Source organism: Fibrobacter sp. UWEL (genome assembly GCF_900142535.1).
GTDB lineage: Bacteria > Fibrobacterota > Fibrobacteria > Fibrobacterales > Fibrobacteraceae > Fibrobacter.
On record NZ_FRBE01000023.1, the window covers coordinates 1 to 45676 of the forward strand.

41 protein-coding genes are annotated in these 45676 nt (G+C 49.2%); 29 read left to right on the forward strand and 12 right to left on the reverse strand.

Annotation, left to right across the window (positions count from 1 at the left end; genetic code table 11):
* Window positions 1-258: 258 nt before the first annotated feature.
* The 3 genes from BUB59_RS12565 to BUB59_RS12575 all read right to left on the reverse strand — a co-directional run bounded on the left by BUB59_RS12565 (window position 259) and on the right by BUB59_RS12575 (window position 2833).
* On the reverse strand, window positions 259-954 hold the full coding sequence (locus BUB59_RS12565; RefSeq protein WP_073230501.1) for a hypothetical protein: 696 nt from the start codon (window positions 952-954) through the stop codon (window positions 259-261).
* A gap of 13 nt (window positions 955-967) precedes the next feature.
* Window positions 968-1735, reverse strand: a complete 768-nt coding sequence (locus tag BUB59_RS12570) for a hypothetical protein (RefSeq protein ID WP_143160383.1) — start codon at window positions 1733-1735, stop codon at window positions 968-970.
* A gap of 348 nt (window positions 1736-2083) precedes the next feature.
* The gene (locus tag BUB59_RS12575) at window positions 2084-2833 is read right to left on the reverse strand and encodes a hypothetical protein (protein ID WP_073230506.1); all 750 of its coding nucleotides are present in this window, start codon (window positions 2831-2833) and stop codon (window positions 2084-2086) included.
* Between the two features lie 536 nt (window positions 2834-3369).
* On the opposite strand from BUB59_RS12575, the gene BUB59_RS12580 reads away from it, so the two are divergent.
* From BUB59_RS12580 to BUB59_RS12595, 4 genes are read left to right on the forward strand one after another with little or no spacing between them, the layout of a single operon-like run.
* Window positions 3370-3648: a hypothetical protein gene (locus tag BUB59_RS12580; RefSeq protein ID WP_073230508.1), complete on the forward strand. Its 279-nt coding sequence runs from the start codon at window positions 3370-3372 to the stop codon at window positions 3646-3648.
* Window positions 3645-4052, forward strand: coding sequence for a hypothetical protein (locus BUB59_RS12585; protein WP_073230510.1), 408 nt, complete (start codon window positions 3645-3647; stop codon window positions 4050-4052). Before BUB59_RS12580 ends, BUB59_RS12585 begins: the two co-directional genes overlap by 4 nt.
* A 32-nt stretch (window positions 4053-4084) precedes the next feature.
* Window positions 4085-4477: a helix-turn-helix domain-containing protein gene (locus tag BUB59_RS12590; RefSeq protein ID WP_143160384.1), complete on the forward strand. Its 393-nt coding sequence runs from the start codon at window positions 4085-4087 to the stop codon at window positions 4475-4477.
* Window positions 4478-4488: 11 nt separating this feature from the next.
* A complete protein-coding gene (locus BUB59_RS12595; RefSeq protein ID WP_143160385.1) occupies window positions 4489-4986 on the forward strand; it encodes a hypothetical protein in 498 nt (165 codons plus the stop codon).
* Here the strand turns inward: BUB59_RS12595 and BUB59_RS12600 are convergent.
* Window positions 4964-6628, reverse strand: a complete 1665-nt coding sequence (locus tag BUB59_RS12600) for a DUF262 domain-containing protein (protein ID WP_073230518.1) — start codon at window positions 6626-6628, stop codon at window positions 4964-4966. The genes BUB59_RS12595 and BUB59_RS12600 overlap by 23 nt on opposite strands.
* 193 nt (window positions 6629-6821) lie before the next feature.
* Between BUB59_RS12600 and BUB59_RS12605 the strand changes: the two genes are divergently transcribed.
* The 4 genes from BUB59_RS12605 (at window position 6822) to rmuC (ending at window position 11183) form a co-directional block, all read left to right on the forward strand.
* On the forward strand, window positions 6822-7256 hold the full coding sequence (locus BUB59_RS12605; RefSeq protein WP_073230520.1) for a hypothetical protein: 435 nt from the start codon (window positions 6822-6824) through the stop codon (window positions 7254-7256).
* 54 nt (window positions 7257-7310) lie between these two features.
* Window positions 7311-8540 (forward strand): hypothetical protein, encoded by a 1230-nt coding sequence (locus tag BUB59_RS12610; RefSeq protein ID WP_073230523.1) that lies wholly within the window; start codon window positions 7311-7313, stop codon window positions 8538-8540.
* Window positions 8541-8605: 65 nt separating this feature from the next.
* Entirely contained in the window at window positions 8606-9904 is a 1299-nt protein-coding gene (locus tag BUB59_RS12615; protein WP_073230525.1) for a hypothetical protein, read from the forward strand.
* A gap of 52 nt (window positions 9905-9956) precedes the next feature.
* Window positions 9957-11183, forward strand: a complete 1227-nt coding sequence (rmuC, locus tag BUB59_RS12620; RefSeq protein ID WP_073230527.1) for a DNA recombination protein RmuC — start codon at window positions 9957-9959, stop codon at window positions 11181-11183.
* A gap of 54 nt (window positions 11184-11237) precedes the next feature.
* Here rmuC and BUB59_RS12625 read toward each other — a convergent pair whose 3' ends face one another.
* Window positions 11238-11405, reverse strand: a complete 168-nt coding sequence (locus BUB59_RS12625) for a type II toxin-antitoxin system RelB/DinJ family antitoxin (RefSeq protein WP_073230529.1) — start codon at window positions 11403-11405, stop codon at window positions 11238-11240.
* A gap of 258 nt (window positions 11406-11663) precedes the next feature.
* On the opposite strand from BUB59_RS12625, the gene BUB59_RS12630 reads away from it, so the two are divergent.
* Window positions 11664-11945: a hypothetical protein gene (locus tag BUB59_RS12630; protein WP_073230531.1), complete on the forward strand. Its 282-nt coding sequence runs from the start codon at window positions 11664-11666 to the stop codon at window positions 11943-11945.
* A 46-nt stretch (window positions 11946-11991) separates the two neighbouring features.
* Here the strand turns inward: BUB59_RS12630 and BUB59_RS12635 are convergent, their stop codons facing one another.
* The 4 genes from BUB59_RS12635 to BUB59_RS12645 form a co-directional block, all read right to left on the reverse strand.
* Entirely contained in the window at window positions 11992-12909 is a 918-nt protein-coding gene (locus BUB59_RS12635; protein ID WP_073230533.1) for a PD-(D/E)XK nuclease family transposase, read from the reverse strand.
* Between the two features lie 337 nt (window positions 12910-13246).
* On the reverse strand, window positions 13247-13573 hold the full coding sequence (locus tag BUB59_RS12640) for a hypothetical protein (protein ID WP_073230535.1): 327 nt from the start codon (window positions 13571-13573) through the stop codon (window positions 13247-13249).
* A 24-nt stretch (window positions 13574-13597) separates the two neighbouring features.
* On the reverse strand, window positions 13598-13786 hold the full coding sequence (locus BUB59_RS15230; RefSeq protein WP_143160387.1) for a hypothetical protein: 189 nt from the start codon (window positions 13784-13786) through the stop codon (window positions 13598-13600).
* A gap of 84 nt (window positions 13787-13870) precedes the next feature.
* Window positions 13871-14653, reverse strand: coding sequence for a helix-turn-helix domain-containing protein (locus BUB59_RS12645; RefSeq protein ID WP_073230538.1), 783 nt, complete (start codon window positions 14651-14653; stop codon window positions 13871-13873).
* Window positions 14654-15108: 455 nt separating this feature from the next.
* On the opposite strand from BUB59_RS12645, the gene BUB59_RS12650 reads away from it, so the two are divergent.
* Both BUB59_RS12650 and BUB59_RS12655 read left to right on the forward strand, forming a co-directional pair.
* Window positions 15109-16983, forward strand: coding sequence for an ATP-binding cassette domain-containing protein (locus BUB59_RS12650; protein WP_073230540.1), 1875 nt, complete (start codon window positions 15109-15111; stop codon window positions 16981-16983).
* A 126-nt stretch (window positions 16984-17109) separates the two neighbouring features.
* Window positions 17110-19833 (forward strand): cadherin-like domain-containing protein, encoded by a 2724-nt coding sequence (locus BUB59_RS12655; protein WP_159433377.1) that lies wholly within the window; start codon window positions 17110-17112, stop codon window positions 19831-19833.
* A gap of 122 nt (window positions 19834-19955) precedes the next feature.
* Here the strand turns inward: BUB59_RS12655 and BUB59_RS12660 are convergent, their stop codons facing one another.
* Complete coding sequence (locus tag BUB59_RS12660) at window positions 19956-21134, reverse strand: acetate/propionate family kinase (RefSeq protein WP_073230546.1); 1179 nt, start codon at window positions 21132-21134, stop codon at window positions 19956-19958.
* A gap of 132 nt (window positions 21135-21266) precedes the next feature.
* Between BUB59_RS12660 and BUB59_RS12665 the strand changes: the two genes are divergently transcribed.
* The 8 genes from BUB59_RS12665 to BUB59_RS12700 all read left to right on the forward strand — a co-directional run bounded on the left by BUB59_RS12665 (window position 21267) and on the right by BUB59_RS12700 (window position 28680).
* Window positions 21267-21845, forward strand: coding sequence for a phosphatase PAP2 family protein (locus BUB59_RS12665; protein WP_073230548.1), 579 nt, complete (start codon window positions 21267-21269; stop codon window positions 21843-21845).
* Window positions 21842-22528: a histidine phosphatase family protein gene (locus tag BUB59_RS12670; protein ID WP_083540331.1), complete on the forward strand. Its 687-nt coding sequence runs from the start codon at window positions 21842-21844 to the stop codon at window positions 22526-22528. Before BUB59_RS12665 ends, BUB59_RS12670 begins: the two co-directional genes overlap by 4 nt.
* 102 nt (window positions 22529-22630) lie before the next feature.
* The gene (locus BUB59_RS12675; RefSeq protein WP_073230550.1) at window positions 22631-23089 is read left to right on the forward strand and encodes a hypothetical protein; all 459 of its coding nucleotides are present in this window, start codon (window positions 22631-22633) and stop codon (window positions 23087-23089) included.
* Window positions 23090-23162: 73 nt separating this feature from the next.
* Window positions 23163-24152 carry a hypothetical protein gene (locus BUB59_RS12680; protein ID WP_143160388.1) on the forward strand — a complete coding sequence of 330 codons (990 nt, stop codon included), beginning with the start codon at window positions 23163-23165 and terminating at the stop codon, window positions 24150-24152.
* A gap of 87 nt (window positions 24153-24239) precedes the next feature.
* On the forward strand, window positions 24240-25832 hold the full coding sequence (locus tag BUB59_RS12685; RefSeq protein ID WP_073230555.1) for a carbohydrate-binding protein: 1593 nt from the start codon (window positions 24240-24242) through the stop codon (window positions 25830-25832).
* Between the two features lie 204 nt (window positions 25833-26036).
* Window positions 26037-27710 (forward strand): carbohydrate-binding protein, encoded by a 1674-nt coding sequence (locus tag BUB59_RS15415; RefSeq protein ID WP_073230557.1) that lies wholly within the window; start codon window positions 26037-26039, stop codon window positions 27708-27710.
* A 74-nt stretch (window positions 27711-27784) separates the two neighbouring features.
* Window positions 27785-28120, forward strand: coding sequence for a hypothetical protein (locus tag BUB59_RS12695; protein ID WP_143160389.1), 336 nt, complete (start codon window positions 27785-27787; stop codon window positions 28118-28120).
* 113 nt (window positions 28121-28233) lie between these two features.
* Window positions 28234-28680: a hypothetical protein gene (locus BUB59_RS12700; protein ID WP_143160390.1), complete on the forward strand. Its 447-nt coding sequence runs from the start codon at window positions 28234-28236 to the stop codon at window positions 28678-28680.
* Between the two features lie 81 nt (window positions 28681-28761).
* On the opposite strand, the gene folD is transcribed toward BUB59_RS12700, so the two are convergent.
* Window positions 28762-29604, reverse strand: a complete 843-nt coding sequence (gene folD / locus BUB59_RS12705) for a bifunctional methylenetetrahydrofolate dehydrogenase/methenyltetrahydrofolate cyclohydrolase FolD (protein ID WP_073230564.1) — start codon at window positions 29602-29604, stop codon at window positions 28762-28764.
* 191 nt (window positions 29605-29795) lie between these two features.
* Window positions 29796-30014 (reverse strand): hypothetical protein, encoded by a 219-nt coding sequence (locus BUB59_RS12710; protein ID WP_143160391.1) that lies wholly within the window; start codon window positions 30012-30014, stop codon window positions 29796-29798.
* A gap of 287 nt (window positions 30015-30301) precedes the next feature.
* Between BUB59_RS12710 and BUB59_RS12720 the strand changes: the two genes are divergently transcribed.
* From BUB59_RS12720 to BUB59_RS12765, 10 genes are all read left to right on the forward strand, one after another.
* The gene (locus BUB59_RS12720; RefSeq protein WP_073230571.1) at window positions 30302-31261 is read left to right on the forward strand and encodes an FKBP-type peptidyl-prolyl cis-trans isomerase; all 960 of its coding nucleotides are present in this window, start codon (window positions 30302-30304) and stop codon (window positions 31259-31261) included.
* 93 nt (window positions 31262-31354) lie between these two features.
* The gene (locus BUB59_RS12725; protein WP_073230573.1) at window positions 31355-32194 is read left to right on the forward strand and encodes a hypothetical protein; all 840 of its coding nucleotides are present in this window, start codon (window positions 31355-31357) and stop codon (window positions 32192-32194) included.
* 380 nt (window positions 32195-32574) lie between these two features.
* On the forward strand, window positions 32575-33927 hold the full coding sequence (argA, locus tag BUB59_RS12730; RefSeq protein WP_073230575.1) for an amino-acid N-acetyltransferase: 1353 nt from the start codon (window positions 32575-32577) through the stop codon (window positions 33925-33927).
* Between the two features lie 68 nt (window positions 33928-33995).
* Complete coding sequence (locus tag BUB59_RS12735) at window positions 33996-36710, forward strand: fibrobacter succinogenes major paralogous domain-containing protein (protein ID WP_073230577.1); 2715 nt, start codon at window positions 33996-33998, stop codon at window positions 36708-36710.
* 57 nt (window positions 36711-36767) lie between these two features.
* Window positions 36768-39539, forward strand: coding sequence for a hypothetical protein (locus tag BUB59_RS12740; protein WP_073230579.1), 2772 nt, complete (start codon window positions 36768-36770; stop codon window positions 39537-39539).
* A gap of 131 nt (window positions 39540-39670) precedes the next feature.
* Complete coding sequence (gene folE, locus BUB59_RS12745) at window positions 39671-40240, forward strand: GTP cyclohydrolase I FolE (protein WP_073230581.1); 570 nt, start codon at window positions 39671-39673, stop codon at window positions 40238-40240.
* A 221-nt stretch (window positions 40241-40461) separates the two neighbouring features.
* Window positions 40462-41724, forward strand: a complete 1263-nt coding sequence (locus tag BUB59_RS12750; protein WP_073230583.1) for a poly(ethylene terephthalate) hydrolase family protein — start codon at window positions 40462-40464, stop codon at window positions 41722-41724.
* 385 nt (window positions 41725-42109) lie between these two features.
* The gene (glgA, locus tag BUB59_RS12755) at window positions 42110-43339 is read left to right on the forward strand and encodes a glycogen synthase (RefSeq protein WP_073230585.1); all 1230 of its coding nucleotides are present in this window, start codon (window positions 42110-42112) and stop codon (window positions 43337-43339) included.
* A 131-nt stretch (window positions 43340-43470) separates the two neighbouring features.
* Window positions 43471-45456 carry a PEGA domain-containing protein gene (locus BUB59_RS12760; RefSeq protein WP_159433378.1) on the forward strand — a complete coding sequence of 662 codons (1986 nt, stop codon included), beginning with the start codon at window positions 43471-43473 and terminating at the stop codon, window positions 45454-45456.
* Between the two features lie 11 nt (window positions 45457-45467).
* On the forward strand, window positions 45468-45676 hold a 209-nt coding region (locus BUB59_RS12765), incomplete at its 3' end, for a hypothetical protein (protein ID WP_143160392.1).

Below are 45676 nucleotides of genomic sequence, written 5' to 3' on the forward strand. Positions count from 1 at the left end.
AGGCGCATTTCAGGTTGATTTCGGGTTGCTCTCGGGATGCGCGTACATACTAATCCGCTCCGAAGGAGCGTTTAGTATGCATCACCTCAAGATGTTCAAAAATTGGATGCATACTAAACGGGCGAAAACCGCCCGTTAGTATGTACTCGCGACGAAAAATGCACTTTCACGCGACGAAATAAAGCCCCGCTCAACCATAACGTTTGAGCGGGGCTTTTAAACTCTAGCTTTGTCTGCCTGCGGGGTTTTATTCCCTGTTTATTCCCCGTTGATTAGGATCCTGGCGAAGTTGGCGGCTGGGGGGAATTTGTGGTCCGTGTAGGAGAGGGGATCCAGGCGGACTTCATCTGCGGTGGGGAAGGGTTGCATTTCCTTGGGGAGGCTGTTGTTGAAACGTTGGCTTAGCGCCCAGTTTCGTTCCTCGTTATAGATGGCGGTGTATTCTTCCGGAGTTTCCGGGCGGGTGGTGAGGAAGCACCTACTGTATCCGATGTGGTACTTTTCGGGGTCGTTGAGGTACATTTTCAGGGCGCTCAACCCGTTCAGGGAGGATCCTAGGAGAAAAATAAATGACCCCTTGGGAATACTGATGTCCGCAATGGGGGTGGTCATCTTGAAGGTGTGCAGGTTGTTTTCTGGGGTACGCTGGAATTCCATCTTAAAGGAGCGCCAGCCGAGTTGCATGTCCACTGCACCGGGTACATATAGCACGTCACTGCGGGCGACGCCCCCGTAGTAGATGGATATGTCGTTGCAAATGGGCTTGCCGTTCAGCAGGTCGCACAAGTTTGTATCCCCCTGGGAAAATGTTGCCTTGGAGGAGGGTGGGTTGTCAAGATGCAGGTCTACCTTGACGGTCCCGTAATGGGTGCCGGGTACGGGGCTGCTGCACTTGTAGCCCCATAGGTCCTTGAACATGGGGATGTCCAGGTTGAGATGGAATGTTGCGTACATAGGGACCCTTTGCTTATTCCCCAGTGAGGCCGAGGGCGGCGCGGAACTGGTCCTCGTATTCCTGGCCCAGCTGCTCCCTGGATTTCTTTTCGTAGTGATAGCCGCCGTTGCGCTTGGCTTCTTCGCCGTTCATTTCCTTGATGGTGGCCTTCATCAAGCCCTTGGAAGAGGCTTTTTCCCTAGCGATTTTCACGTAGGTCTGCATATAGACGCGGTTGCCGGGGGTAAGGTCCGGATTGTTGATGGCCTTGTCGTACAGCTTCTCGATTTCGGCGTCCTTGCGTTCCTGGGCGGCGTTGTCGTGCATCAGTTCTCTGCAGGCCACCACGTCCATGAGGTCGTCGTTGTTCATGTTTTCCCAATCCATTTCGCTACGGGAGTTCTTGAGGTCGCTCATGGCAATTTCGTGGCTGGTGCGACGCTGTTCGTTTTCCAGGTAGTCCAGGGCGCGGTGGCTGATGGTATCCAGAAGATACTTCAGGTAAGGCAGCTGGGCTGTCTTGTGCTTTCTTTCTACATCGTATAACTCGATGCAGTGATGGTGAATCTGAGCCAGGGGTTCACCATGTTCTTCAAAGTCGATGCCCTTGAAGTTGTAGCTGTGGCCCAGCTTGCTGGGGTAGCGGCCTACGGCGCTGAATGTGTGTACGTCTTCGACGGGCTTGATGTAGGTGTTGAGCAGATACTTTTCTGCGTTCTTGTCGCCCTTCTTGGCTCTTTCCACCAGAATGGCTTCTGCTTCGGTGGTCATTCTGATGTCGTGGCCTAATACTTTTATCATTTCTATCTCCTGTAAACTTGTGGGCATTTTCCGAGTAAAGACGGGAGGGGCCTGCACTCGATAGTTGCTTTAATCGAGCTTGAAAAAACACACGTACTCTCGTACGTTCCCTCCGGCATTTTTTAAGTGCCTTGCGCCATTGCTGACGGATTATGTCCGGGGCGAGTTGCCCCACACTACAATTATAGTATAGAACGGCTGTCAGGAAATGACATTTTTCAATACCACTCTTGCGGTGTATAATATCTTATCGCCTCTACGGCGAAAAGTGTCAAAACTTTTTGCAACTTTTTTTGACAAAATGGAACGGCAGGTTGCTTAAGCAGCCTTATGCAGCTTTATGCGAGTTTATGCAGCCTGGAAGAGCAGGTCCTGGATGGCGTCCTGCTCGTCGCTGGAGAAGGCGTCCCTTGCTTCGCCGAAATCGTAATAGACCGAACCGGTCTTCACGTCCAGCTTCTTGGCCAGGTGGGCAACGACGGGCTTGCCCTTTTCGGCTTCCTTGAGGTAGGCCTGGCAGGTGTTTCCTGCGCGGGTGCCCTTCAGGCGGGCCAGTGCTTCGCGCTTTGCAGCGCGAATTTTGCTCTGGTGGCGTTCTACGGCGTCTCCGTCGTAAATCATGCCTTCATCGACATAGCAGTTAGACGCCCTGGAGGCGTCTTCGTCGTGGTTGACGTTTGTGACCTTGCCGCTGTTGCGGTAGCCGTATTCGGTAACGCTTCTGGAAGTCAGGGTTTTGTCCTGTTCTTCCTTCTGCTTTTCTACGGCATCCAAGGCGCGGTAGCAGATTTCACTCTGCAGGTGAGTGTAGAAGGGATGGTTCCCTGTGGAGGCCTTCGCAATGTCGAAGCTCTTCAGAGCGTTGCGGAAAATCTCATCAAAGAGCTTTCCGGAATACTCGTCGTAACGCTTCCCGTTGGGGTTGAAGGTCTTATTGAACTTAGCGGGGAATTGTCCCATTGCGCTATGAACATGTGCAGAAATAATGCGGTCATGGTATCCCATGTAGAGGTCGTTGTAGGCAAGGGGATCGCCTGCAAGTGCCTTCTGGACGAGGGACAGCTCCTGACTGCGTGTAAAAGGCCAAGGATTAATCATTCCTTAGGAATCCTTTGACATATAGTCTTAAAATTTGGGGAGTTTGATTAGCGGTCTTCTGTTTGAAGGACCGGCCAATCGTTTTTGAATCATTTCGAAAAAATGAAATAAATCGAAAAGTAAATACTACAGTATCACTAAATCAAATAGCAGGCACCCCGCATATAATCAGGGTGAAGTGATTCGACTGGCGGAATTGCCAGCGAATGTGCGAATAGGGCAAAGCCCGTATAACAAGTGCAACAATAGAATAGATAGATTGACTGTCTTCTGCCGTTCCGAATTGTCAAGTTGCTGACCCGCTCAAGGGCGGAATCGTTTGATGGATACAAATTTATGAAAGTTTATTAACGAGAAGGGATGTGATTTGAAAGTTTTTTTGGTTTTTTGTGTAGAAAATCCTAAAATATGGGATTTTTGTATTTCAACATAGTGTTTTTGGAGTGTGTTTCTTAAAATTATTAATTATTTAATAAAAATACTTGCGGATAGGACCTTCGGAATATTATATTTATGATGAAAGGAAAAGGGTTTTTATGGCTACTTCAAAGGTTTATAGTGTTAGTGTCCCCGAAGAGTTGGTGCCCGTCGTGGAAGAAATCAAGACGCGCAAGGATGGCCTTTCGGGGTGGTTTCAGGAAAAGGTGAAGCAGGATTCGTCTGCCGGCGACTTGGATGTGGTTGAATCGACCCTGAAGGAAGTCAACGAAAAGATGGAATTTGTGGTGCGTGCTCTTGCCCGTATGAAGGCTGCCGAGAAGCAGGAATCTGTGGCGAGCAAGTTCAATTTTGACGATAACGAGACGTTTGAATGATTGTCAAGTTCTTCTGCGACAAGGCTAATGATAGAGGTATCCGCATCAGTGAAGACTGTTTCGGTGACGTGGCCAGTGGGTTGCAAGAATTGGCCCGTACGCAGAAGGAATTGTGGCTCAGGGTTTGTGCGTTCCTTAAGAATCTCGCGTCGATTGAAACCGTAGATGGATTGCCTTGCTATGTTGAGCGGCTGGAACAGGAACGGTCGAAGGGCTCCCTGTATGTGATGCAGGTGCCTAAAACTCGTCAGGGTGGATGTTTTTGCATTTACTTCTGCAAGTACCAGGAAAGGGATGACTCCGTGGTATTCCTGTGCTCGGAATTGAAACAGGGCCGCCTGAAAAATATGAACCGTGCAAAGCAACTGCTAAACGAGTATTGCAAAATGGTAAAGGGAAAATAATGCCGTCAAACATCGCAACGTATATTGAATCGATGGCTTGCGAGGCGGGCCATAAGGAATATCTGGAGCAGTTCGAGGCTCTGGCGACGTTCCTGAATGAGATCGATTTTTTGAAATCGGAGCTGGAGTTGACTCAGCGGGCCTTGGCCGAAAAATGCGGGATGACCACGAGCAAGGTGTCGCGCTTGCTGACGGTGCAGCCCAACTTGACTTACGAGCAGATGAGCGCCCTTGCCAGAGGTGTAGGGGGCGAACTGAGAATCACTGCGTTTGGAGATTATACCGCGGTGGTTCCAAAAGACTTGCATTCCACTATTGTGGAGAATGCGAAAAAGCGAAAGCAGGACGTTCAAGAATACTTGCAAAAGGCCCTGCGAGAAAAAATTGTCAGTGATTCAAAGGAACGTGCATACGTCACGTTGTAGGGAGAATGATTATGTCGAAAAATTCGGATAAGTTACTGAAGTTGCTGGAAATCAACGATGTTCGCTTTATTGATTCCCATGAGTCCCTGCTTTCTATGGATGGCTGGTCTGGGGAAGATGATAAGGTGAACTTGAATAATTCTGTTGCTGTCGCCCGTGACGATCCGGAACGGAGGGGGGAATTTTTTGTGGTTCATGCCCGTTATGAAATGACGTTCTCGGAAAAGCAGAAGGATGGCGAGGAATCTAAGGATTTCTTTAAGGCTGTGTATATTCTGGAAGTGGTTTTTAAAAGCAAAAAGCCAGAGGAAGTGCTCAAGCTGCTTGAAGATGAAGAACTCAAAAAGTTCTTCTTCAAGAAACAACTCAATCACACCCTCTGGCCTATATTGCGAGCAAGGATTATGAATGCGTTTAGCAATCACTCCCTGAAACCCCTTGTGCTCCCCTGGCTTAAACCCCTGAAAGAATCAGGGGAGAAGTCTTCTACTTCGCCCAAATCAGAATAGCCAGCTGGCTCAGGGCTTCCTGGCGCTTGTTGATGGATTCGGGATTCCAATCGCCAAGGACCAGATAGTTCTTGATTTCCTTGTTGGGCGCAATCTGGGAAGCGTCATAATAGGGCAGCTTCGTAGCGATAGGCTCGTTGGAGTTGCCACTCAGGGAATTATCCAGCAGGCACAAGTTGCCCAAGCGCCACAGGTAATCCGCGTGGATGTCAGCAGTAACCTGCCACTTGGAATTGTCTTCCGGCATGATGAACTCAATGTAGGCTTCGTGCTTATCCAGGTTGAGAGTGCTGGTAGGTGCCAAGCGCTTATGGACCTTACGGAAGATGTAGCGGACGGCTTCCTTGGAGGCCTTGGTTCCGGACCAAATCTTGAATGCTTCCTGGAAGACGTTGTCGTCTACCATGCCACCCTTAATCATGTTGCAGATGTCGGCAACAGAAGACAGGGTCTCGTTATAGATATCGTTTGCGATACCTGCAAAGAAGACTTCGGCGCTGTTGGCGGTGTTCCCGCAGATAGTGAAATTACGGAACACGTAGGTTTCGATACAGCTCACGACCTTGGCCATGTCCTGTTCCGTGAAGTTGTCGCAGCGATTCATGGCAATGACTACCGGATAGAAGGTAGTTGCCTTCAGAGCCTTCAGGGCAATGAGAGAGTTGACCAGGTCCTGGTCGGCAAAGGTGGGGGCGTCCTGAGGCTGACTGATGTTGCGGTAAAACTCAGCGTTTGCTTCAAGACTTTCAAGGAAAGCTCTGGTGCTCAGAGGGGTGGTAATGGTGTTGCTGATCTTCTTGTACAGGTACTTTTCGTTACAGATAGGCCAGGCGGAATTCCAAAATGCACGGATGTACTTGGTGGGATCGCACTTGTCCAGCTTGTTAATCATGGAGTTCCACAGATTCAGCGGGGTGTCCACATCCTGAGGATCCTGGCTGAGGATGTAATTCTTCAGCAGGTCGGCGGTTTCCAGCTCCTGGCCACGAGCGTTGAGTGTTTCGAAGATGACGAAAGCTTCTTCCAGCTTGGTGGCTTCCATGTACAGCACCTTGAAGAGCTTGGTAAAGGCGTCAAACAGGGCGTTCAGAATGTCCAGCTTGTCGCTGTCACTCTTGCCGTTCAGAAGTTCATGGATTTTACCGTCCAGGAAGACGTAGGCCTTACGGAGGCGTTCGTGGGACTTGTTGTTGCTCTTGCTGCAGTCCTGAGGCAAGTGGGTGAGGATTTGGTCAACGAAGTAATCGTTGTCGGCTTCGCCCAGAATCAGATGGCGGCGACCCGTGCGGCCGATGTACTTGCTTTCGATGTCGATGGCCTGATTGTTGGCGTCTTCATCCTTGCTGGATTCGTACAGGCTCTGGTAATGAGTCTGGAGGGCGCGAAGGAGGATCATGGACGTGGTGGTGCGCTGCTGACCATCGATAATCCACTTCTTGCGTTCTTCGGTGCTTTCGTGAACCACGACCTGACCGAAGAAGTGGATGTTGTTGTCCTCGTCTTCCATAGTTTCAACGATGTCGCTCCAGAAATCGTCAAGGCTGTCCTTTTCCCAGGAGTAGGCACGCTGGTAATTAGGGATGGAGTATTCCTGAGAGAGGAACAGATGCATGGGGCTGATAGTAGAGTTCTGAAGTGCCATTAGGCATTTTCTCCTATTTCAGTTTTCTTTTTCGTTATGAATTTCTTTGGGGCTTTGTTGCCCTTACATTCTTTTTATCGGGAAAACGGAGCGAAGTGTCATCAAAAAAAACAAAAATTTTTTGAAAGGTTTTTGTTGACACTTTGTAGTGCTTAAGTCGATAATAGATGTGTTGAACTCATAGGAGGCCTTTATGGCGAAAGTGTTAATCTTCCTGCATATCATTGCAACGTACTTTGTCTGGCTCTATTATGAATGGGGCAAGGACTTGTTCAAGACTGTTTACCACTGGCTGTGTATTATCTTGCCGGTTAACGAAACTGTAGTTGCCGGTGGTATAGTTGGCTTGGCGTTTGGTATTGTGGTGACAGGCTTCGCCTTTTGTGTAGGTAAAGATGGCTGGTTGCTGGGGACTATTTTAATGTGTGTGGGGTTCCTGCTGTTGTCCGGTGTATTGCGTGCGGGCAAGTGCGTTCTTGGCCCTGGATGCCACGCCGCGTTTATGTCTTGCTTTGTGGTGATTGGAACGCTTCACTTTATCGCCACACGACTTCCGTCCAGCGAGGGCGAGGACCGCACCAACGATGGTAAAGACGCAAGTACTAGTGAGGACGAAAAACACGAGTAGTTTTTTTACACTCGCTTTGTTGACAGGCGGGGTAAAATCACCGATAGAGTATGTATGAATCGCATCGTTTGTGACAACTACTTTTTTAAGAATCCCAGAGACCGCCTGGGATTGGGGTATCGGCTTTGCTCTTTTTCTGGGGATATTCACTACTGGAATGGGGCTGCCAGCGCCGAGGAACGTGAATGCCTGCTTCATTTCCTGGATGGTGGAGGGGTGATTGCCAGCGAGGTTTGTGAGTATTGGCTCCCGGACAATGTGGTGAATTCCCTTTCCATGGAGCTGATGCATAAGGCTCGCACTAAGGAAGGTTTCCTGGATTTCATTTTTGGTGGATATAAGGATTTTTCCTCCTTTGCGGGCTTTGGCTTGCTGGATGTCCGGGTGCAGGTGCTCCAGGATTCGGTTCAGGTGTTGCGCATTTTTAGAGGGTGCCGAAAGGATGTTGGCAGATATACCAAGTATACCTTGAGCTATAAGGTGCGTTTTCGCCTGGAAAAGCCTGTGAAGGACTTGACAGACGCGGAACTGGTGGCGCCTTTCCGATATGAACCTTTGTGTCGTGACGTTGATGGTGAACGATGCTGGGCTCAAGCCTTCAAGGCGGTGCTGCAGCGACCGGGGCGCTTGTTCTGCAGCAAGCAGGATATGTTTATTACTCAGTTGCCTTTGGATACAGATGGGGCGGAGGAAATTTTTAAGGCGGAATTCCTGAAGAGAGGTTCCCTGGATTTGACCCTGCTGGCGAAATTCGGCAAGGATTTTGCCCTCAGTCCGGATGATAGAAAGAACCTGGAGGAAACGGAGGGTTGCATTTCCTTTTACTGCTATAACGGCAAGATGTTCACCTGGGATATTCTGGGCTCGTCTGTAGCGAGACGAGGCGCCCATACGAAATTCCGCCTGCCTTTGATTGAGAAAGGACCGCATCTGTATGTGAAAAACTGCCGCAAGGGAATTGAGGTGATGGACGCTCACATCAAGAAGTGGCAAGCGGCGGGACGTGCGGAATCTGTCAACTTTAAGTTTGGTTGTTTCGAGTGGGAAACGATTGCGAGGGGCAATTTGCAGGAACTAGTGGATTATTGCCAGGTGATGATTCGCTACCTGAAGGGAACGGCCAATTTTGTGGAGTACCTGAGGGATGATGGTTCTTGCCCCTTGAAGGAGCGCCTGATGGATGTGGTGCTGGAGCAGGTAAAGCTGGATCCGCTGACCTACTGCGATCATTTTGACCCCGCCGTATCCAGGCTCGCGACCTATCTGGTTAACGGAGAATATTAAAAAAGTTTTGACACTTTTACGTGTTGTGCCGATAAAATGGAAAAGAACAGTTAAGGAGTACAAAATTGGATATTAATTCCATCAACCGCTTTGTGAAGCACGGCTTGCTTCCGACCCACACCCTGGGGCTCATGGGTAACCACGGTATTGGTAAGACTTCTTACGTCCACAATACCTTCCGTCAGCTGATTGCTGAAAAGCATAATGTTCCCGTGGAACGCGTGCATGTGATTAGCCGCTGCGTTTCCATCATGGATCCTGCAGACTTGATCGGTAACTTCCAGGAATTTGGTGGCCGTACTTACAGCTGTCCGCCCAGCTGGATCCCGACCTGCAAGGAATATGACGACGAGATGGCCAAGCTGTATGCTGAAAATGGCAAGCAGTACTCTCGACTTACCAAGTACGACGATATCTACGTTCTCTTCCTGGACGAATGTAAGCGCGGTAATGCCATCATTCAGGACGGCATCATGGAATTGCTTTTGGAACACCGCCTGTTCGGTGTGAACCTGAAGGAAAACACTTACGTGGTGTGTGCCGATAATGATAATGCCAAGATCTATAACGGCACCCGTCGTGACCCGGCTCAGGAAAGCCGTATCAAGAACTTCACCTTCGCTCCTACTAACAAGGAGTATCTGGAAGACTTCGCCCGCCGTGTAGAAGCTGGCAGCATCCATAAGGTGATTCATGCCTTCCTCCATAAGTATCCGGACTTTATCGTGCTCCCCACCAAGACCATCGAAGAACTGGCTATCCAGGGCAAGAAGGGCCCCTGCCCTCGTGACTGGACGCAGCTGGGCGAATGCCTGAAGAAGTTTGCGGATAGTGGTGATGATATTACAAGTGGCAATCAGGCGTTCCTAGCTGATATTGCCTCCAGTTATGTGGGCTTTAGTTACGGTCTCAAGTTTGCGGAATTCTGCGAGCTAGAATGTAAGCACGAAATCGACCTGGTGGAAGTGCTGAACAACTTTACCGACAAGTTGGGCAAGCACCTGGCTGCAGAATTTAAGGTGAACCCGAAGGCTGCTGTACCTGCGGCTCATGGCCTGCTGGATATGGTTCAGAAGTGTGAACTGAGTGATAAACAGTCCAAGAATATCCTGAAGTTCCTGGAATGTTGCCCCAACGAAGCTGTGGCTGCTTTCCTGAAGGGTTGGCATAAGGAAAATAAGGACCAGTTCATGAATTGGCGTAGCACTCCTCGCCGCTACAAGCTTTATAACGGCTGTATGATGAACAAGGAACGCAAAAACGGCAAGCCTTCTACTTTCGAAAACTGGATCCTTACTTTCAGCAAACAGCATAACTTGACTGAAGCTGAAATGGACAGCGACGACATTAAGGTAGCCGCTTAAGGAATTTTTTTTGATAAAAGAGTATTTTTAGACTGAACAAGGAGTACATAGCATGATTGCTATTGTCAGTATTGTATGTGCCCTTATGGGCTTGGCTCTTGGCTATATGATTGCCAAGGTAAAGATTTCTCAGCAGTTGGGATCTGTGAAGGCGGATTTGCGCGTTGCGGAAAATAGTGCGGCGGTTGCCGAACGTTTGCTCGGTGAGACGAAAGCCAGTGCCGCCCAGCAGCTGGAAGCGTTCAAGAAACAGCATGAGGCTGATTTTGCTCGCCAGCTGGAAACCATGAAGACGCAGTTTCAGGCTGTTTCAGAAAATCTCTTGAAGACACGATCCGACGAGCTCAAGGGAACCAACAAGGAACAGATGGAAGCCATCACGAAGCCGCTGCATCAGGTCATCGAGGAAATGCGTAAGCAGCTGGGTGAAACCAAGGAAGGCAGCGACAAGAACATGGCCGCCCTCGGTGAAGCGTTTACCCGCATGATGAATCAGACGGTGAAATTGGGAAAGGATGCCGAAAATCTGGCAGACGCTCTCAAGAATCGCGGCAAGGTTCAGGGCGACTGGGGCGAACAGATCCTCTGCAATATTCTGCAGGATAGTAACCTCCGCGAAGGCGAAGAATTCTTCACGCAGAAGAGCTACACCGGCCAGGACGGCAAGGAATACCGCCCGGATGTGGTGGTAAAAAGCGCAGATGAATCCATGATCATTGTGGATTCCAAGGTCTCCCTGACCGCCTACTCCAATTATGTATCCGCCAAGGATGATGCCGAACGTGAACAGGCCTGTAAGGAAAATTACGCCAGTGTCTGGTCCCATGTGGAAGAACTGGCGGCCAAGAACTATCCCAAGCATGTGCCTAACGCCTTGCCTTATGTGTTGATGTTCGTCCCGAACGAAGGTAGTTACATCCTGGCCATGAATCATGACCCTCAGGTGGGTATCAAGGCGTACAAGAAGGGCGTGCTGATTGTCAATGCCACAAACCTGATGATGGCCTTGAGCCTGATTCTCTTTACCTGGAAGAATACCCGTCAGGAAGAAAATTGCGCAAGGATTATGAAGGCTGCGGAAGATCTCTACGAAAAATTCTGCACCTTCAGCGAAACCTTCGTGAGGGTTGGCAACCAGTTTGAAACCGCCCGCAAGTCTTATGATGAAGCGAAGGGCCAGCTGAAGGACGGACGCGGTAGTATTATTTCCAAGTTCGCAGGTATGCAGCAGCTGGGACTTACCACTACCAAGACCATCAGCGAAAAACTGCAGAACTAGCCGGTATTTAGTCTGGATACAACAAAGCCCCGCATTTTCGCGGGGCATTTTGCGTTATAGGGAATCTCCGTTACCCTTCACCTCAAAAGGCAGCTTGTTTTCACGTATGGAAGATTTGATGAAAATTGTAATTGCCGCGGAGACGGAAATTCCGGCCTCGTCGCAGAAATCCTGAAATTGCTTCTTTGTATCATCGTTGACACGAACACAAATCATACCCATAATGTCCTCTTAACTAATCCTTTTAGATATCCCTGTTGTTGCCCTTTCTCGGCGGTCGCAAAGATATATTAAACAAAGTGCGTAGTCAACAACTTTTGTCCAAAAAAAATGGATACAAATAGCAAAATTTTCATACAAATTCATTACATTTCTTTGTCTTGGGTAGATAGCGTAATACTGTGTAATACATATGTTAACTTATACGGAAAATTATTTGACAATTCTACGAATTAAGCCGATAATAATTGCAAAGGATATATGAACATGAACAATATGAATAACTTGAATGATATGGTCATGCGTTCTCGTGCACGCATGGAAGAAGTAAACGCTCGAGTAGCTCACCTGCAGCATTGCATGAGTGAACTTACCGAAAAGATGCGCGTGGCAGAGGAACAGAAACGCAAGCTTTCGCTGGATCTGAACGACACCATGTGCAAACTGGCATACTCCCGCGAGGAACTGTGCCGTGTGGAATGTGAACTGAAGCGCCTGCAGGAAATGCAGAGCCACGACCAGGATCAGTCTCACTTGTCCTAATGTAGTAAGGGAATTCAGTACTGGATTTGCTCAAATGAGCGCGTCTTTAAAGAGCGTTAATTTGCTCTTCGGTTAGGCCGGAGCTTTTGGAGATGGTGGAGATTGCAACTCCATTTTCTTTAAGGCTCTTGGCCATCTTTTGCTTAGCTGATAATTCGCCATCAGCTTTTCCCTGCAGGTAGGAACCCTGCTTTTCGTAAAGCATGTCTGTCATATTGTCTACCTCCAGCAGTAAAAGTTCATCGGTGTACCCCATAAAAGATACATCTTTTGCGAAGTCGCTGTCAAGTAACTTGCTGGCCTTTTCTTCGTCCACGGATTTTTCCTCTAGGACATCCCTGAATAGACGTAGCATCTCTGCGCGATTTGACTTTTCACGCCTTGCAGGGGCCGTGCGGTCGTCAATTTTGAAAAACTTCTCCATTTCTACAAGGAACACGTTGACCTTGTCGAACGAAAACTTTCGATTGCGCATAATCTGGCAGTGATGAAAGTATGTATCAATTTCGTCGGGAAATTGGTCCTCGCATAAAAGCGAAAGAACATAAATGCGGGGGAGATCATAATCCTTTGATTTCTTCACCTGATTGCATACAACGCGAGATGTGTAATAGGTTAGCCTGTCCACGTACAGCTTATTTGCATTTTGCTGAACCTCGATAAGGATGGGGTCCTTTCCTTCGGTAATCCCGTAAATGTCGAAGATTGACGTTTTGCGATCAAGAATCCCTGGCTGTTCCTGTACGCCCAGGGTAAACGATTTGATTGCGTTCTTATCCGATAGGCCGAGCATAGCGTTCAGGAATTTTATAGTACGTTCGGGTTTCGCTTCGTTGGCCATAAGCAACTTGAAAATGCCGTCGCTGAACGGGTAAACGTTTTTGAATTGCTCACGGTACTTCGGTAAATTCTTGGGATTATCTTTTAAGTCGAGGACCATTGCCCTAAACTGATATCTATTCATAATGTTGTTGAATGGGAGTTGCTCTTGGGGCCTTGCTGGCGGTTGTATCCCCTCGCTCCTAGCAGGTTCCTCAAGAATTCTGTGCCTCTCCGTTATGCAACATCTAAGCCTTTAGGCCGTGGCGAACCCGCGCATCCCACGCGCAAGCCTGCAACTCTGACGAGAGGATTATCTTTTACTTTGTATAGTATAAACAAATAAGCACTATTTGTCAAGAGATTTTTGGACTCGCCTTGAAATAACGGTTAAGGGGACTGGTCATGAGACTGCATTCACCTTTTTAACGCAAAGAAGCCGCCCCAATCGGAACGGCTTCCTTTTTTTGAACCTAGGAGATTTAGGCTTTAATGTCTTTGGGCTCTGACACTTTGTCTGCGTGTGTCAGACGCTGGTACAAATCCGCCAAATCCACATGCCCCTTGGGGTATGGACATTCTGTGGTGTCATCTTCGTAAATCAGCTCCACACTGATCGTGTCCTTGTAGGGGTCGTAGCTAGGGTCCGGCATGTGAGCTCCCGCTAGAATCCAGAAGGGACTGCTTCCGCAATCAAAGAATACTTTGGGGATATTTCCTCCACTGTATACAAAACGTGCGGTGTACGTTAGGTTTACGGTGGTCTTGTCACCTTTACGATTTTCTAGACGGATGAAGATCGGTCTCATTCTTGATTCTCTCCTTAAAGTTCCTTAGGCTTCGTAAGTCAGCATAAAATCGATGGCGCTTTCGCAGTCCTCAAATTGTACCAGCCAATGATTAACTGCTTCGGAATTTACCCCCAGTTCCTGGATGCGGGTCCAAAGCTTATGATAAACTGGATTGTTTTCGGAAAAATCCTGAATTGCACCCATAATTTCTTTCTTGACATTTGGTTTCATATTTCGCTCCTCACTTGTATATCGGTGGTGTGCGGGGAAAAGTCAAATAAAAAAAACGGGGGCCTAAGCCCCCGCAGTATGGAGTTAGGCGGCCAACAGGTCGCGGAATTCCTGTGCCATGCGAGTAGGCAGCTTGGCCAAGGCCAGGTCGATGTACTTGTACACCGTGGGCTTGGAAACGTGCATCTTGGCAGCGATTGCCGGGATGACGTTCTTTTCGTAACCCAGAACCTCCAGGAAGGTTTCCAGGGTCTTGCGTTCCATGGAACCTTCGTCGCTGAGGCTGATCAGCTGGCGGGTTACCTGCTGCATTTCCTCTTCACGGCGATCTGCGGATTCACCGTCGTAGATTTCGCTGCGGTTGAACTTGGCTTCCATCAGTTCGCTGCCGTCCAGATCCTTGTCCTTGACGTTCTTGGACAAGAGCTTGGACAGCTCGCTGAAAGTGGTGGTTCTTTCGAAGTAGGTGGTTTCCTTACGGACCTCATCCAAAGCGCGATGGTTGATTTCGTACTTCAGGTAAGACAGGAACGGATTCACGTTCTTGATCTTGCTCATGTCCACCAAGCTGGGGTCAAACTTTTCCAGCGCTGCGGTGAACACCTCAAACAAACGGCCACTGTCGGCTACGTAATCGTAACCCTTCTTGTTGTAACCCTTGCCGAATTTCTTCGGATTCTTGCCGCGGGCGGATGTGGCGTGTGCCTTCTTGATGTCCGTTTCGTAAGCGTAGAAAAGTTCGTTACGTGCGGCGATGTCGCCGGCCTTGGCTGCGGTGACCAAAGCGAGTTCCTGTGTTGCGTTCATCATTGCTCCCTTGTTGATGTTCTGGTTCATGGACTGTGCTGCGGTGTTGTTCTTCTTCATATTTCTCTTTCCTTCTTTGTTTTTAAATGCGCCCTTTCTTTATACCGTGGGGCTACATGGTCCAGTTTTTCTTTGGAAAATCTGGAAAGTGTATGGTGCCGAGATGTCAAACAACCAGCTGGCTGAAACGCCAAGCCGCAGGTTCTATAGGAACCAGAAAGCTGTGGGGAATAATGGTAGGGCCTGACAGGGTATAATAAACCCTATCAAATCAAACCCTCGAAAAAATTATGTGAGATAAATCGTAAAAGAATGTTCTAAAAACATGGGTCTGCAAATATAGCAATAATTGAAAGCTTTGTCAAGGGGTGGATCAGAAAAAATATCGTTTTTAGATAAGCTCAAGCTGAAACTCCTTAGTTGACGGCTTCAAAAATATTATCGGTACGAAATTGAAAAATGTAAAAGGAAAATTGAAAAAAAATTGTACGCCTAAAATTTCTACCTTTCCCCACATGCCAATACTTTCTGCTCAGAACATTCTTTTGCGACTTGGCGGATCCGCTCCGCTGCTGGATGGTGTTTCCTTTGACGTGGAGCCGGGTGACCGTATTTGCCTGGTGGGCCGCAATGGGGAAGGCAAGTCCACGCTTCTGAAGGTTCTGACCGGCGAGATGGAGTACAACTCCGGCGATATCGTGAAGAAGGGTGGCCTGCGGGTCAGCCGCATGATCCAGGAGATTCCCGACCATATTGATGGAACCGTTCGCGATATCGTGATGGGTCGTGTTGCCGCGGGAAGTTCCGCGGGCTGGACGGGTGCTAAGGATGGTTCCGATGACGATGGCCATCACGACTCCGCTGCAGAGGCGATCCTTGGCAAGACAGGCATTGATGCGGACGCACAATACGACAGTTTGAGCGGTGGCCAGAAGCGTCGAGTGCTGTTCGCCCGTGCGGTGGCCGAAGATCCGGACCTGCTTTTGCTGGATGAACCTACCAACCATCTGGACATTCCTGCCATTCAGTGGCTGGAGGGAATCGTTACCCGCCTGAATTGTGCCGTGATGTTTGTAAGCCACGACCGCTCTTTTGTCCGTCGTGTGGCTACTCGAATTTTTGAACTGGACCGCGGTCGTGTCCGTAGCTGGGATTTCCCCTACGACAAGTTCGTGCAGTTCCGTGACCAGGCTCTTGCGGAAGAAGAGAAGGCCAACGCCCTCTTTGACAAGCGCCTTGCAGAAGAAGAAGTGTGGATCCGTAAGGGTATTCAGGCTCGCCGTACCCGTAACGAGGGTCGTGTCCGCGCTCTGATCAAGATGCGTCAGGAACGTGCCGAACGTCGCACCCGCACGGGAAATGTGACCATGCAGATTACGGAGGCGGAACGTTCCGGCCGTATGGTGGCCCGCCTGACGGATGTGACCTACTCCTACGATGGCGCCCCTCTGATTAATCATTTCTCGACGGAAGTTTCCCGCGGGGACCGCATTGGTATTGTGGGCCCTAACGGTTCCGGCAAGACAACGCTTCTCAAGTTGATTTTGGGCGAACTCACTCCCGACCAGGGCGACATCCGTCTGGGAACCAATCTTGAAATTGCTTACTTCGACCAGATGCGCACTCGCTTGCGTGAAGACAAGTCCCTGGTGGAAAACATCGGCGATGGTCAGGCTTATATTACCCTCAATGGGGTGAAACGTCATGTGCTCAGTTACTTGCAGGACTTCCTGTTTAGTGCGGATCGTGCTCGCGGCCCCATTAGTGCCCTCTCCGGCGGTGAACGAAACCGCTTGCTGCTGGCTTGCCTGTTTAGCCATCCTAGCAATGTGCTGGTGTTGGATGAACCTACCAACGACCTGGATATGGAAACTCTGGACCTGTTGGCGGAATTGCTGGCAGAATACAAGGGCACGGTTTTGACGGTAAGTCATGATCGAGCCTTCCTGGATTCCGTGGCCACCAGTATTTTTGCTATTGAAGAAAACGGTAACGTCTTTGAAGCTGTAGGCGGTTACAGCGATTACGAAGCGGGCAAGAAAAATCGTGACAAGGAAGCTGCGAATGCTGCCCGTATTGCCGCGGAAAAGGAAGCCGCTCGTGCACTTGCCTCCAGCGGATCTTCCGCAGGTTCTTCTAATTCCGTAACGAACGCCCCTGCTGGGAAAAAGAAAAAGCGTAGCTACAACGAGGAACGTGAATACGCCTCCCTTCCGGATACCATCGAAAAGTTGGAAGGGGAAATCGCTTCCCTTCAGGAAGAGTTGTGCAAGCCGGAAGTTTGCACCAACGCCGCCCGCATCGTGGAACTCCAGAAGGAGATTTCCGACCGCGAAGTTCAGCTGGAAAAAGCCTACGAACGCTACGAAGAACTAGATTCTCTAGGGTAAATTTCCTTAAACATTGTGTTTTTTGCAACGCTTTGGTGGTTGCTTGGCTGTGGCCCCCCTTGGGGAGGGGGTACGCTTTTGGTATTATTTATATATGTTATGGTGTATTGGAATCGTGAGGTTAACATGAACAAAAAAGTTTGTCTATTGGCATTCGGTCTTTTGGCCGGTTTGTCATCTGCCGCCACTAAGGTGGTTTTCTCCGACGAGGATGGCGTTACTGCCGATATCGTCCCGGCTTATTCCTTCACATTTGATTATGGCGATGGTGCATCCGTCGATACCACAAATACGAATGGTGCCGTAGTCATCGATTTCGTGGCTCCCCAGGGTAAGGAATCCGCTGGTGCGGGTTATGGCTTTGGCTGGGACCAGACCTGTACTACGGCTGGTAAGTGCACCGATAAGGCAATGTCCTTGACTGGATATAAGGGTGTTTGTCTGGAATACGAAGCGGAACAGGGGTTCCGCGTAGACTTTAAGCAGTCTACTATTACAGACGACAACTACTATGGCGCCGACCTGAAGGCTGCTGCCTCTCCCAAGAAGGTGTTCATTGCGTTCGCCGACTTGGCTCAGGGCTGGAAGTCTACAACAACGAAGGCTTGGTCCGCTGCCGCTCAGATGGGTATGCAGTTCAGCTATAAGAATACTCATGCAAATACAGCCAAGAGTGACAACAATACCGTCACTCTCCATAGCCTCCGTCTTGCCGACGAATGCGTGACCGCCGCTCCCAAGCTTACTGACGAATATGCCAAGATGAATAAGGGCGTAATCGAAATGGCCGAAGGCGAAATCAGACCTCTGGATGTGTCCAAAGTCTTTGTGGATGACGATGGCGATGACCTGACCGTTACCGTTAAGATTGTCAGCGAAAATAAGTCCGTGGTCCTGTTGGACTCCACTGCTTACACTGGCACTAGCATTATCAAGTTCACCACCGCATCTAATCCGGTTGGCTCCGCAACGATTACCGTTACTGCAACGGACCCCACCAAGAAGTCTGCCACCTTTACCTTCACTGTTGAAACTACCGACACCGAAAACCTCCCGGTTGCTAAGGATGCCAACTATGAAGTGAAGGAAGACTCCGTTCTGAAGGTGGCTCTGGGTAACTCGCTCTTGAAGAAATTTGCTTCTGATGCCGATGGTGACGAAATCAAGGCTATTCTTGTTACCGAACCTAAGAACGGTACTTTGACCGACTTCAACGAAGAATATGGTACTTTCACCTATACTCCGAAGAAGGATTTCTACGGTACAGATTCCTTCACCTTCAAGGTTGCTGAAGCTGAAGACGATACTCGCGAAAGTGAAGTTGCCACTTGCACCATTACCGTGGTGAATGTGAACGACGAACCCGAAGTTGAAGTGGTGGCTAAGACCTTCACGGTTGGCGAAGCTGAAAAGACCTTCGGTGATACCCTGGTGGTAGACGAAGATTTCGAAGACTTCACCATTACCATTCCCAAGGCAAACTTTGTGATTACCGATGCCGATGGTGACGATGACTACAAGGTTATTGCTAAGAATACTGGCGTATACAATTCTGAATTGTCCGCAGATGAAGATAATTACGTGATCACGGTTTCCGCTAAGAAGGACTCCAATGGTACCGCCCGTCTGAGCCTGGTGGTGGAAGATCCCAAGACCACTATTCCTACTCCCATTGCTGTAATCAAGGTGAACCCGGTTGCAGACCCTGTTACTCCGGTGGCGGATTCTTATAAGGTTTATCAGGATTCTATCAACAAGGTTGACGCTAAGAAGGGTGTCCTTGCTAATGATGTGAATCCGGATAAGGATACTGCTGCTTATGCCATTGTTGACTTTGAACCGGAACACGGCAAGCTGACCTTGAACAAGGATGGCTCCTTCACCTACGAAGCTGAAGAATCCTATGATGGCGAAGACTACTTTACCTATAAGGTGATTTCTGCTGGTGATACCTCCAAGGCTGCAATGGTCACTCTGGAAGTTCTCTACAAGAACAAGGCTCCCAAGATTGTGGAAGGCGTGATGGATACCGTCAATGCTCGTCTGGATTCCCTCCGCGAAGACTTCAACGTCGTCACTTACAAGAAGGTGGAACTCCAGTCCTGGTTCGAAGATGACAAGACTGATGCTGCCAAGCTGACCTTCTCTGCTACCTCCAAGGATAGCACTGTGTCTGTATCCTTCTCCACTGTAGGTGCCCTGCTGGTGAAGTCCGTGAAGGATGTTTGTGGTGACATCTCCTTTACTCTGACTGCAACTGACGAAGGCAAGGCCTCTACGGACCTGGAGGTGAATGCTAACATCGAATGTGTGAACGACAAGCCCACCATCGTTGCCGACACCGCTTACATCGCTGTGGAAGGTGATACTCTGGTTTACGACCTGAACGGCCTTGCAATCGATGTGGATGGCGATACTCTGATCTTTGAGGTTGTGGAATCTACTTCCAACTCCGGTTACTTTGAATTCACACAGGAAGACAATATCCTGACGGTGGCAAAGAAGAACATTGCAAAGCTTGCTGAAGGTATGGAGTTCTCCATTACCGTGAAGGTTGCTGACCCCACCATGGCAAATGCTGAAAAGCCTACAACCCTCACTGCCAAGCTGGTTCTGATTGTGGGTAACGATCCTAGAACCTCCATCAAGCCGGTGATCGCCTCTACCAAGATGAACTGGCAGGGTGCAATCCAGGCAACTCGCGGCATGGCAGCCCTCTTCGATATGCAGGGCCGCGTTATGTGGAAGTCCAAGCTCCCCGTCAGCGAATCCGAAGTCCGCGCCGCTGCTGCTAGCGTCCAGGGCCGTAAGGTGCTTCGCGTAAACAAGCAGACTTTCACTATCAAGTAATTAGGAAACGTCATCCTGAGCGCCGCAGGCGCGAAGGATCCTGTGACGAAAAGAGAAGACCCCGCATTAGCGGGGTCTTCTCTTTATCTTAAAGTCAGCCGCAAGGAGCGAGCTGTTGCGGATTACTTAACGAGCTCTTCGGTATCGAGGGCGATAAGCAGTTCTTCGTTGGTTGCAACCACCAGTGCCTTGGGAGTACCATCCTTAGAGATTTCGTGGTTGGATTCCTTGCCGGCCTTGTTGTTGCGGTCTTCGTCAATCTGGTAACCGAGAAGTGCCAGGTTTTCCATGACGGTCTTACGAACCAGGAAGCTGTTTTCGCCGATGCCGCCGGTGAATACCAGAGCGTCAATGCGGGGGAGAGCCATGGCGATACCGCCGATTTCACGAGCCAGCTTGTAGCAGAAGGTTTCCAGAGCAATCTGGGCGCCAACGTGACCTTCGCTTGCTGCCTGAGTCAAGGTACGCATATCGTTGCTGAGACCAGAAAGACCCAGCAGACCGGATTCCTTATTTACCATCTTGTCCAGACGGTCGATGTCATAGCCGTACTTCTTGCTGATGTAGAAGAGAATTGCCGGATCGATAGAGCCGGAACGGGTACCCATGATGAGACCATCCAGCGGGGTAAAGCCCATGGTGGTGTCGGCGCACTTGCCGTTCAGGATTGCGGAGCAGCTGGAGCCGTTGCCGAGATGTGCGGTAATGAAGCAGCAGTCTTCCGGCTTCTTGCCCAGAATGCTTGCGGCTTCTGCAGTGACGAAGCGATGGCTGGTGCCGTGGAAACCGTAACGGCGGATAGCGTCGGATTCGTAGAACTTGTAGGGGATGCCATAGAGGAATGCCTTGCGGGGCATGGTCTGATGGAAGGCGGTGTCGAACACGGCCACCTGCTTGTCCTTCAGGTTCGGGAAGAACTTCATGGCGCATTCCATACCGGTAGCGTGTGCAGGTTCATGGAGCGGGGCGAACAGGACGATGCTACGGATGTAGTCGATGACTTCCTGGGTCACCTTTTCGCTCTTGATGTACTTACCGCCGTGCACCACGCGATGGCCGATGGCTTCGATGGTGTCGGTGAGCTTCTGTTCGTCCAGGAATTTCTTCACCTGGTCCACAGCTTCGGCGTGGGTGGGGCAATCGAAGTTGAAATCGATCTTGCCTTCCGGGCCCTTTGCCTTGGTGTGGCCGTCAACGCCGATGTTTTCTACAAGGCCGCTGGCGATAGATTCTTTAGTCTTGGTATCGATGACGGCGAACTTCACAGAAGAGCTGCCGCAGTTGAGCACGAGTACACGCATGTTAACCTTCTTGATTAAGGTTCCCGAAATTTGGTGGACAGGAGGCCTTAATAAGGTCCCTGAGCTTGCCGAAGGGTAACCTAGTGAATTTTTGGGAAAAATAGGAAAAAATAAAAAGCTAAATTCTGGCAGATGTTGGATGGAATTAAAAAATTTGATAACAGGGTTTCCGAATCCTGGACGAATCATCGTTTTGCCCCCGCAGTAGAGAAACTCCTGAAATTCTATGTGCGTCTGGGTGATGGCTATGGTTGGGCTGTCTTTATCGCTCTGGTGATTTGGCAAGCGGGCTGGATCAAGTTCTTCGAAGCTCTGGACCACGCCTTGGTGGCTCTGGTGGCTGCCCTCCTGATTTATTTCCCTCTCAAGAACATTTCTAAACGTCCACGCCCTTTTGCCGCTAATCCCAAGATCCGCGCCGACGTTCCGCCCCTGGATAAGTACAGCTTCCCCAGCGGTCACACCATGAACAATCTGGCGGTTGCCACCTCCGTATTTTTCGTCATCCCTCACTTGGGATGGATCATGCTTTTGCTGCCCTTGACTTGGGGCTTGCTGCGTGTCTATTATGGCGTGCATTGGCTGACAGATGTGCTCTGCGGTTTTTGCCTGGGCATTGTCAGCTATTTCGTTGGATGTGGAATCTGGGCGGCAGTCACTCACTTTACGGGCATGCCCTTCCGGGAATCGCTGATTAATTTATTTGTATGATGCCGTCGAACGTTTACATGAGTGCCTCTGACTTTTTCCAGACGGTGCAGCCGGATGAAAAGGTTTACTTCCTGGTCCGTCATGGTGAACGTGGCCATATCCTGCCCGACGATCCGGACCATGGGGCTTTCGTGGGCCTCACGGACAAGGGCCGCCAGCAGGCGTTCAATCTCGGCAAGGCCATTGGTCCGGCTAAGGTCACCGAGCCTGCCGAGGTGTGTTTCTTCAGCAGTCCCGTAGGCCGCTGCATGGAAACCTCCCAGAACATTGCCCGCGGGATGGGCGTGGAGGCTAGCGTCACTCCCTGTCAGCCTCTGGCAGAATTTTTCGTAGAGCATTACGATGCCTACATGGAAACTCACAAGACTGGCTTCTACCAGGGTATTTGTCGCTGGCTAGATGGCTACGCAAGCGATCCCAATTATGTTGACCCGGCTTACTACAATCTGGCGAGGGGTTCCAACGAAATGCGTAAGCTCATGCTGGACCTTGGTTCCGCACGGGTCAATATTTTCTGCTCCCACGACGCCTGGATCGTCCCCTGTCTGGCCTATTTCTGCGGCCTCAAGTACACTCCCCAGCTATGGATGAACTTCCTCTCCGGCATGGCCCTTGTAGTTGGCCCTAGGGGGGGACGTTTTGTGCCTGTCACCGGCCTGGAAGACGGCAACCTTTATTTCTAAAAAACAACGGATAGTACATATTGGTTATTGACAAAAGTTTACGTACATCTTAACTTTGTCATACCAAATTTTTTGGGGATTCATTTATCAAGGAGGAACTAGATGAAGAATCTTTTTAAGCTGTTGCCGGCACTTTTGGCCGCTCTTATTCTCACCGCTTGCGAAATCACTGCTACCGACGAAGGATCCGCTTCCCCGGTGGAAAACCGCAAGATTTCCTACAATTTCATTCAGTACTGTGATGTCTATACCGATGGCTACACTGACTGTGATGACATTGGCTCTGGCTACATCAATCTGTACGGCGTGTTCGAAGTAGGTAACACCATCCAGGTGGATATCTGGACTATGGAAGGCTCCACTACGGATAACTACACCTACAGGGGCGTGTTCTCTGATTCCTATGGTTCTTATGATCTTTACGATTCTCAGACATCTACTGATCGCCTGATGGTTTACACTTCTGCCGCTACCGCTTATGACGATGCAGATCCTACCTACTACGTCTCTTTCTCTAACGGCACCTTGACCTTGAGCAAGGCTCGTCCTATCGAAAGATAGTCCGCAATCGGTATAGTTACGTATTTTATAAGACGGCTCGCTTCGGCGGGCCGTTTTAGTGTATATTCAGGATATGAGTGAATTGGTTAACAGTGTTTCGGGTGCCTATCGTCGCATCTTTGTCCTGGGGTCTGGCTTTAGCAAGTCCTTCATGCCCCAGATGCCTACGCTTCGGGATATTAACGAACTGATCCCGTATGGCATTCCCGACGAGTTTCCCCACATTAAGGAATACTGCCTGAAGTTTCTGGAACTGTGCAACGGCCAGCGGGAGTATCTGGGGATTGAGTCGTTGGCTACTTCCATCTTGTCTGCCCGCATTTTCCCGGGGGAACGGGAACGTCTTTACCATGCCACACTCCGTTTCGAGCTGTTGCGTTTTATCGCCAGCGTCATCCGTCACGAAGAAGGCCTGTCCGATGATGCGGCTCGGGTCATGCGCAGGTTTATCAAGTCCTGCGTCAATTGTCCGTCTGACGACCGCCGTAACACTTTGCTGCTCAGTTTCAATTACGATACCTTGATTGAATCTTCCATTGCTAGCGATCCGGAACTGCGGAATAGTATCTCTGTGGATTATGGGGTTCGTATTGATCGTGCGGACCGTTCCGCCTGTCAGGAAACTTTGCAACAGACCATTAATTTGTTAAAGATTCATGGTTCTCTGAACTGGTTCCCTATTAAGGGCGTTTCCGACGAGTTGGATCTGAAGAATGTTTGTCAGGTGGAGCCGGGTGACCGCAGTTTCCCCATCTATTGTGAGGATACGCCTATCTACATCCCCATGGCTCATGCCAAAGAAAGCTTTCTTCGGGGTAGCCTGTTCAATGTTTTGTGGAGTAAGGCGGATTATTACCTGAAAAATGCCGAGGAAATTTACTTCATCGGGTATGGTTTCCCGAAATCCGACGTAAATAACCTGGAATTCCTGCTGAAACATCGGGAAAGATTCAAAAAAGTGGTTGTTTTTGAACAAAAAGGCCATCCGGACTTGGAACGCCTGGAAAATCTTTTGGGGAAAGACCTGATAAAGTCCATGGATGCTAAAAAATTCTTTACGTAGTCGTTGTAAATTTGTCCATAATATGTTGCTGACTGCGTGACTGCCTCTCCCTAAAAAACTTATTTATAGGATAGAGGTGTATGTAGCATGAAAAAAACAAACTCTAGAAAGTTTGCCGCTGCTTTTGCTATGGCAGCCGCTTGTTCTTTTGCCTGGGCCGGTCCCATTTCCACGGTTGCCTGGAACGGCCACGATGGCGCAGTTTCCTTTACTTTTGATGACGGCTATAACCAGCTGGATAAGATTAGCAGTTACCTCAATTCCAATTCGGATGTGAAGGTGACTTTCTTTATTACCGGTGCCATGGGCGCTGGCGGTGGTGATATGAGCGGCTATGTAAATATGGCCAAGAACGGTCACGAAATTGGTAACCACTCCAAGAGCCATAAGAACATGACCGAGGGTGTTGACTTGACTTCGGAAACCAGCGGCTGGAAGTCCAGCCTGCTTTCCAAGGGCGCTCCCGAAGTTTACACTTTTGCAACTCCTTACTGTGCTAGCAATAATAATGTTGCCAACGCCATTAGTAAGGATCATATTGCCAACCGTAACTGCGCCGGTGCTAAATATTATGGCTGGAGCACCGAACCCGCCTGGATGGATATTAGCTCCAATTGTTATACCCAGGGGGGCTCTAGCACTAGTAATGCCAAGAACAACATGGCCTCTGCCAAGAATCAGAAGAGCTGGACGGTTCAGCTGAATCATGGTGTGGGTGTTACCGACACTTACGGCATTGCTGTCAACGACATGACTGCCATTATGGACGAGGCCAAAAAGCAGGGCTTGTGGATTGCTCCCTTTGGTGTGGTGGCTGCCTACTATCGCGCTCACTTTGCTATTGACAAGGCCGAAGCGAGCAATACTTCCGATGGCTTCAAGGTGACTTGGACTTCTCCTCATTCCGCCATGCCCAAGTCCGTTCCCCTTCGCGTGAATATCAAGAACATCTCCGGCAGAACCGTTTCCCAGAAGGGCAAGGTCATCCAGCCTAATTCCGATGGCACTTACACCATCGAATTCATGGCTCTGGAATTGAACGTTACCGGCGAACCTCCCGAAGTAAAGCCTTTCAAGGGTGCCATTGAAATTCCGGGTACAGTGGAAGGTGAAAATTATGATACCTACGCTTATGAACATGCCAATAGCGGTAGCGATACCACCGGCTATCGCACGGATGACGCTGGCATCGTGAAGGCAGGCGCAGGTTATGCTGTGGGCTATACCACTACTGGCGACTACTTCGAGTATACTCTAAACGTAAAGACCGCTGGCAAGTACAAGGTTTCTGTCAATGGCGCTACCGGCAATAATTCCGATGGTACCGTTACCGTTTCCGTGGGATCCCAGAAGGTGGACGTCGCAGTTGCCGCCAAGGGTGACTGGAATACTTATTCCGAAGTCGAAGGGGACGAAATGGAGCTGGCTGCCGGTAAGCAGACTCTTCGCCTTACCATCAATAACGACAACCTGAACGTGGACTGGATCAAGTTTACGAGTGCCACCGCTGAACCGAATCCTGGTACCGATGGCATTCAAAAGGCTGTTCAACTGGATGTGAGTGCTAAAAATCGCAAGCTCTTTGACCTGAACGGCAATCTGATCAAGTCCGGGAACGTTCCTGCTGGTGTTTACATCATGCGGGATGGCCAGGGCAAGTCCATCCGTATTCGCAAATAAGATCTTCTCTCTCTCTCTATGAAAGACTCTCGGGATGTGCTTCCGAGAGTTTTTTGTACAAATTGGCGAAATTTGCTCAAAAACGCCAATCGTTGTAATCCCTTACAACACTATATAGGGGTCTATATTCCAAAATGGAATGAAAAAAATCTAATTCTACAATTAAGGAGACTTATCCTTAGAAAAATGGGATGAGATGTGTTTATGAATAAGAAATTTTTGATCGGTGCAGCCGTGGTTGCTTTGGGCGTATCCGCTGCTTCTTCTCAGGAAATTGGTACTTGGGCAGGCTTCCGCACTGCTGCTGTCAGCTTCACATTTGACGATGGCGCTCCCAGTCAGGTCTCTGATGCGGCCCCTGTGTTCGACAAGTACGGTTACAAGGGTACTTTTAACCTGGTAACAGGCTGGAATCCCAACTGGAGCGGTTTCCAGGGCATGGCCGATACCGGTCACGAAATCGCAAGCCATAGCGACTCTCATGGTCAGAACATGTCTGGTGAAGAAGCTTCCTCCAAGAAGAACATTGAAGGCAAGATCAAGCAGAAATACGGCGTCGTGACTGTCGCTTACCCCAACTGCAACGTCCCCAATGCTTCTGCTGTCAAGAGCAACTATGTGGTGGGTCGTATCTGTAACGGTTCCTGGCAGAGTGTTCCCGATGTGATGGACAAGAATGGTCCTTCCGACTGGACTAAGGTTCCGTCCCTGATGACTGGTTCTACTGGCATCAACACTACCGACGCCTATAAGAACCAGATGAATTCCGCTATCCAGAAGGGCGGTTGGGTCGCATTCTTGACTCACGGCTTCGAAGGCAAGAACAACGGTTCCGCAACCTATTCTCCCACAAACCTCGACGCTATGGAAGGCGCCTTGAAGTGGGCCAAGGAAAATGATTCCAAGGTCTGGGTTGCCCCCATGGGTTTTGTAGGCATGTATATCAAGGAACGTAATGCAGCAAAGATTGCAGAAAAGTCTTCTTCTGGATCCAGCATCACGTACACCTTGACTCATAGCATCGCTGACAATATTTCCAAGTACGATTATCCTCTGTCTATCCGCGTAAAGAGCAGCTGGTCCAAGGTTTCCGCTACTCAGGGTGGCAAGGCCATTGACGCTTCCATCAAGGATGGCTACATCTACTTTGACGCAGTCCCCAATGGTGGCGATATCGTTCTTTCCTCTGATGGCGCAGCTGTTGGTCCCACTCCTACCAGTTCTTCTTCCAACGGTGGCTCCACTCCCGCTTCTAGCGCTTCTACTTCTAGCCCCTTCAAGGGTGCTATCGCAGTACCGGGTACTGTTGAAGCAGAAAACTATGACGTGAATGGCTATTCTCATTCTCAGACGGATAATGATGCTACCGGTTATCGCACTGATGACGCTGGCATCGTGAAGGCTGGTGCAGGTTATGCTGCTGGCTACACCTCTGCAGGCGACTACTATGAATACACCATCGATGTGAAGACTGCTGGCAAGTACAAGGTCACCGTGAATGGTGCTACCGGTAACGCTGCTGATGGTTCCGTGACTATTGCTGTGGGCTCCAGCACTCTGGATGCCACCATCAAGGCAAATGGCGACTGGAATACTTACACCGAAGTTGAAGCTGGCGAAATCACTCTGGCAGCAGGCAAGCAGACTCTGCGTCTCACCATCGGTAACGACAACCTGAATGTGGACTGGATCAAGCTGGAAAACGGCGCTGCAGCTCCTGATGGAATCCACAAGGCTATTCGTCTGGATGTAAGTGCTCAAGAACGTCAGCTGTTCGACATGAACGGTAATCTGGTCAAGTATGAAACTGCTCCTGCAGGTGTTTACATCATGCGCAATGGTCAGGGCAAGTCCATGCAGGTCCGCATTCGCAAATAAATCTCTCTCTACATCCTCCTATGTACCAGCTCCCAGGACAATGCCTCGGGAGCATTTTTCTATCTTTACGCACAATGGGATGCATTTCAAAAACTCGTGTAGTGTTTTTCCTGCTGGTCTTTGCCGCGGGCTCTTTTGCCCAGCTCATGTCTGCCAAGAAGACTGTGTCTGATTCAGTCAAGCTTCAGGAGGATAAGCCTCTGGTTCTTGCAGCGGATTCGCTCCCTGCCAATATCCAGGCGCTGGACGACTCCATCAGTACTGTTAATGCGGCGCCTACTCTGGAAGAAACCGCCAAAAGTGCCGTAATCAATAAGGGTATTGAGTTCGTGAGTCAGACTCTGAAGAATTCCCTCTCGCCTAACTCCGCCGAGGCAGACGCCGCCGAAAAAGCCCTGGAATACAAATAGTTTCGCATTTTTCTTGCAGGACTTGTTATCAAAAAATCATTTTTTGTATTTTACGCTGAAGGTGTGATTTTACACCTTTTTTGAGGGTTAAATATCTATAGGGAGGTTTGGCTATGAAAAAGATCTTGATGATGTTGTTAGGGGTGGCAAGCTTTTGCTGTGCCCAGCTGATGCCGGCAAAGTCAGCGTCAAAGCCCATGACGTCAGAAGACTCCTTGAAGGCTCTTAAAATTCATGCTCCTGTAGATTATAGTATTCCTGTAGATCCGTCTGTGACAGACGCGGATACACCGCGAAATGCCGATGGAAATCAGTACTACAGGCGTCCCCGTGCGAAGAAATCCAGTAGCGCTGCTGTAACCGCATTGAAAGTGGCTGCAACCTGGACGGGCTTTATAGCAGGAAACATTGCCACAGGGGCAATTACGGAGTCGCAGGGTCATGTGTCTGATGCTATGTATCGCTTTACCGAATTCCTGGTGGATGGTGTGGTGGATGCGGTAACGGGCGAAAGTTCTTTGGAAACTCCTGCGGAAGTTTCTGCGGCGGAGCAGAAATAAGGGTGAACGAGTTCTCTCTTGAAAATGAAAAAACTCGACGCTTTAGGCGCCGAGTTTTTTTATAGCTGATGCTAATCGGTATTAACCGAGGATGTAAGCTTCACCAGATTCAACGCTCTGGTAGATCAGGGTGTTGATGGTCATGGGGCCAACGCCGCCCGGAACCGGGGTGTATGCGCTGGAAACTTCTTCCATGCCCTTTTCGCAGTCGCCGACGCCACCCGGATGGTAACCGGCGTCAACCACGACGGCGCCTTGCTTGATCCATTCCTTCTTGATGAATTCCGGCTTGCCGACAGCGCCAACGACGATGTCTGCCTGCTTCACCAGTTCGGGAACGTTAGGAGTCTTGGAGTGGCAAATGGTAACGGTGCAGTTGGCGTTCAACAGCATCATAGCCATGGGCTTGCCGAGAATTGCGGAGCGACCCACAACCACAGCGTGCTTGCCGGAAAGTTCCACATTGTAAGCCTTCAGGAGGCGCATGATGCCCTGGGGGGTAGCGCAGCCATAGGCCTTTTCGCCCATGGACATACGGCCAAAGCCCAGGCAGGTCACGCCATCCACGTCCTTACGGGCGTCGATAGCTTCGAAAGCGGCGCGTTCGTCGATCTGACGGGGAACCGGGTGCTGCAGCAGAATGCCGTGCACGTCGGGATTGTTGTTCAATTCCTGGATCTTGGCCAACAGCTGTTCGGTAGTGGTGTCCTGGGGCATGATCACCTTGATGCTGTCCATGCCAACGCGAGCGCAGGCGTTGCCCTTCATCTTCACGTAGGTTGCAGATGCGGGATCGTCGCCAACGAGGATGGTGGCGAGAATGGGGGTCTTGCCGGTCTTTTCCTTAAGCTTAGCGACGCGTGCGCTGAGTTCTTCTTCGGTGGTCTTGGCAAGTGCCTTGCCGTCCAAAACGAGAGCTGCCATATTGGTCTCCAGGTTGATTTTTATAGCCCAAATTTACAAATAAGGCCTGCGGTTTTAAATGGTGTATTGAAAATAAAAGAATGGGCGCTTGTATGGCGGGCATAAAAAAATCCGCCCTTTTACAAAAGGCGGCTTCTTTTCAAAAGTTGAATAGTATTGCGGGCGAACCCGCGGCTGCTTGGCCAAAGGAATTAGAAGATTTCCTTGATAGCCGGGGCGATGCTGCAAATCAGAACCCAGGGGTAGGAAAGGCTTCCCTTGAGCCAACCGGTCTTGGGGGCGGCCTTTACGATTACGTCGTTGTCACCCTTGATGGACTGGCTGAGGCTTGCCTTCAGGCTGTTCAGATCGCTATCGAACTTTTCCTTGTTGGCGGTCGCTTCTGCAACGATGTTCATGAAGTGGTTCATTGTTTTTCTCCCTTTTCTCTTTCTTGAGCCCAAAGTTAATAACTTTTGTTTACAAATCAAAGGGCAATTTGGCTATTTCTTACAAAAACCTTATTTTCTGCGAAAATGGATAAAATTGCCGTTTTTTGAAGAAAATCGGCGATTTTTGTTGCGTGAACTTGTTTTTGTGGCGTTTTTTCGCTATTTTGAGGGGGTAAAATGGGCCTTTGGAGCACTAAAAAGTGTTCTCTATCCGTTCCTTTTGACTTGAAAAACCTATTTTAGGGGCAAAAAATTGACCCCGAAGGATGAAAAAGAAGGTTATTAATATGACAGTCAAGCAGTTAGCGTTGTTTTCCACCGTCGCATTGTGCGGCTCCCTGGTCGCTTGCAGCGGCTCTCCCAAGCCGGCAGTAGAACCTGCCGCTGCTCCCGCAGCACCTGCCGCTCCCGCCCGCGTGGTGGCCGATATGAACGATCCGGTGAACCGTTACAGCTACGCGCTGGGCATGGACCTGGGTAAGGCCGTATCTAATATCAATGTCCCGCTGAACATGAAACTGGTGATGGATGCCATTAGCGATCAAGTGGATTCCACCCGCCCGGCTCTCCTGACCGATTCCGTAGCGGAAGTTGCTCTGCAGGAACTTCTCCTGAAGATGCAGGCCAAGAAGGATGCGGATGCAAAGGCCGCCGCCCAGAAGACTCTGGATGAACAGGCTCAGTTCCTGGCTAAGAACATTATGGATACCACTGTGAAGGTGACTCCCAAGGGTGTGCAGTACAAGATCCTGAAGGATGCCGAAGGTATTTCTCCCAAGGCAGAAGACAAGGTGCTGGTACATTACGTTGGTGCCTTGCTGGACGGTACCGAATTTGATAATAGCGTCAAGCGCGGCGAACCGCTGGAATTCCCTGTAGGCGCTGTCATCGAAGGATGGCAGGACCTGCTTCAGGTCATGAAGGAAGGCCAGAAGGTTAAAGCCTGGATCCCCAGCGCTCTCGCTTACGGTGAAGAAGGCGTGTCCTCCATTATTCCTGGCAACTCCATGCTGGTTTTTGAAGTGGAACTGCTGAAGGTAAATGTGACCAATCCGGAACCTGCTCCTGCTGCCGAAGCGAAGCCTGCCGAAGTGCCCGCCGAAAAGCCTGCTGAAGGTGCTGCCGCAGCTCCTGCAACTGAACCCGCTCCCGCAGCCCAGCCCGCAAAGGCCGAAGCAAAGAAAACCGAGGCAAAGCCCTCAAAGTCCGACAGCAAAAAGAAGTGATTTAAGCTACGGCAAAATGCATTGTAAGGTGCTGCCCATGAGGGTGGCGCCTTTTTAGTTTATATTTAATTTCGTCAATAAAGAGGGTATGGAATGAGAAAGAATTTTTTTAAAATTGCCGCTGTTGGCGCATTTGTTTTTGCTGGTGTTCTTGCAGGTTGCGATTCTGGTTCGCCAAGTTCTGCGACGAATGAACCTTCCAGTTCTTCTGTGGCCGACGTAAAAACGATATATGTCACCGACACCATTTACCAGATTAAGACGGGAAGTGGCGATATTCAGGAATGGAATTCAAAGCGCTGTAATATTAAAGAGGATGGCGCCTTTACTTGTGGGGGAGAATGCTCTAATCGTGACTCCTATGCAGTAAGGATATGCTTTGATCCCGATACAGAACAGCAAATCGAATGTAGTGAACTGGTTTATATCAGGGATACGGTTTACGTAGAATTGAACTACGGTGATCATCCTTTGACGGATTATATTCCCTATGCGAAAGTCCCTGAATTCGATGGTGATTCTGTGAAAAAGCATTTTGCAGAATTTTCAAGAGCGGGCTGTGGTGTTTCCCAGAAATTTTCTTCAAACTATAGCCTAGAGGCGATTGGCCTTCCGGAAAAAAACATTTGGTACGAGGTTTGGGATTTTAGTGATCGTTATTATTCTGGAATCCGCAGTAATGATGGCAGCTGTTTGTTCTCTGCGCTTCTGACGGAAGTCGTTACTGTAACCAATCCAATTGTATGTGAGTCGAGTTTACCTGAATCCTTGATGAGAAAAACCTATAAACTGGTGGATACTTCCGCTGGGTTTCTTACCGCCGATACCACCATCCAGTGGAAGTTGGTTTACAAGGACCAGTACGGCCGTGGCGATACCTTGGATATGACCACCCATCTTACAATTCCCGAATATGGGGGTCCCCATTTGTAATCGAATTTTTTGGAGGCGGATGGTCGTGTGCTGCGGCTCGTTGCTACAACATGAAGAGATTACGGTTTAAATAGTCTGAATGCTTGTTTTAGACCGTAGTGGCTTGCCAACTTAACTTTCAACTACGGTAGAAATTGGAAAAATTCCGCAATTCAACCGTAAAAAACACCGCTATCGTTATGGCTTGGGTGCTTTTTTCCTCTGGAAACGGCTGGATTACAGCGTAAAACGGGGGAAAAGCGGAATTACTACGGTCGATAATTGAGAAAGTACTGGTTTGGACCGTAGCTCCTTAAAAAGTCTCCTGTCACTACTTTCTGACCCCGATTTTCTATTCCCTATCCCCTATCTCCTATCCCCTTTTTCCTATCTTTCCCTACATGAACCCAAATGATTTTACCTCCCAGCATTTTGAAGTTGCAGGTTTCATTCGCGAAGTGTTCGGCTATATGGAACGCTTCAAGGGCCAGCTGTTTGTCCTGAAAATCGAAGACGACCTGATGAGTCACCCGCTTTTCCCGGTGCTCATGCGAGATATTGGACTTCTCCATAAGTCCGGCATTAAAATCATTATCGTGCCCGGAACCCGCAATTCCATTGACGCCCAGCTGAAGGCTTGGGGCTTGGAATCTAAGTTCCATAACGGTGTCCGCTTGACTTGCGAAGAGGCCCTGCCCCATGTGGAACAGGCCTCCCTGGGGGCTGCCCAGCATATCATGAGTCACTTGACGGCAAGCGGCCTCCGTGGTATTCAGGGTAACTGGATTTTGGCCCGCAGCATGGGTGTGGTGAACGGTGTGGACTATATGCGCACCGGCCGCATCGAACGTATCCAGAAGGATATTCTGGAACAGCTGCTGGATGAGAATTTCGTGCCTATCATTCCGCCTATCGGCTGGAACAAGATTGGTCACGCTTACAATATTAGCTCTACGGAACTGGCCACCGAACTTTGCAAGTACCTGAAGGTGGGCAAGCTGTTCTTCATCGGTAACCAGGATGGTATTAAGCTGCAAGGTCTTGTGACTGGCAAGAACACCAAGTATCTGGAACCTACCGACAACGGCCTTATTTCCGCTATGGATGTGGACCAGGCCCAGGAACTTCTGGAATTGAATTCTGATTCCTTGAACTTCGCCCAGATGGACTACTTGCTGAATGCTATTCACGCTTGCAAGGCTGGCGCAAATCGTGTCCACTTGCTTAGTGGTGAATTCCAGGGAAGCTTGCTTCAGGAAGTGTTCTCCGCCCGCGGTGACGGTACCATGGTGTACGCCAACCAGTACTCCAGTATTCGTCCGGCAAACATGGAAGACATTCCCGATATTCTCCGCATTATGCAGGACTACATCGACAAGGGCTTCTTGGTCCCGAGAACTCAGGAAAGCATTTCCGAAAAGCTCAAGGACTACGTGGTGTATAACATCGATAACAGCATTCACGGCTGCGGCGCTCTTCATGAATTCGAAGACGGCATGGCGGAAGTTGCAGGTATCGCTGTGGGTGCCAACTACCGCAAGTCCGGTATCGGCGACGCTATCGTGCGTCACCTGATCGAAGTGGGCCGCATGAAGGGCTACAAGAAGTTGTTCCTGTTGACCACTCAGGCTCTAGACTGGTTCTATCACTTTGGTTTCGTGGACGGAACGGTGGAAGAACTGCCCAAGACCAAGCGCGACCATTACAACCATAGCCGCAAATCCCGCGTGCTGATGCTGCCTTTGGACAAGTAGCGTTTGTTTTTATTTACATGATATTGTATCTTTAACCCTATAGTCTTAGAGGCTAAAGGGTTAAGAGAATGTCTTATCGAAATTGGGTTACGTTTTTTTGTTTACTGGCTGTACTTTTCCTGCTGGGTTGTACCACTGATTCTGGCGAAGTTGTTGTCACCCGTCTGGACGCGTCAGGCGAACTGTTCTCGCCGGGCTGTGTAAAGTTTAAGGTTGATTTTCCCGCGGGTTTTAAAATCCTGAATGCACAGGTGGTTCGTCTGGATTACGACCTGAATTCGGTGGATACCGTCGGGGCCACCGTTGAAAAAGCCGATTTTGGGTTTTATTATGGCACAACGGATACGGTGGAATTCTATTCCCCTTACGTAAAGCTGTTGCTGCAAGTCTATGGAAATTCCGGTTCCCAGCAGATGGATTTTGAATACTACATGGACTTTGTCCGTCAGAACTCGGGTAAGCTTTTTATCAGAGGTACGGAGGTTCAGTTAAGTCTTGCCAAGGCGATGGCTACAGAGAGAGTGGAACGTTTCCTGAAGGAAGGTGTTCCTTTCAATGACGCCATTGATTCCGCCCATCAGATATTTGGCTCCGTCTTTAAGGAATACAATACGGTTCACGACGATATTCGATTCCTGTGCCGTTATGTACGTTACGATAGTCTGTTCTATCATGATCTGAAAGAGTTGAGGCGCGTCCTTGCCACTGCCGACCAGATTCCCGATTCCATCAGGATCCGTGCTGCGGATTTCTATATGGATATAGCAGATACTTTGGTGAGAACGGATAATTACAATCTTTGGTACCTCTACTCTCCTGCACTGAATTCAATGGCCGATGCTTTCGGCTTGGATTCCTGCGTTCAGGACAGTATTGTCCTGCAAGATACCATTCGGGATTCCCTAAGTAGATATATGGATGAACCTGTAGTATGTGCCTATTCAGTTGGTCGCTATGCTTGGCGTACGTTGACGGATATGGAAAAGTCCATTGGCTATTGTGGTCGTCAGTCCGTATATGGAATCTATGAGGAACAGCTTTACTCTTGCAATATCATGAATCATGCCTGGGAAGTTTCTTCGGATACCATCAAGTATGGCCGTATACTGATGAATGAACTTGTCAGTTCGAAGTATGGAATCTGCGGTGTGGAGGTTCCTAGAGAGAGACTGCGCTACTATGGTGATTCCCTATATATCTGTTCCTGGAGTAAGGAAGGACTGGGGAACATCTGGACCACGGGACCTGCTGAATATGATGATTATTATGGCAAGGGAATCAATGGCTGGGGCGAGATGCATTACGTCACTGACTTGAGCAAGGATGAAGCTCTGGCAGATGCCCGTGCCGCCTTGGAAAACGGAAACTGCGATAGTTCAAGGGCAGGCGAGAACGCTTTGGTGGATGGACAATACTTCCTGTGCGACAATCAGTATTGGAATGTTGTTGATGTGATTGATTACAATCTGGGCTTCTGCAACGAGGACCGCGACGGTTCCAAGGGCGTCATCCACTATGCCGATTCCAACGATTATCGAATCTGCGATGGAAACGAGTGGATTCCCTCTACTGTGGGCGCCTATTACGAAGAACGTTGTGACTCCACAAATAAATACGAGGCGGTGGAACACGACGGCCATCAGTATCTTTGCACGGGGTATGAATGGCGTGTTTTGGGAGAATCGGAAAAGGTGCCGCCCACCTACAAGGAACCCTGCGATGCCCATTTCCGTGGAAATGTGGTCTCCTATAATGATAGCCTGTATATCTGCGATGGCCACTGGCGCACTGCCTCTAGGGATGAAGTGCCTGCTCCAAATAGGGACGGTTATTTCTGTGCTCGTGATAATTGGTGGGACCTTGTGAAGTCGGAGGGAATCGTTTACGAGTGCTACAATTACGTCTGGCGGGAAGCTTCCGCCGAAAAGACTCTGGAGTATGAGTTTATTCATTCCTACAAGGGTTACTGCGATAATGGACTTAAGGGAACATCCCTTCTCTGGTGCGATACCTTGAAAAGGCTCTATGGCTGTATGAAGCAGGCGGATGGCGATAGCGTGCATTTGGGAGTGTACACTCTGAACTACGATGGGAGTACGGAGCTGGTTGCCGGTGGCGAATTCCTGGACGATTCCTTGTATCGTGTAGAGGTGGAGGGACTTACCTATGAGTTTTGCACTCAGTCTAACGGCTTCTGGAAAAGGCATCTGTTTACGACCAAGGCTTATGAGGGAGAGGCTGTCACCGCGAATTACAAGTACGATCCCTATGTAGAAGGCTCCAATATTTTCCTGCACAGTCGTCGCGGGGGCGATGACAGCGTGAAGGTTCGGGACATTGCCGACAAGAGCGAAAGTTTTGACGCTTTCTTCGCCGATTGGAAACTCCGTGTCCAGCAGGATCGTGACGGCGAGACCCGTGGGGACACTACAGGCGGAGCTCTTGCGTTCTGGAGTAACGAAAACTCCTATATGGATTATGAAACCGCCAAGGCGTTCTGCCCGGAAGGATATCATATTCCCGATACCTTGGAATGGAAAACCACTGCAAAACTGTCCCTACAGACTCTTTTGAGAGGTTATCGAAACGATTCTCCCATTGCAGAAAATGCCGGTGCCCGGCGACTTTATGATATTTTCTGGTCCAGTACCGAAAAGGATGCCGATACTCAGTATTGTTTCGAGCACGCCTATGATTACTTTGATAAGGAAGTTGTAAGACGCTTTGTGGAATGTCCCAAGGATTTGTATCCTATGGTCCAGGCGGAATGCGTAAAGGATTAACGTTTTATGGTTAGGAAAATCTTTTTAATTACGTGCTTATTATTCGGGCTGGCCTTTATGGGCTGCACCGATGTGGATGAAAAAGTTGTGGGGCGCTACGACGAAAATGGCGTGAGTTTTTCTCCAGCTGTTGTGAAAGGTGCTGTGGAATATATTCCCACCATGAAACCTTCTGGAGTGCGTCTGGTTTTCCTGAATGACAAACTGGACTCTATTGGTTATGAAGAATTGCCCGTGCAGGAAAAGGCCGTCATTTTTTATGGCTATATGGGTACAACCTTCCGTTATGGTTTTCAGTCCGAGGAAGTGGAATTGGAATCTCCTTACGTGAAGGTGGTTTCCATCTTTCCTATGGAAGGCTCTGATGAAACCATGGAATTTAGCCAGTATCTAAACGTGACTAGCGATGGTTACCACTACCAGTATTTGCTGGGGGCACTGTCTTTTTCTCGGGTGACGAAATTGGTAAAGGAAGAAGGCTACAAGCTGGACGATGCGGTTACCCTTGCGGAGGCGGAACTGGAAGCGGTTGTGGGTAAGGCCTATGCCAATAGCCTATATAAGAACCAGTTCGGTAATTCATCTTATCATCTGGGACCTTATTTCTATTGCCGCTATTTTGAATCGGATTCCACGTTCTATAGTGACTTCAAGGATTTTCAGAAACGTTATGAAAAGGGCGTCTTGCTGGATTCTGCTGCGAAGCTGCATTTAGCCGATGGAGCCCTCCGCTTTGAAGAACGGATCTCGGAATCAAGTGCCGGTAATAAACTGAACACCAGGGACTCCCTGATGGATCTCTATTCCTACAGTATTTACATGCCTCTGTGGGACGAAGTTTATGGAACGCAAATGTTTAACAATGGCGGCGCATTTGGAACTCTGGATTCCGTTAAGAATAAGAATAGCGAATATAATGGGAGGGCCTTTGTATACGACGGCCAAAAGAGTTCGTATTCTGCCTCTGGGTGGAACATGTGGCGCCTGGTCTCTTCCATGGAAGATACCTTGGGACTTTGCCTAAACGATAGCGTCTTGGTCCGTAGGCATAACGGTGAATATTATCTCTGTGCGAAAAATTCTTCCAGCTGGAAAGTGGAAACCAATAAGGATACCCTTCTAACGTCCATTTATGGCGCTTGCGATGCAATCATGAAAGGATGGACTCGTTATTTGGATGACACTCTGTACCTGTGCGTTTGTCCAGATGGAAAGTGCCAGTGGAAACAGGACGATGGCTCTGAAACCTTTTCGGATGAGGTCCAGAAATATGCGAATTCGACTTACCTGAATTTTTTAGCCTCCATGGAATTTGGCGCCTGTACCAAGGATTCCCTCATGAATAATCGAAAGGAAATTCTGGATGGACAGATGATCCGCTGTGTGGGTGGTAAATGGAAGGCTATTGATTCCTTGGAGTATTATGTGGGACGCTGTGGCAATGTCTATGACTATGTCATTGGGGATAAGACGGTAACTCCGGATTCGGTTTATCTAGAATGCCTGTCTACCGGTAAGTGGGATACCATTCCTGCTCCCGATTATTATGGCGATTCCTGCAAAAGTGGTAGTCACCATAGAGTAGTTTTTAGGGACAATCACTACTATATCTGTGAGGTTCAGTGCCCCGCTTGTATCTATAGTATTGGAACCTGGGAACTCTTGACGGAGGAGGGCACAATCCCGCCGGTCCTCAATATGGATCAGTGTGATACGAAGACCAATAATCGTCTGGTAGAATATGACAGTGTTTTCTATCGCTGTCTCGATGGCGACTGGAGTGTTGCTCCCGATAGTTTTATTACGCCACCTGTGCTGAAGGGACTTGTCTGTAACCTTGATGAAAATCTGGGTGAAGAAGTTAAGGTGGATACTTCTTACTATGTCTGCGATTCTAATTACTGGAAACCTCTTGCTGCCGAAATTTCAATCCTGCGCAAGTATGAGGATAAGTATGGTAAGTGTGATAGCATTACAGGTTCTACGCTTTACTACAGCGAAGATTTTGACGCACTTTATGGTTGTGTGGAAACGAACCTGTGGAGTAAAATCAGCTATTCAGAATCACCTCTGGAAGCTCCTGCCGGTGCTGCCCCTAAAAAGATTGCAGGGGGTGTCTATGAAAATGATTCTACCTACAAGGTGACCGTAGATGGTACGGATTATGTCTTCTACCATCAGGGAACAAAGCTTACGGTAAGTAAGGTGGATGTTGCCGGTACGACTTACGATGCGTATTTCTATGGCTCCAACTTGTTTATCCACAGCCAGCGTGGCCCAGGAATCTATTATCTCAATGCATTGAGAGCTGAGCAGAGTACTGAAAATTTTGATGAGAGTCTCTCCAGTGCTAGCTTTGTGGATTTTTATGACGCTTGGGCTGCACGCGTCACTCCGACCAATACTTGTACGTATTTCAGAGAATTATACGGGGAAAACCAAACGTATACGGCGGGACCTGGCATGGTTACTGTGCTCAGTAGGAATGAAGATACCTTTGTTTCCTGGGAAACTGCAAAGACATTCTGTCCTACAGGATTCCATGTCCCGGATTCGACAGAATTTACCGCCAGTGATTTTTTGGCTTACCCGACCATGAACACTATGGTTCGTAACGATAGCCCAATTTCGGAATCCTATCAAAAGAATGCCTGTGGCGGAACCTACAAACATTATTATACCCTGCTATGGACCAGTACCGAGAAGGATGAAAATACTCAATATTGCTACGAGTATGGATACAGCGGTCAGGCGGAAGTCGCTCGCCGTATTGTGGAATGTCCCAAGGACTTGTTCCCCATGGCTCAGGTCGTATGCGTGAAGGACTAACATCCTTTACGTCATCCTGAGCGAAGCGCATACGCCCCCTTTCACGTCATCCTGAGCGAAGCGCGTAGCGCGGAGTCGAAGGATCTTGCATTTTTTTCTAAATTGTGCGTCACAAAAACCAGAGGGCTTTTATGAACTTAAAGATGATGGAAGATGGCTTCAAGATGATTCTTGAAGGAATGGGCGAGGATGTGAACCGCGAAGGTTTGCAGGAAACTCCCAAGCGCGTTGCCAAGATGTACGCCGAAGTCATGAGCAGCCTTTCTGGTGACTTGAAGGCGGAAGATATTCTCAAGACCCGCTTCCACGAAAAGTACGACGAAATGATCGTGGTACCTAACATTCCCTTCGCCAGTATGTGCGAACACCACTTTCTGCCTTTTACGGGCAAGGCCCACATTGCCTACATTCCTGGGGATTGTGTGGTGGGGCTTTCCAAGATTCCTCGCGTTGTGGAATTCTATGCCCGCTTCCCCCAGATTCAGGAACGCATGACTCGCCAGATTGCGGAACTGATCCAGAAGGAATTGCAGCCCAAGGGCGTTGCTGTTGTGCTGGAAGCTAGCCACATGTGCATGACCATGCGTGGCATTAAAAAGCCCGGCGCCACCATGGTGACCACTCAGCTGCTGGGACGATTCAAGACGGACGAAAAGACCCGTGCGGAATTCCTGGCAAGTATTAACGATAGACTGCGTTAATCTATCTTCATAACGCAAAGGTCCACGTTTTATAACGTGGACTTTTTCTTTGTGGTAATGTAAATTACAAAACCTTGAAATCACGCGGATTTCGCCATTTTGTAAACATTCCCCGTTGACATTTTATCCACGAGAAGTTGTGTTCTGGTGTATTTTTACCCCTTAAAACAAGGTACTTTATAGACGTATGGGTGACAACGCGAACCAAAAAAGGAGTCCATATGAAATCTCAGTTCTTCAAGGGGATTGCTGTAAAGAGCCTTATCCTTGCAAGTGCATTGGCATTCGTCAACTGTGACGATTCTACTAGCCCTTCTACCAATGACGATCCTATCGTCGCCCCGGGTTCTTCTACCTCTGTAGACCCGACTGTTGATCCTGTTGTTGATCCGACTGTGGATCCTACCACCAATCCCGTAGCAAATTCTTCTGCAGCTGCTGCAGATCCTTCCCAGAATCCTGTTGTTGATCCGGTTGTCGGTTCTTCTGCTTCTGCTGATCCGACTGTGGGTCCTGCTGATCCTACCGCAACCTCTTCTTCTGCCGCAAATCCCGTTGTGGATCCCGTTGCAGCATCCAGCTCCGCAACTACTCCTGCTGCAACATCTAGCTCTGCAACTACTCCGGCTGTAGCCTCTAGCTCTAGCGTTGCTCCGGTTGCTTCTAGCTCTTCTGCCGCTCCTGTTCCGTCTTCTTCTTCTGTGGCTCCTGAAGCTCCGAAGGGTATCTACCTCTCTACTGATACGGACGAAAACAAGAACTACATGGAAGTGGAATACAAGACTAATACTGGCGCCGATGGCGGTGCAATTCTGTCTTATCCCAAGCGCATGTCTGACACCCAGAAGCACGGCATCGTGATCTGGGGCCCGGGTGGCGGTACTGCTCCTGGTGCATACGAAGGCATGATTCGTCGTCTTGCTTCTCATGGTTTCGTTGTGATTGCCTTGAGCAGCTCTCCTGGTGATGCTTCCAAGGCTATTCCTGCTCTTGACTGGCTGGAAAAGCAGGCCAAGGATTCTAACAGCCCGCTGTACAACAAGCTGGACTTCACCAAGGTTGGCGCGTCTGGTCACTCCATGGGTGGTCTGGAATCTGAACAGGTCCTCATTAAGGATAGCCGCGTGATTACTGCTGTCATGAACAACAGTGGTGACCTGGGTGGCGGTGCTGCTCAGTATGTACCTTCCGGCAAGTCCATCGCTCTTGTTTACGGCGAAGTGGGTTCTGAAGCTCCCAATGCCGAAAAGGATTACCAGAACAACGTGAAGGTTCCTGCCTGCTTGATTAAGATGGAAGGCAATAACTTCGGTCATGGTTCTGGTCCGTGGGATGGCATGGCACTCACCGTTTCCTGGATGCGTTGGCATCTGGGTGGCGAAGACTTCCGTAAGTCTCAGTTCGTGGGTTCCAATGGTGCCTATATTAACGGCTCCGTTCCGGGTACTCCTGGCCACTACAAGGGTCAGTGCAAGAATTTCTAATCCGTTAGAAAAAGTCTCTACATAACACACTCCAAGGATTCCCCGGCGAAGGTCGGGGAGTCTTTTTATATACCGCTCAGGCAGTACGTTGGGTTAAGAACCTACGATTTGCCTTCGCTCTCGCCTGCGACGACTTGTTGATACAAGTCGCCTTCGGCTCACGGTTATACCGCTCAGGCAGTACGTGTGGTTAAGAACCTACGATTTGCCTTCGCTCTCGCCTGCGACGACTTGTTAATACAAGTCGCCTCCGGCTCACGGATATACCGCTCGGGCTGTACGTGTGGTTAAGAACCTCTTGTTTTTTGCTTACTCGCGTTTTCAACGCTTTTTTGTTATATATTTGTGGTGTAGGGCGGTCGAATTACCGCCTCTGGAGACTATTATGAACGCAGCTATCCTTACTAATGAGTTCCCGCCGGAAATTTATGGTGGTGCAGGTATTCACGTTAAGTTCCTCTCTCAGGAACTGGCAAAGCTTTGCCATGTGGAAGCCCGCTGCTTTGGTCCGCAGGACGAAGATGAAAATAACATTCGTGCTATTGGCTTTAACCGCAAGTTGGGCCTCTCCCCGAAGGATGACCGCTTCCAGAAGATTTTCAAGCCCCTGGACATTAACCTGCAATGGGCTGCCTCTATGGATGACATCGATGTCATTCATTGCCACACCTGGTACAGCCACTTTGGCGGCGTTCTCGCTTCCCGCCTGTTGCAGTGCCCCTTGATTTTGACCACCCACTCTCTGGAGCCTCACCGCCCCTGGAAATCCGAACAGCTGGGTGATGGCGGCTACGCCATGAGCTGCTGGATTGAAAAGACCGCTTACGAAGCTGCCGACGGCGTTATCGCTGTGAGCCAGGGCATGAAGCGTGACGTGATGAAGCTTTATGGCGTTCCTGAAGATCGCGTGAAGGTCATCTACAACGGCATTGATCCGGATTTCTACCAGCCCACCTTCAGCGAAGCTATTCTCAAGAAGTGGGGCGTGGATCCCAGCAAGCCTTTCGTGCTGTTCGTTGGCCGCATTACCCGCCAGAAGGGCATTAGCCAGCTGATTCAGGCTATTCCCCAGATTGATGAAGGTGCCCAGGTGGTTCTCTGTGCTGGTGCTCCTGATACTCAGGAACTGGCAGACGAATGCCGCAACCTCATCGAAGAAGTCCAGAAGACCCGCGATGGCGTCATCTGGATTCAGGAAGCTGTTCCTCACGAAGAACTGCGTGTCCTTTACAGCCACGCTACCGTGTTTGCTACCCCCTCCCTTTACGAACCTTTCGGTATTATCAACCTGGAAGCCATGAGCTGTGGTACTCCTGTGGTGGGTAGCGCTGTGGGCGGCATCCCCGAAATCATCGTGGATGGAGAAACTGGCTTCCTGGTTCCCCTGAAGGCTGTTTCCGAAACTAACTTCGAACCTGCCGACCCCAAGGCTTTCCAGACGGATTTCGCTAACAAGCTGAATACCATTCTGGCAAATCCTGAAATGGCAAAGAAGATGGGCGAAGTGAGCCGTAAGCGCGCTATCGACGTCTTCAGCTGGAAGGCAATCGCTCAGCAGACCTACGACTTCTATCAGGAATGCATTGCTCGTTACAAGAAGGAAGGCAAGCGCTAATCTCAAAGGTTGGTGAGCTCGCCGAACCACGGCACTACAATATGGACTACAAAAAGAGCCTGCAGTAAAAAACTGTGGGCTCTTTTTCTGTAAAATAAAATTATCTTAAAATGAGAAGTGAGAATTTTAAGATGAATAAGTTCCTGTTTGTATTGTTGGTTTTTCTTTTCCCCATGGTGGTGTCGGCAACTCATGTTGCCGTGTTGGAAACTGTGGCCGCCAAGGAATCTCAGGTGAGTGTCCAGGAATGCCGTTACATGACGGATGAACTGCGCAACGCCGCCCTAAAAGTGCTCCCTGCCGAACAGAACTACACGATTATGACTCGAGAGAACATCTCCGTCATGTTGCCGCCCGGTACAAAAATCGAGGACTGTGAGGGGGAATGTCTCGCAGAAACGGGTCGTAAGATTGCCGCCGACTATGTGGTTCAGGCCCATATTGCTGTTTTCGGTGGACAGCTTTCCCTCACGGCGGAACTTTACGCAACCGCTTCCGGCAAACTGGTTGGCAGCTTTACGGGTCGTGGGGATAACGTGAATGCTCTGCTCCAGCTGATTCAGGAACAGTCCTACGAATTTTTCAAGAAGATTAAACAGAACGTGAGTGGATTTGGTGGCGGTTTTGGTTTCATACAGGACTATTCCGCCTTTGCGGTGGATAAGAAAAAGTCCTTTGTGATCAACGTGGTGACAGAACCTGCAGGTGCTGCCCTCAGTATTGATGGCCGTCCCATTTCCAAGTGTACCAGCACCCCCTGTAAGATTCAGGTGGAAGAAGGCGAACACCGTTTTTTGGTGGTGAAAGATCGCTATGAGGACGGTGGTGCTGCGGTAATAGTGTCTGAAAATGATCAGAAAGTTATCTTGAAATTGTCTCCTGCATTTGGGTTCTTGAAATTAGATCCTGCCTATCCAGATTTGATGGGTAATGATCGTGAATTAGAAATGCGAGTAGATGATTCTATTGTTTCAAGGAATGAAATGGAACTTGGACTTGGTATGCATAAGGTTCGCATAGATCATTCCTGCTATGATCCCATGGAATTTGAGGCGATGATCGTTAAGGATCAGCACTATGTATTTAACGGGGCATTGACTCGTGGAGTTAGTGGATTGTCGCTGAATGTTGAAAAAGATGGGGAGCCTGCCATTGTGTCCGTTTATGTGGATGGCGTGGAAGTGGGGCAGACTCCTTTTGTGGGAACAGTGCCCTTGTGTTCTAAAATTTCTGTAGGCGATTCTAGTCGTCAGGAAGTGTTGAGTATCCCTTTGGCATGGCATGAGACGATTGAGTATAAGCACGAAATGAAATCTGAACCCATTGTTTTAGTTTCTGCTCCAATTGAAGAAGACGATGTTGAAGAGGAATTGGTTCAAGTCAAAGAAGAGTTCAAAAATGCTTCGGCTGAAAAGGAAAGTGAAAATCCAGTACCGGAACAGCCACAAAACTCTTTAGGAACGTGGAATTTTGGAGTTCTTGCGGCTTTGTCCTACAACGACTTGTGGGGAAGTTTTCTCGGGTTGGATGAAATTGCTGGAGACTATGATGGGTACTCCATAAAGACGTCTAATGCAAAGGACTTGATGCAAAACTATTGGGCATTAGGCTTTAATATAGGGTTGTCGATCCTTTTTGCACCACACCCTTATTGGGGTGGCCACGTTGAAGTGGATGGTGCTTTACGTCGAGGTCGTGGTAGGACAAATATGGGCGTTTCCTTGACTTGGCACGATATTTCCTTACCGGAAGAGTATGATGATGTCAAAATTGATTTTTTTGAAACACAATGGAATGTTGATATTCCCGTGCTAGTAAGATTTACTATCCCAAATCTTGTATACCTTGAGGCGGGCCCTATGGTATCCTTCTGCTTGCATTCTAATTCGGAGATTGATATAGAAAGTAATTGGGGAGATTATACGTATAAGAATAAAAACTTTGCATCTGCGACGGAACTGGGTTTGATGTTTGCATTGGGCGTGACGAAGCAGGTTGGAATGAAGACAATGGATGTTAGTCTACGACTGATGACTGGATTGACGTCGTTGTATGATGAAGACGATTCTCCAAAGACGTTCCAAATGCAATTTAACGTTGCCTTCTGGCTGTTCTAAAAGAGGGGCAAATGATGAATACAAGAAATTTGCTGAAACATTTTTTTGTTGCCGTACTGTTGCTTTTCGTGCAGGGCGTATTTGCGGAGTTGTCTGAAGGGATTCCAGAAAAAGTCCTTTATGTGATGATTCCGCCGGACTACGAAGACTGGATGTCTTCAGTTCCCATGATCAGTATGGATGGCGGTAAGACTGGCCGTGCCTTGACTGCTGACCCGGA

Excerpts from the sequence above, each read along its gene's own strand:
- BUB59_RS12565 (WP_073230501.1), bottom strand. The coding sequence starts at position 954 with ATGTACGCAACATTCCATCTCAACCTGGACATCCCCATGTTCAAGGAC.
- BUB59_RS12570 (WP_143160383.1), bottom strand. The coding sequence starts at position 1,735 with ATGATAAAAGTATTAGGCCACGACATCAGAATGACCACCGAAGCAGAA.
- BUB59_RS12575 (WP_073230506.1), bottom strand. The coding sequence starts at position 2,833 with ATGATTAATCCTTGGCCTTTTACACGCAGTCAGGAGCTGTCCCTCGTC.
- BUB59_RS12580 (WP_073230508.1), top strand. The coding sequence starts at position 3,370 with ATGGCTACTTCAAAGGTTTATAGTGTTAGTGTCCCCGAAGAGTTGGTG.
- BUB59_RS12585 (WP_073230510.1), top strand. The coding sequence starts at position 3,645 with ATGATTGTCAAGTTCTTCTGCGACAAGGCTAATGATAGAGGTATCCGC.
- BUB59_RS12590 (WP_143160384.1), top strand. The coding sequence starts at position 4,085 with ATGGCTTGCGAGGCGGGCCATAAGGAATATCTGGAGCAGTTCGAGGCT.
- BUB59_RS12595 (WP_143160385.1), top strand. The coding sequence starts at position 4,489 with ATGTCGAAAAATTCGGATAAGTTACTGAAGTTGCTGGAAATCAACGAT.
- BUB59_RS12600 (WP_073230518.1), bottom strand. The coding sequence starts at position 6,628 with ATGGCACTTCAGAACTCTACTATCAGCCCCATGCATCTGTTCCTCTCT.
- BUB59_RS12605 (WP_073230520.1), top strand. The coding sequence starts at position 6,822 with ATGGCGAAAGTGTTAATCTTCCTGCATATCATTGCAACGTACTTTGTC.
- BUB59_RS12610 (WP_073230523.1), top strand. The coding sequence starts at position 7,311 with ATGAATCGCATCGTTTGTGACAACTACTTTTTTAAGAATCCCAGAGAC.
- rmuC (WP_073230527.1), top strand. The coding sequence starts at position 9,957 with ATGATTGCTATTGTCAGTATTGTATGTGCCCTTATGGGCTTGGCTCTT.
- BUB59_RS12625 (WP_073230529.1), bottom strand. The coding sequence starts at position 11,405 with ATGGGTATGATTTGTGTTCGTGTCAACGATGATACAAAGAAGCAATTT.
- BUB59_RS12630 (WP_073230531.1), top strand. The coding sequence starts at position 11,664 with ATGAACATGAACAATATGAATAACTTGAATGATATGGTCATGCGTTCT.
- BUB59_RS12635 (WP_073230533.1), bottom strand. The coding sequence starts at position 12,909 with ATGAATAGATATCAGTTTAGGGCAATGGTCCTCGACTTAAAAGATAAT.
- BUB59_RS12640 (WP_073230535.1), bottom strand. The coding sequence starts at position 13,573 with ATGAGACCGATCTTCATCCGTCTAGAAAATCGTAAAGGTGACAAGACC.
- BUB59_RS15230 (WP_143160387.1), bottom strand. The coding sequence starts at position 13,786 with ATGAAACCAAATGTCAAGAAAGAAATTATGGGTGCAATTCAGGATTTT.
- BUB59_RS12645 (WP_073230538.1), bottom strand. The coding sequence starts at position 14,653 with ATGAAGAAGAACAACACCGCAGCACAGTCCATGAACCAGAACATCAAC.
- BUB59_RS12650 (WP_073230540.1), top strand. The coding sequence starts at position 15,109 with ATGCCAATACTTTCTGCTCAGAACATTCTTTTGCGACTTGGCGGATCC.
- BUB59_RS12655 (WP_159433377.1), top strand. The coding sequence starts at position 17,110 with ATGAACAAAAAAGTTTGTCTATTGGCATTCGGTCTTTTGGCCGGTTTG.
- BUB59_RS12660 (WP_073230546.1), bottom strand. The coding sequence starts at position 21,134 with ATGCGTGTACTCGTGCTCAACTGCGGCAGCTCTTCTGTGAAGTTCGCC.
- BUB59_RS12665 (WP_073230548.1), top strand. The coding sequence starts at position 21,267 with ATGTTGGATGGAATTAAAAAATTTGATAACAGGGTTTCCGAATCCTGG.
- BUB59_RS12670 (WP_083540331.1), top strand. The coding sequence starts at position 21,842 with ATGATGCCGTCGAACGTTTACATGAGTGCCTCTGACTTTTTCCAGACG.
- BUB59_RS12675 (WP_073230550.1), top strand. The coding sequence starts at position 22,631 with ATGAAGAATCTTTTTAAGCTGTTGCCGGCACTTTTGGCCGCTCTTATT.
- BUB59_RS12680 (WP_143160388.1), top strand. The coding sequence starts at position 23,163 with ATGAGTGAATTGGTTAACAGTGTTTCGGGTGCCTATCGTCGCATCTTT.
- BUB59_RS12685 (WP_073230555.1), top strand. The coding sequence starts at position 24,240 with ATGAAAAAAACAAACTCTAGAAAGTTTGCCGCTGCTTTTGCTATGGCA.
- BUB59_RS15415 (WP_073230557.1), top strand. The coding sequence starts at position 26,037 with ATGAATAAGAAATTTTTGATCGGTGCAGCCGTGGTTGCTTTGGGCGTA.
- BUB59_RS12695 (WP_143160389.1), top strand. The coding sequence starts at position 27,785 with ATGGGATGCATTTCAAAAACTCGTGTAGTGTTTTTCCTGCTGGTCTTT.
- BUB59_RS12700 (WP_143160390.1), top strand. The coding sequence starts at position 28,234 with ATGAAAAAGATCTTGATGATGTTGTTAGGGGTGGCAAGCTTTTGCTGT.
- folD (WP_073230564.1), bottom strand. The coding sequence starts at position 29,604 with ATGGCAGCTCTCGTTTTGGACGGCAAGGCACTTGCCAAGACCACCGAA.
- BUB59_RS12710 (WP_143160391.1), bottom strand. The coding sequence starts at position 30,014 with ATGAACCACTTCATGAACATCGTTGCAGAAGCGACCGCCAACAAGGAA.
- BUB59_RS12720 (WP_073230571.1), top strand. The coding sequence starts at position 30,302 with ATGAAAAAGAAGGTTATTAATATGACAGTCAAGCAGTTAGCGTTGTTT.
- BUB59_RS12725 (WP_073230573.1), top strand. The coding sequence starts at position 31,355 with ATGAGAAAGAATTTTTTTAAAATTGCCGCTGTTGGCGCATTTGTTTTT.
- argA (WP_073230575.1), top strand. The coding sequence starts at position 32,575 with ATGAACCCAAATGATTTTACCTCCCAGCATTTTGAAGTTGCAGGTTTC.
- BUB59_RS12735 (WP_073230577.1), top strand. The coding sequence starts at position 33,996 with ATGTCTTATCGAAATTGGGTTACGTTTTTTTGTTTACTGGCTGTACTT.
- BUB59_RS12740 (WP_073230579.1), top strand. The coding sequence starts at position 36,768 with ATGGGCTGCACCGATGTGGATGAAAAAGTTGTGGGGCGCTACGACGAA.
- folE (WP_073230581.1), top strand. The coding sequence starts at position 39,671 with ATGAACTTAAAGATGATGGAAGATGGCTTCAAGATGATTCTTGAAGGA.
- BUB59_RS12750 (WP_073230583.1), top strand. The coding sequence starts at position 40,462 with ATGAAATCTCAGTTCTTCAAGGGGATTGCTGTAAAGAGCCTTATCCTT.
- glgA (WP_073230585.1), top strand. The coding sequence starts at position 42,110 with ATGAACGCAGCTATCCTTACTAATGAGTTCCCGCCGGAAATTTATGGT.
- BUB59_RS12760 (WP_159433378.1), top strand. The coding sequence starts at position 43,471 with ATGAATAAGTTCCTGTTTGTATTGTTGGTTTTTCTTTTCCCCATGGTG.